Annotated in this window: 52 protein-coding genes and 2 pseudogenes (2 of these 54 running past the window's edge); 30 read left to right on the top strand and 24 right to left on the bottom strand. The window is 71.7% G+C overall.

Translation table 11 applies throughout. The features are described 5' to 3' along the window. From ACFZDL_RS04815 to ACFZDL_RS04805, 3 genes are all read right to left on the bottom strand, one after another. Positions 1-1835, bottom strand: partial view of a hydantoinase/oxoprolinase family protein gene (locus tag ACFZDL_RS04815; RefSeq protein ID WP_353591946.1) — the 5' portion only. Its footprint begins 298 nt before the window's first position; only the first 1835 of its 2133 coding nucleotides appear in the window; it begins with the start codon at positions 1833-1835; its stop codon lies off the left edge, out of view. A gap of 66 nt (positions 1836-1901) precedes the next feature. Continuing rightward, the gene (locus tag ACFZDL_RS04810; RefSeq protein ID WP_353591945.1) at positions 1902-3500 is read right to left on the bottom strand and encodes an FAD-dependent oxidoreductase; all 1599 of its coding nucleotides are present in this window, start codon (positions 3498-3500) and stop codon (positions 1902-1904) included. A gap of 54 nt (positions 3501-3554) precedes the next feature. Next, positions 3555-4661, bottom strand: coding sequence for a LacI family DNA-binding transcriptional regulator (locus ACFZDL_RS04805; RefSeq protein WP_353591944.1), 1107 nt, complete (start codon positions 4659-4661; stop codon positions 3555-3557). 263 nt (positions 4662-4924) lie between these two features. On the opposite strand from ACFZDL_RS04805, the gene ACFZDL_RS04800 reads away from it, so the two are divergent. Next, positions 4925-7735 (top strand): LuxR family transcriptional regulator, encoded by a 2811-nt coding sequence (locus ACFZDL_RS04800; protein ID WP_353591943.1) that lies wholly within the window; start codon positions 4925-4927, stop codon positions 7733-7735. A 67-nt stretch (positions 7736-7802) separates the two neighbouring features. Here the strand turns inward: ACFZDL_RS04800 and ACFZDL_RS04795 are convergent, their stop codons facing one another. Next, entirely contained in the window at positions 7803-8294 is a 492-nt protein-coding gene (locus tag ACFZDL_RS04795) for an Lrp/AsnC family transcriptional regulator (protein ID WP_353591942.1), read from the bottom strand. 124 nt (positions 8295-8418) lie between these two features. On the opposite strand from ACFZDL_RS04795, the gene ACFZDL_RS04790 reads away from it, so the two are divergent. From ACFZDL_RS04790 to ACFZDL_RS04755, 8 genes are all read left to right on the top strand, one after another. Next, positions 8419-9210, top strand: coding sequence for an NAD(P)-binding domain-containing protein (locus tag ACFZDL_RS04790; RefSeq protein WP_353591941.1), 792 nt, complete (start codon positions 8419-8421; stop codon positions 9208-9210). Between the two features lie 167 nt (positions 9211-9377). Next, positions 9378-10451 (top strand): LacI family DNA-binding transcriptional regulator, encoded by a 1074-nt coding sequence (locus ACFZDL_RS04785; RefSeq protein WP_353591940.1) that lies wholly within the window; start codon positions 9378-9380, stop codon positions 10449-10451. Positions 10452-10739: 288 nt separating this feature from the next. Next, positions 10740-11972 carry a sugar ABC transporter substrate-binding protein gene (locus ACFZDL_RS04780; protein WP_353591939.1) on the top strand — a complete coding sequence of 411 codons (1233 nt, stop codon included), beginning with the start codon at positions 10740-10742 and terminating at the stop codon, positions 11970-11972. 8 nt (positions 11973-11980) lie between these two features. After that, entirely contained in the window at positions 11981-12934 is a 954-nt protein-coding gene (locus tag ACFZDL_RS04775; protein ID WP_353591938.1) for a sugar ABC transporter permease, read from the top strand. Between the two features lie 5 nt (positions 12935-12939). Next, positions 12940-13755, top strand: coding sequence for a carbohydrate ABC transporter permease (locus tag ACFZDL_RS04770; protein WP_353591937.1), 816 nt, complete (start codon positions 12940-12942; stop codon positions 13753-13755). Between the two features lie 32 nt (positions 13756-13787). Further along, positions 13788-15206, top strand: a complete 1419-nt coding sequence (locus tag ACFZDL_RS04765) for a GH1 family beta-glucosidase (protein WP_353591936.1) — start codon at positions 13788-13790, stop codon at positions 15204-15206. 1 nt (position 15207) lies between these two features. After that, positions 15208-17529 (top strand): alpha-xylosidase, encoded by a 2322-nt coding sequence (yicI, locus tag ACFZDL_RS04760; protein WP_353591935.1) that lies wholly within the window; start codon positions 15208-15210, stop codon positions 17527-17529. A gap of 157 nt (positions 17530-17686) precedes the next feature. Further along, positions 17687-18217, top strand: coding sequence for a hypothetical protein (locus tag ACFZDL_RS04755; protein WP_391190388.1), 531 nt, complete (start codon positions 17687-17689; stop codon positions 18215-18217). On the opposite strand, the gene ACFZDL_RS04750 is transcribed toward ACFZDL_RS04755, so the two are convergent. Further along, complete coding sequence (locus ACFZDL_RS04750; protein ID WP_353591934.1) at positions 18161-19210, bottom strand: aldo/keto reductase; 1050 nt, start codon at positions 19208-19210, stop codon at positions 18161-18163. The two genes, ACFZDL_RS04755 and ACFZDL_RS04750, sit on opposite strands and share 57 nt — an antisense overlap. Positions 19211-19325: 115 nt before the next feature. Here ACFZDL_RS04750 and ACFZDL_RS04745 point away from each other — a divergent pair, with 115 nt between their 5' ends. Further along, complete coding sequence (locus tag ACFZDL_RS04745) at positions 19326-19748, top strand: MerR family transcriptional regulator (protein WP_353591933.1); 423 nt, start codon at positions 19326-19328, stop codon at positions 19746-19748. A 75-nt stretch (positions 19749-19823) separates the two neighbouring features. Here the strand turns inward: ACFZDL_RS04745 and ACFZDL_RS04740 are convergent, their stop codons facing one another. Both ACFZDL_RS04740 and ACFZDL_RS04735 read right to left on the bottom strand, forming a co-directional pair. Continuing rightward, positions 19824-20195, bottom strand: a complete 372-nt coding sequence (locus ACFZDL_RS04740; protein ID WP_353591932.1) for a helix-turn-helix transcriptional regulator — start codon at positions 20193-20195, stop codon at positions 19824-19826. A 114-nt stretch (positions 20196-20309) separates the two neighbouring features. Further along, on the bottom strand, positions 20310-20762 hold the full coding sequence (locus tag ACFZDL_RS04735; RefSeq protein ID WP_353591931.1) for a helix-turn-helix domain-containing protein: 453 nt from the start codon (positions 20760-20762) through the stop codon (positions 20310-20312). A 98-nt stretch (positions 20763-20860) separates the two neighbouring features. On the opposite strand from ACFZDL_RS04735, the gene ACFZDL_RS04730 reads away from it, so the two are divergent. The 5 genes from ACFZDL_RS04730 (at position 20861) to ACFZDL_RS04710 (ending at position 25817) form a co-directional block, all read left to right on the top strand. Continuing rightward, positions 20861-22081: an MFS transporter gene (locus tag ACFZDL_RS04730; RefSeq protein ID WP_353591930.1), complete on the top strand. Its 1221-nt coding sequence runs from the start codon at positions 20861-20863 to the stop codon at positions 22079-22081. A gap of 28 nt (positions 22082-22109) precedes the next feature. Continuing rightward, positions 22110-23459: an aminotransferase class I/II-fold pyridoxal phosphate-dependent enzyme gene (locus tag ACFZDL_RS04725; RefSeq protein ID WP_353591929.1), complete on the top strand. Its 1350-nt coding sequence runs from the start codon at positions 22110-22112 to the stop codon at positions 23457-23459. Positions 23460-23528: 69 nt separating this feature from the next. Further along, on the top strand, positions 23529-24428 hold the full coding sequence (locus tag ACFZDL_RS04720; protein ID WP_353591928.1) for a dihydrodipicolinate synthase family protein: 900 nt from the start codon (positions 23529-23531) through the stop codon (positions 24426-24428). Positions 24429-24480: 52 nt separating this feature from the next. Continuing rightward, positions 24481-24624, top strand: a complete 144-nt coding sequence (locus ACFZDL_RS04715) for a hypothetical protein (protein ID WP_353591927.1) — start codon at positions 24481-24483, stop codon at positions 24622-24624. A gap of 293 nt (positions 24625-24917) precedes the next feature. Next, positions 24918-25817 (top strand): aminoglycoside phosphotransferase family protein, encoded by a 900-nt coding sequence (locus ACFZDL_RS04710; RefSeq protein ID WP_353591926.1) that lies wholly within the window; start codon positions 24918-24920, stop codon positions 25815-25817. On the opposite strand, the gene ACFZDL_RS04705 is transcribed toward ACFZDL_RS04710, so the two are convergent. The 6 genes and pseudogenes from ACFZDL_RS04705 to ACFZDL_RS04680 form a co-directional block, all read right to left on the bottom strand. After that, positions 25818-26186, bottom strand: coding sequence for a metalloregulator ArsR/SmtB family transcription factor (locus ACFZDL_RS04705; RefSeq protein WP_353592142.1), 369 nt, complete (start codon positions 26184-26186; stop codon positions 25818-25820). 54 nt (positions 26187-26240) lie between these two features. Then, a pseudogene (locus tag ACFZDL_RS04700) lies at positions 26241-26693 on the bottom strand (tellurite resistance TerB family protein); the annotation flags it as partial. Between the two features lie 128 nt (positions 26694-26821). Beyond that, on the bottom strand, positions 26822-27808 hold the full coding sequence (locus ACFZDL_RS04695) for a sporulation protein (RefSeq protein WP_353591925.1): 987 nt from the start codon (positions 27806-27808) through the stop codon (positions 26822-26824). 254 nt (positions 27809-28062) lie between these two features. Continuing rightward, complete coding sequence (locus ACFZDL_RS04690) at positions 28063-28413, bottom strand: cadmium resistance transporter (RefSeq protein WP_391190382.1); 351 nt, start codon at positions 28411-28413, stop codon at positions 28063-28065. Between the two features lie 213 nt (positions 28414-28626). Beyond that, a complete protein-coding gene (locus ACFZDL_RS04685; protein ID WP_353591924.1) occupies positions 28627-30030 on the bottom strand; it encodes an NtaA/DmoA family FMN-dependent monooxygenase in 1404 nt (467 codons plus the stop codon). Beyond that, positions 30027-31127 carry an LLM class flavin-dependent oxidoreductase gene (locus ACFZDL_RS04680; RefSeq protein WP_391190380.1) on the bottom strand — a complete coding sequence of 367 codons (1101 nt, stop codon included), beginning with the start codon at positions 31125-31127 and terminating at the stop codon, positions 30027-30029. The genes ACFZDL_RS04685 and ACFZDL_RS04680 overlap by 4 nt, the downstream gene beginning before the upstream one ends. Positions 31128-31845: 718 nt before the next feature. On the opposite strand from ACFZDL_RS04680, the gene ACFZDL_RS04675 reads away from it, so the two are divergent. From ACFZDL_RS04675 to ACFZDL_RS04650, 6 genes are all read left to right on the top strand, one after another. After that, positions 31846-33087, top strand: a complete 1242-nt coding sequence (locus ACFZDL_RS04675; protein WP_353591380.1) for an acyl-CoA dehydrogenase family protein — start codon at positions 31846-31848, stop codon at positions 33085-33087. Between the two features lie 53 nt (positions 33088-33140). Continuing rightward, on the top strand, positions 33141-33626 hold the full coding sequence (locus ACFZDL_RS04670; protein ID WP_353591368.1) for an Rrf2 family transcriptional regulator: 486 nt from the start codon (positions 33141-33143) through the stop codon (positions 33624-33626). Positions 33627-33752: 126 nt separating this feature from the next. Beyond that, entirely contained in the window at positions 33753-33869 is a 117-nt protein-coding gene (locus ACFZDL_RS04665) for a putative leader peptide (RefSeq protein WP_353591367.1), read from the top strand. A gap of 117 nt (positions 33870-33986) precedes the next feature. After that, positions 33987-35189 carry an LLM class flavin-dependent oxidoreductase gene (locus ACFZDL_RS04660; protein WP_353591366.1) on the top strand — a complete coding sequence of 401 codons (1203 nt, stop codon included), beginning with the start codon at positions 33987-33989 and terminating at the stop codon, positions 35187-35189. Between the two features lie 21 nt (positions 35190-35210). Beyond that, positions 35211-36560 (top strand): NtaA/DmoA family FMN-dependent monooxygenase, encoded by a 1350-nt coding sequence (locus ACFZDL_RS04655; protein WP_353591365.1) that lies wholly within the window; start codon positions 35211-35213, stop codon positions 36558-36560. 106 nt (positions 36561-36666) lie between these two features. Then, complete coding sequence (locus ACFZDL_RS04650; RefSeq protein ID WP_353591364.1) at positions 36667-37572, top strand: aminoglycoside phosphotransferase family protein; 906 nt, start codon at positions 36667-36669, stop codon at positions 37570-37572. 70 nt (positions 37573-37642) lie between these two features. On the opposite strand, the gene ACFZDL_RS04645 is transcribed toward ACFZDL_RS04650, so the two are convergent. Genes ACFZDL_RS04645 through ACFZDL_RS04625 form a run of 5 tightly spaced genes read right to left on the bottom strand, consistent with a single transcriptional unit; the run spans position 37643 to position 41527 of the window. Then, positions 37643-38545 (bottom strand): biotin-dependent carboxyltransferase family protein, encoded by a 903-nt coding sequence (locus ACFZDL_RS04645; RefSeq protein ID WP_353591363.1) that lies wholly within the window; start codon positions 38543-38545, stop codon positions 37643-37645. Beyond that, entirely contained in the window at positions 38542-39195 is a 654-nt protein-coding gene (locus ACFZDL_RS04640) for an allophanate hydrolase subunit 1 (RefSeq protein ID WP_353591362.1), read from the bottom strand. Before ACFZDL_RS04640 ends, ACFZDL_RS04645 begins: the two co-directional genes overlap by 4 nt. Then, positions 39192-39950, bottom strand: a complete 759-nt coding sequence (locus tag ACFZDL_RS04635; protein WP_353591361.1) for a 5-oxoprolinase subunit PxpA — start codon at positions 39948-39950, stop codon at positions 39192-39194. The genes ACFZDL_RS04640 and ACFZDL_RS04635 overlap by 4 nt, the downstream gene beginning before the upstream one ends. A 29-nt stretch (positions 39951-39979) precedes the next feature. Next, positions 39980-40822 (bottom strand): urea carboxylase-associated family protein, encoded by an 843-nt coding sequence (locus ACFZDL_RS04630; protein WP_353591360.1) that lies wholly within the window; start codon positions 40820-40822, stop codon positions 39980-39982. A gap of 39 nt (positions 40823-40861) precedes the next feature. Further along, the gene (locus ACFZDL_RS04625) at positions 40862-41527 is read right to left on the bottom strand and encodes a GntR family transcriptional regulator (protein ID WP_353591359.1); all 666 of its coding nucleotides are present in this window, start codon (positions 41525-41527) and stop codon (positions 40862-40864) included. 225 nt (positions 41528-41752) lie between these two features. Between ACFZDL_RS04625 and ACFZDL_RS04620 the strand changes: the two genes are divergently transcribed. Next, positions 41753-43108 (top strand): MFS transporter, encoded by a 1356-nt coding sequence (locus ACFZDL_RS04620; RefSeq protein WP_353591358.1) that lies wholly within the window; start codon positions 41753-41755, stop codon positions 43106-43108. A gap of 40 nt (positions 43109-43148) precedes the next feature. Here the strand turns inward: ACFZDL_RS04620 and ACFZDL_RS04615 are convergent, their stop codons facing one another. Further along, entirely contained in the window at positions 43149-44633 is a 1485-nt protein-coding gene (locus tag ACFZDL_RS04615) for a PepSY domain-containing protein (RefSeq protein WP_353591357.1), read from the bottom strand. Positions 44634-44956: 323 nt separating this feature from the next. Here ACFZDL_RS04615 and ACFZDL_RS04610 point away from each other — a divergent pair, with 323 nt between their 5' ends. The 8 genes and pseudogenes from ACFZDL_RS04610 to ACFZDL_RS04575 form a co-directional block, all read left to right on the top strand. Next, complete coding sequence (locus tag ACFZDL_RS04610; RefSeq protein ID WP_353591356.1) at positions 44957-45235, top strand: hypothetical protein; 279 nt, start codon at positions 44957-44959, stop codon at positions 45233-45235. Then, entirely contained in the window at positions 45235-47685 is a 2451-nt protein-coding gene (locus ACFZDL_RS04605; RefSeq protein WP_353591355.1) for a heavy metal translocating P-type ATPase, read from the top strand. The genes ACFZDL_RS04610 and ACFZDL_RS04605 overlap by 1 nt, the downstream gene beginning before the upstream one ends. Beyond that, on the top strand, positions 47667-48206 hold the full coding sequence (locus ACFZDL_RS04600) for a copper chaperone PCu(A)C (protein ID WP_353591354.1): 540 nt from the start codon (positions 47667-47669) through the stop codon (positions 48204-48206). Before ACFZDL_RS04605 ends, ACFZDL_RS04600 begins: the two co-directional genes overlap by 19 nt. Beyond that, the gene (locus ACFZDL_RS04595) at positions 48203-48475 is read left to right on the top strand and encodes a hypothetical protein (RefSeq protein WP_353591353.1); all 273 of its coding nucleotides are present in this window, start codon (positions 48203-48205) and stop codon (positions 48473-48475) included. Before ACFZDL_RS04600 ends, ACFZDL_RS04595 begins: the two co-directional genes overlap by 4 nt. A 56-nt stretch (positions 48476-48531) precedes the next feature. Beyond that, a complete protein-coding gene (locus ACFZDL_RS04590; protein WP_353591379.1) occupies positions 48532-49497 on the top strand; it encodes an iron ABC transporter permease in 966 nt (321 codons plus the stop codon). Further along, on the top strand, positions 49494-50294 hold the full coding sequence (locus tag ACFZDL_RS04585) for an ABC transporter ATP-binding protein (protein ID WP_353591352.1): 801 nt from the start codon (positions 49494-49496) through the stop codon (positions 50292-50294). The genes ACFZDL_RS04590 and ACFZDL_RS04585 overlap by 4 nt, the downstream gene beginning before the upstream one ends. A 72-nt stretch (positions 50295-50366) precedes the next feature. Beyond that, on the top strand, positions 50367-50987 hold the full coding sequence (locus tag ACFZDL_RS04580) for an L-threonylcarbamoyladenylate synthase (protein ID WP_353591351.1): 621 nt from the start codon (positions 50367-50369) through the stop codon (positions 50985-50987). 43 nt (positions 50988-51030) lie between these two features. Next, positions 51031-51297: pseudogene (locus ACFZDL_RS04575) on the top strand (aminotransferase class I/II-fold pyridoxal phosphate-dependent enzyme); the annotation flags it as partial. A 116-nt stretch (positions 51298-51413) separates the two neighbouring features. Here ACFZDL_RS04575 and ACFZDL_RS04570 read toward each other — a convergent pair. The 5 genes in view from ACFZDL_RS04570 to ACFZDL_RS04550 are tightly spaced (at most 38 nt apart) and all read right to left on the bottom strand, a layout consistent with a single transcriptional unit that may run on beyond the window. Further along, complete coding sequence (locus ACFZDL_RS04570) at positions 51414-52490, bottom strand: lactonase family protein (RefSeq protein ID WP_353591350.1); 1077 nt, start codon at positions 52488-52490, stop codon at positions 51414-51416. Between the two features lie 38 nt (positions 52491-52528). Then, entirely contained in the window at positions 52529-53497 is a 969-nt protein-coding gene (locus tag ACFZDL_RS04565) for a sugar kinase (RefSeq protein WP_353591349.1), read from the bottom strand. Then, positions 53494-54237, bottom strand: coding sequence for a bifunctional 4-hydroxy-2-oxoglutarate aldolase/2-dehydro-3-deoxy-phosphogluconate aldolase (gene eda, locus ACFZDL_RS04560; protein WP_353591348.1), 744 nt, complete (start codon positions 54235-54237; stop codon positions 53494-53496). Before eda ends, ACFZDL_RS04565 begins: the two co-directional genes overlap by 4 nt. Beyond that, on the bottom strand, positions 54234-55055 hold the full coding sequence (locus tag ACFZDL_RS04555; RefSeq protein ID WP_353591347.1) for a carbohydrate ABC transporter permease: 822 nt from the start codon (positions 55053-55055) through the stop codon (positions 54234-54236). Before ACFZDL_RS04555 ends, eda begins: the two co-directional genes overlap by 4 nt. Then, positions 55052-56046 carry the 3' portion of a sugar ABC transporter permease gene (locus ACFZDL_RS04550; protein WP_353591346.1) on the bottom strand. Its footprint extends 55 nt past the window's final position, so the window shows 995 of its 1050 coding nt (coding positions 56-1050); its start codon lies beyond the right edge, outside the window; its stop codon occupies positions 55052-55054. The genes ACFZDL_RS04555 and ACFZDL_RS04550 overlap by 4 nt, the downstream gene beginning before the upstream one ends.

The raw sequence follows: 56046 nt of genomic DNA, 5'->3' as shown, positions 1-56046 counted from the left end.
CGCATCGCGCGCAGCCGGCGCCGCACCTCCGTGCCGTACACCGTGTACGCGTCCGTGCCGGCCAGGATGTCCACCCGCGTCTGCGGGGCCTTGAGGCTGGCAGCGGCCGCACGCAGCCGCTCGGCGTCATCGGCGCGGTGTGCTCGGTCCTGCGTGCGCAGTTCGGTCGCGCCGGTGGCGACGGCCCGTACGGTGCTGGTCTGCGGGTCGACCGTCACCTCGACCTCGACGCCGTCGGCCGCGGCGCCCTGCGCGACGACCGCGCGCTCGGCCTCGGCGCGCACGGCGAGGATCTGCTCGTGGGTGGCGCCGGGGATGATCCGCTCGACCTGTTCCCGGACCAGCGCGAGCGCCACCCCGATCGGGCTGATGACCTCGTTGTGCCGGGCGATGCGTCCTTCCAGACCGGCGGCCCGGGCCAGGTGCGGGGTCACAGCCGCCGCTCCGCCGCCCCCGCCCACCAGGACGGCGGTCTCCCGGCTGAGCCGGTAGTCGCGGATCATCGCGTCCACGACCCTTCGCACCGATGCGGTCCCCGCGTCCAGCACGGCCCGCGCGGCGCCCGCCACGTCCGTGCCGAGCACGGTGGCCGGCGCGGCGAGCGCCGCCCGCGCCACCTCCTGGTCGCAGCGCGCGAAGTCGCCCTCGGGGACCAGGCCGAGCGCGTTCGCCGCGCACGTCATCGTCACGGCGAACCGGCCGCCCGCCGCGTCCAGGACCAGGTAGTCGTCGGGGTCGCCGTCCATTGGCCGCACGGTGGCGACCTTCGCGTCCCGCAGCTCGTCGAGCGAGGCGAAACAGGCGTAGCGGAGCCCGGCGATGTGCGCGCTGCGCGGACCGACGCCCCTGACCTTCCCACCGGAGACACGCACCATGGAGCCGCCACCGACACCGACGGTGCGCACATCCAGGGCGTTGAGACAGGACGACTTACCGAGGATCGTCGCGTGCCGCACCGCCACCTTGCCGCGACGCACCACACTGATGTCCGTCGACGTGCCACCCGTCTCCAGGAACACCCCCTCGCTGATCCGCTCCTGCATCAGCGCGCCCGCCACCCCGGCCGCCGGCCCCGACAGGACCGTCAGCAGCGGGCGGCGCCGCATCTCGTCCAGCGACATGACACCGCCGTCGCACCGCATCACCATCAGGGGGGCCGTGACCCCGGCCTTCGTGATGGAGGAGTCGACGAGATCGGCCGTGGCCAGCATGCGCGGCAGGATCGCCGCGTTCACCACGGCGGTACGGGTCCGCTTGTGCAGCCCGTACAGCGATGTGATCTCGTGTGCCGCCGCGACCGGCAGCCCCGTGGGCCGCGCCGCGTCGAGCACGGCCCGCTCCCCTTCGGGCCGGTCCACCGCGAACGGCTCGGTGGCGACGAGGACCTGAGCGCCCTCCTCCTGGGCGCGGGACACCGCGGCCCGTACCGCATCGCTGTCGAACGGGTCCGCCACATGCGCGTACACCAGCGGAAGCCGCTTGCCCGGGGCGAGTTCGAGCTTCTCGAACCCGGCGAGGCGCCGGGTGAGCACGGCACCCGCCCCCGTGCCGATCCCGATGAGGCCGACCTTCGCCACATCGCCCTCCAGGAGCGCGTTGGTGGCCTGGGTCGTGCCGTGCGCCAGGAACGTGACCTCGGCCGGGGCGCGCCCGATCTGTTCGAGGAGACGGTCGAGCGCCTGGACGATGCCGTGTGCGACACCCTCCTCATGGTGGTGGCTGGTGGGCACTTTCACCTGGCCCACCAGTTCGAGTGTCGCGGCGTCGACGGCCACGGCGTCCGTGAACGTGCCGCCTACGTCGATACCGACGCGGACGCGACGGTCAGGGGGCATGTCAGGCACCTCCTTGTGCGTTGACGTACGTAGGGTGCTGAAGGGGGCCGGTCAGTAGCCGGCCGGTCAGTAGCCGCGGACATCGGGCCAGCGCCTTTGCACGCCCGCCCGGTCCAGCACCCGCCCGAACTCCTCGAACCGCTTGTCCTGTGCCTGCACCTGGTGCGGCTCCACGTCCTCGGCCAGGCAGTGCGCGGCAAGCGCGCCCGCGACCTCGCCGACGTTCCACTCCACGGGGTGCAGGCGGTAGCAGCCGTTGGTGATGTGCGTCGTGCCGATGTTCTTGCCGGCGGGCAGCAGGTTCCGCACCCGGCGCGGCACCATGGCGCCCAGAGGAATCTCGAACGGCACCGATCCGATGTCGATGTAGGTGTCGCCGCCGGTCGAGGGGTGCAGATCGATGCGGTAGCCCCCGACGCCGACCGAGTCCCGGTAGTGCTTGGTGCCGTACGGTCCCACGACGTCGATGGCGACGTCCTGCTCGACGACGGTGGTCACCGCCTTGATGCGCCGCGACTCGCGCACGTAGGCCGCCTTGGCGAGTCCATCGGCCGTGCCCGTCACATCGGGGCGGATGCGCAGCCCGGGGAACCCGGTGCCGCCGTCCGCCCGCGGCGCCTCGGTCTGCAGCCAGTACAGGACGGACAGCGACAACTGCCTCGCCTCGCGCAGCGCCTCGGCCTCCTGGCCGATGCAGGGCTTCAACCAGTAGTCGTTCAGCGGCCAGTTGACCAGCGTGATGTCCGAGTCGAAGGCTCCTGGCCGGTGCAGCTTGCGCGCCAGGATGCGGCGGAAACCCCACAGCTCCTTGTCCCCGGCGTCCGCGCTCTGGTCCGCGCTGACGGCCAGCGGGTCCAGCTCGGGGTTGGGCACGAACGAGCGGGGGACAGGCTCCAGGGTCCGCGGGTCGGGAGCCTCGAACCCGAGCAGCGGCCCCGGCCAGAAGTCGGGGCGGTACGCGCGCCAGAAGTCGTAGTCGTCGGGCCGGTCGATCGTGTGGTCCTCGCCCTCGTGGTGTGAGAGCGCGAAGCACACCGTGATGCCTTGCTGGTTGCCGGGCTGCGCCTGGCTGGGGGCGTGCGGCTCGTCGAACTCGGCATGCGCCTCGGCTCCGCTCGCGTGCTCCACACCGGCCAACTCCAGCAGCTCACCGGTCTCGGTGGCGTCGATGACGTACGGTGCGGCGAAGGTGCGCAGGGTGCCGCTGCGCAGGTCCCGCACCGTGACGGCCGTGATGGCATCGTTGTCGTGCTCGGCGGAGACGGCCCGGTGCTCGGTCAGGACGGTCAGCAGCCCGGACGCCCGGTGCGGCGCGAGCATCGCCTCCAGGACGGCGAGCGCGACCCGCGGCTCATGGCACAGTTTGCTGACGCACCCCGCGCCCGGGTTGAGCTCGGTGAGCCCGAGCGCTTCGCCCCGCAGCGGATACCACTGCCGGTAGTAGGCCCGGATGCCTTCGCGCAGGGCCCGGTACGTCGCCGTCGTGCCGAACCGCTCCACCCACGGGTGCTCGTCCGGCGGCACGGCCTGCGCCGTCAGCTGCCCACCGACCCAGTCGGTCTCCTCGGTCATCACGACGCGTCGGCCCGCTCGGCAGGCGGCGAGTGCCGCGGCGACCCCGCCGAGGCCGCCGCCGACGATCAGAATCTCTGGCTGAGGTGTCACCGTGCTCCTCGCGATCGCGCCTGAACTTCGCATGCACTGCCCTGGAGTCGGTCGCTACCGAGGCGAGCCGGGCGGGCCCGCCGTCTCACCGGCGCGGAACTCGCAAGCCACCAATGGCTCCCTCGCCTCCTCGCCCGCCACGAGCGCGGCGAGCAGCCGGACGGCCGCGGCACCGAGCCGGTGCCGGGGGATGTCGAACCCCATCGGCACGGGCCGGGCGGCCAGGTCGGCGGGCGGGCTCCCGAGCAGCCCCAGCGAGACGTCGCCCGGGCAGGTGAGCCCGGCCTCCCCGACGGCGGCGAGCAGCGCCCGCCACGCCGCCCCCGTGTCCGTCTCCTCGGCCACGAACGCGGTCACCCCGTCCGCGACCAGGTCCCGCACCCGCTGTGCCGTCAGCTCACCCGCCGGATCGGCGCAGCGCAGCACCGCACCGGGCCCGCCCGCGACGCCCGCCGCCGCCAGGCCGTCCAGGAAGCCCTGCTGACGGTCCGTGGACGGGGGCGCGTCGTCGTCCTCCCGTACGAGCACGATCCGCCGGTGCCCCGACTCGGCCAGGTGGAGGACGACTTCACGGCTGGCGCTGACATAGTCGGCGCCGACCCAGGCCAGCCCCTCCACTTCCTCGCGGCGGCCCAGATGCACCACCGGAAACCCGTCGGCCACCAGCCGTTTCAGCTCGGCGCGCGGTACGTGCCGGCCGAGGAAGAGGCATCCGTCGGCCAGCCGCACCCGGCTCAGGGCGTCCGGCCCGGCGGCGCCCGCGCCACCGGTGCTCGACCCCGTGAACAGCACCAGGTCGTAGCCCTGGGCGGCCGCCTCCTGCTCCACACCCACCAGGAACGGGTAGTACGAGTGCTGTACGTCCGTCGGGAAAGTGGCGGTGAAGCTGAAGACGCCGAGCAGGTTGTTGCGGGCCGCCGCCAGCCGCCGGGCCGCCGGGTCCGGCACATAGCCGAGACTGCGGGCCGCGTCGAGGACGCGCTGCCGTGTCTCCTCGGAGATCGCCGCCGCTCTGCCGTCGCCGCGCGCCGACAGGACCAATGACACCGTCGCCTGCGACACTCCGGCGAGCCCGGCCACCTCGGCCTGGCGCGGCCGTGACGTACGGCTCGCGGGTGCCGGGTTCCGTCCCGGTTTCGCCCGCTTCCTCGGCTGATCCACCCCTGGCGTCCCCTCGCTCGCCGGTCTGTTAATGCGCATTAGTAATGCGTATGAACGCACTCTGGCGTGACCCCCGCCTCCCGTCAAGAGCCAGGACGTACGGGGATGTACGGGCGCTCCTTGCGAAGCGGCCTCGGCACGCGGCATCCGTCAGGTGACGGCACCTGTGCGCACGGCCCGGATACCGGGCGCGGCAGCTCTATAGCCTGGAGGGGCCAAGGCAAGGCGGCTCCGATCGAGGAGCCACATTCTCTGGAGACTCCGTGGACGAGCACACAGGCGACCTCGGTGCGGTGACGGAACCGGAGCCGGGTCCGGGGGAGCCGATCGTCGGCCGGGACGCGGAGCTGGCACGTCTCCTTCGTACGGTGGACTCGGCGTCGGCCGACCCGGTCACGATGCTGGTCGGTGACCCGGGCACGGGGAAGAGCGCGCTGCTCGACCGTGTGGCGCGTCGGGCCGAAGCCAGTGGCGCTCGCGTACTGCGTGCCGAGGGGAGCGAGTCGGAGTCGAGCCTGGCGTTCTCCGCCCTGCATCAGTTGCTGCGGCCGGTGTCGGCCGAGGTGGACGGCTTGCCGGAGCGGCAGCGCGCTGCGATCAAGCACGCCTTCGGCATGGGGCCGGCCACGCCCCGGCATTCGAGCCCACCCGATCTCATGCTGATCGGGGTCGCCGTCCTGAGCCTGCTGTCAGCCCTCGGCGACCAGCGTCCCGTGCTCGTGGTGCTCGATGACGCGCAGTGGTTCGATCGCGCTTCCCTGGACGCCCTGTCCTTCGCGGCCAGACGGCTGGAGGGGGAACCGGTCACGATGCTGATCGCAGCCAGTGGTGGCGATCACCTCCCGGGATTCGACCGTCACGTGCCGACGCTCACCCTGGGACCGCTCGACAAGGCCGCCGCCGATCAGCTCCTCGACCTGCAGCCGGCGAGCCCCACCGGCCACACCAGGACCCGGATCCTCGACCAGGCAGGCGGCAACCCCCTGGCACTGGTGGAACTGACGAGGGCAGCAACTGCCCACGACACGGCTACGGGGCTGCCGTCCGCAGGTCCGCTCCCGCTCACCGATCACCTGGAGCGGGTCTTCGCCACCCGCCTGGACGGCCTCCCCGCCGCCACGACGCGGGCCCTGCTGCTCCTGGCCGCCATGGACACCGTCGACGCCGCGCTCGCCGTCCCGGCCGGGCTCCCGCACGCCGAGGACGGCGTCTGGCCGCCCGCCGAGCAGGCCGGGCTGGTCCGGCGGACCGGCCGGGACGTCCGGTTCCGTCATCCGCTGGTCCGGTCCGCCGTGTACCACGCCGCGTCCTTCGACGCCCGGCGCGAGGCCCACCTCGCGCTCGCCGAGCTGCTGGCGGACGAGCCGGATCGGCGTGCCTGGCACCGGGCCGCCGCCTGCCCGCGCCCCGACGCGGCCGTATCGGCGGAGCTGGAGCGGACCGCCGACCGGGCCCGCCGCCGCGGCGGCCATGCGGCGGCGGCCAAGGCCCTCCAGCGCGCCGCGGAGCTCGCGCCGCAGCGCGAGGACAGCGCCCGGCTGCTGGTCGAAGCCGCCGCAGTGGCCGTGTTCACCGGAGACCTCGCCTGGGTCGAGGAACTGGCCGCGGCGGTACGCGCGCGCACGGATGACCCGTCGCTGCTGGCGTCCGCCGCCGTGCAGGCCGGACGGCTGGCGCTCCTGACCGTGCGCCACACCACGGTCTTCTCCCGGCTGGCCGACGCCGCCGAGGAGCTGGCGGCCTCCCAGCCCGCCGCCGCGCTGGACCTCCTGGCCGGCGCCGCCGTGGTCCGCTTCTACTCCGGAGAGGACACCCAGCACCACCGCATCCAGGACCTCCTGCGGCGCCTTCCCGAGGACGCCTCATCCGCGGGCCCGCGCACCTGGGTGCGGGCCGTGTCGGACCCCTTCGGCGACCGGGCCGGGTTCGTCCGCCTGCTCCCGCGGTGTGCCGCCGAGGCGAAAGCCCGGCCGGAACAGCTCACCACCGTCGGGATCATGGCGTGGCTCCTGGACGAGACCCCGCGGGCCGTCCGTCTCTTCGACGAGGCCTTCGACCGCTGGGAGCTGAGGGGACCGCTGCCGGAGGGGCTGAGCGGCGCGGTCGCCTGGGCCTATGTGGAACGAGGGAGATGGGACCAGGCCCGTGAGGCCTGCGCCCGCGCCACCGCGATCGGCCGGGCGGCCGGCCTCGACCACGCCGTGGCCTGCGCGGCCACCGTCGATGCCACCGTGCTGGCCTGGCAGGGCGACGCGACTGGTGCCCGCGCCCGGGCCGACGACGCGCTCGCCCTGATCGACCCGCTCGAAAGCCGCTCGGTCTCCGTCTACGCCCGCCGTGCGCTCGGCGCCGCCGCCGCCGCGGAAGGCGCGTACGAGACCGCGTACGACCAGCTCCGCATGGTCTTCACGGCAGACGGCGCGCCTGTGCACTACCACGCCTCCTACCCGGCCGTCGCGGACCTGGCCGCCGCCGCCGTGCGCGGTGGCCGGCGCGAGGAGGCCGCCGCCATCGTCGAGCGCTGCGCACGCACGCTCGCGGACAACGCCTCACCCCGCCTGCGCGCGCTGATCAGCCGGGCCCGTGGCCTGCTGGCGCGGCCCGACCGGGCCGACACCGCCGAATCGCACTTCCGGGCGGCCCTGGCCGACCCGGTCCTCGCGCACTGGCCCTTCGAACGCGCCCAGACCCTGCTGGACCTCGCCGAGTGGCTGCGGCGCCGGCGGCGCATCGCGGAGGCGCGTGGGCCGCTCACCGAGGCCCTGGAGACCTTCCGCCACCTGGGCGCGCACCCCTGGATCGAGCGCGCCCGGTCCGAAGCGCGCGCCGCCGGCCTCAACATCACGGACACGGCCCCCGACGCGCTCGCCGCACTCTCCCCACAACAGCAGCAGATCATCAGGCTCGCCGCCCGCGGGCTGACCAACCGCGAGATCGGCGAGAAGCTCTTCCTCTCACCGCGCACGGTCAGCTCACACCTCTACCGCAGCTTCCCCAAGCTGGGCATCACCGCCCGCTCCCAGCTGCGCGACCTGATCGAGGGCGCCCTCGCGACGGCCGGCCACCAGGAATAGGCCACCGGCGGGGCGCACCGCGCCATGGCCCGCGCGGGTCGCCGAACCCGCCGTGCTCCTTGGCCCCTCAAGGCGGTGGCGCGGGAAGCGGGAGGGCCAGGCCGGTCTTGATGGTGTCGAACACGAGCAGGGTCTCGTAACGCCTGATGTTGTCGTCCGCCTTGAACAGGCGGTTTCCGAGGTGGCTGCACTCGCGCAAGCTCCGCGCCGCCAGCACGACCACGTAGTCCCACACCCCCGCGACCTGGTAACACTGCTGGACCTGCGGGTCGGAGCGCATCCGCTCGGCGAAGGCGCGGTGGTGTTCGAACGATTCCTGGTCGAGGGTCACCAGGACCGTCGCCAGGACCGCGGGGCCGAAGCGGTGCGGGTCGAGGACGGCGACTTGCCTGGTGATGAGGCCGTCCTTGCGGTAGCGGGCGATCCGCCGCTGGACGGCGCTCGGTGAGAGCCCGACCCGTTCGCCGAGGTCGTGCAGCGTGCGTGCGGCGTCGTGCTGGAGGAGGTCCAGGAGTTGCGCGTCGATCTCGTCCAGGCGGGGTGGCGGCGTTTCGGGCACGCAAGATTATTGCGTTCCGGCGCGAAAACTCTCAATCGCGTCGATCGGGCGTTCGGCTAGCGTCGGCCGGGTCCGGAAGCTCCTCGGGACCACGGAACCAGCCCGCACTATGGAGGTAACCGCAGTGAAGCGCATCGGCATCATCGGAGTGGGCGAGATCGGCAGGGCCATCGTGACGGGCCTGTGCGACGGGGGCGACGAGTCGCCGGAGGTGTTCCTCTCCCCTCGGGGAGCGGACACGGTCGCGGAGCTGTCCGAACGCTACGAGGGCGTGCGGGTGTGCGCCGACAACCAGGCGGTGGTGGACCGTTCCGAGGTGGTGTTCATCGCCGTGCGCCGCCAGGACCGGCACGAAGCACTCGCCGGCCTGAGGGTGGACGGCGGCAGGCTGGTGGTCAATGTGATGGCCGGTGTAAGCAACGACGACCTGCGCCGGACACTGGCCACCGACGCCCCGCTGGTACGCGCCATCCCCCTGCCCGCCGTACGCGAACGCCGCTCCGTCACGGTCACGTACCCGTCGCACCCGGTGGCGGATTCTCTCTTCGAGCACCTGGGCGGGGTGCTCCCGGTCGAGGACGAGGCGGCCTTCAACGTCTTCTCCGCGCTGACGGGAACGCTGACCACCCACTACTCGTACCTCGCCACGCTCACGTCGTGGGCCATCGGCCACGGCATCGCAACCGACGACGCGGACCGCTACGTCCGCGGCCTCTTCCAGGGGGTCGGCCGCGCCCTGAGCGACGGGACCCGCTCCCTGCACCAGCTCGCGGCCGACCACGAGACCCCGAACGGAAACAACGAACGCATCCGCACCACATGGTTCACCCCTGCCAACTCCGAGGCCCTCAACACGGCCCTCGACGACCTCCTCACCGACCTTGAGGGACAACGCGGCTCAACTCCGGCGACATGACCGGCGGGGAGACCGAGTCCGGCCACCGAGTGGCGGCCGCGCTGACGGACTCCTTCGCCGAGCGCCGGCCCCCGCCACGGCCGGATTCGCTGGTGAGACGTCCCCTATATGATGGGGTTCGCTCTCGGGCTGTTCATCGTCGTGCCCGCACCACCGAGGGGTCGAGGTTGCCTACCATCAGGGATGTCGCCCAGCACGCCGGGGTGGCGCCGAGCACCGTCTCCTATGTGTTCAACGGCTCCCGGCCCATTTCCGAGGAGACGCGGCGACGTGTGCAGGAGGCCGTGGACGCGCTCGGGTATCACCCCCGGGCCAGCGCCCGGACCCTGCGCAGCAGCCGCACCCATGTGATCGCGCTCGCTCTGCCCCGCCCGGCCGGCCGGCGAAACGCCGTGGACGGCCCTTTCGCGATAGAGGTCAGCGACGCCGCCGTGAGACTCGGCTACGACCTGCTGCTCACCACCTCCCAGGACAAGGCCGAGGGGCTGCGCCGCGTGGCGCTGAGCGGACTCGCCGACGCGGCGGTGCTGATGGCCGTCGACATGGAGGACGCCCGGATCGATGTGGTGCGGGAGCTGGCCTTCCCCGCGGCGCTCATCGGGCGGCCGGCCGACGAGGACGCCTTGCCGTGGACCGACCTGGACTGGGAGGAGGCCGCCGCCCTGGTGGTGCGTGAGCTGGCCGCCGCGGGACACCGCGAGATGGTGTACCTCGCACCCACCGAAGCGGAAGTGGTGGCCAGGCGCAGTTACGCGCTCCGGGGGATCGCCGGTGCGGCTCGTGGCGCCCGGAGCACCGGCGCCGCCGTCACGGTGGCCCATGCGGTGAACGATCCGGTCGGACTGGCCCGCCGGCTCCGGGTGCTGCTCGCGGAGCGCGCGGACGGCGGAGCGGGCGGACGGCCGACCGCGCTGATCGTGCAGCATCCCTCCGCGCATCACCACATCCTGACGTCCGTGGCCGACGCCGGGCTCCGTACACCCGAGGATCTCACCGTCGTGGTGATCGGCGCCCTCCCGGGAGACCCGGCCGGCCGTCGGCTGCCTCGTGTCGAACTGCCGGTGGAGAGGCTGGCCGGTGAGGTGACCCGGCTCGCCGTGGCCGCGGCCACGGCGCTGCACGAGACCGTCGCAGAGGATGCGGAGGCCGGTCCCCGGCTGCTCGCCGACGCCGTCGGCCATCTTCTGATCGCCCCGGCCCTGCTGCCGGGGGACACGCCGCTCACCGCCCCGCGGGCCTGATCTCCGCGACCCTTCCCCGCGCTCCCGCCTCGCCGGATGCCGTGGACCGGCCCGGCGCCGCAGTGGGCGGGTTTCTTTTCCTGAGGCTCTTGTCGTCATTGAACACATGCCCGTAACATCACTGCAGTCCACTTCGTCGAATCGATTCGATGCGGGTTCCAGCACCTGTGAAGTGGCATGGCACAACGGTCGGGAGCTGCGATGTTCGTCCTCATCCACTAGTCACATCGCAGGAATCGTCACCGTGTGTCCACCCGGCGCACACAGCCCGAACTGAGAGACACCCACATGCCATTTCTTCGCCGCCGACCGCCGGCGCCGGTCCTGCTCCTGACCCTCCTCGTGGCCTCGGCGGGCCTCACCGGGTGCGCGCGGGAGGCCGACCCGAACACCATCACGGTGCTGAACTCCGCCACGGACACGCATGAGCACGACCAACAGCAGAAGTTCTTCGACCGGTGTGCCAAACCCCTCGGGGTGAAAGTCGAGCAGACCAGTGTCCCCGCCGCCCAAGTGGCGACCAAGGCGCTGCGGATGGCGTCGTCGCACTCGATGACCGACATCCTGGAGCTGGACGGATCGGAGCTGCCGCAGTTCGCCGACACCGGCGGCCTGGTCCCGCTGAAGAAAGCGGGCGTGACGGTGGACGGGCTCTCGCCGGGGGCCGTGAGCATGGGGAGCTTCAAGGGCACCGCGTACGGCATCGCCCGCTCGGTCAACACCCTGGCGCTGTTCTACAACACGGATCTGCTGAAGGAGGCGGGGGTGACACCGCCTGCCACGTGGGACGAGCTGAAGGTAGCGGCCAAGAAGCTCACCCGGGGCAAGACGTTCGGGATGGCGTTCAGCGCGACGCCCGACGCCGACGGGGTGTACCAGTTCCTTCCCTTCTTCTGGTCCGCGGGCGGCGACGAGGCCCACATCGACAACGGCAAGGGCGAAAAAGCGGTCCAGCTGTGGAAGGACCTGGTCAAAGACCGGTCCGCGTCAAGCGCCGTGGTCACCTGGAACCAGCAGGACGTCAACGATCAGTTCATCGCGGGCCGGACGGCCATGATGGTCAACGGCCCTTGGCAGGTTCCGGTGCTCAGCCAGCACAAGTCCCTGCACTGGGCGGTCAGCACCATCCCGGTGCCCGTGGCCGGCAAGGCTCCGGTGGCTCCGATGGGGGGCACCGTGATGACCCTGCCCCGGACCGGCGACACCGGGCGTCAGGCCACCGCCGCCAAGATCCTCAACTGCCTGAACGAGCGCCGGAACCAGGTGGGCTGGGGTGCGGGCGTGAACAACATCCCCACCAGGGCCTCCGCCGCCGCCGAGTACAAGGCCGACAATCCGAAGCTCGCGGGCTTCGTCGACACGGTCGCCACCGCCCGTTCCCGTACCGCCAAAGTCGGCGCCCGGTGGCCGGCCGTCTCCAGCGCCCTGGCGGGCGCCTTCCAGTCTGTTCTGACCGGCAGCTCCTCGCCCGAAGCGGCGCTGAAGCGTGCCCAGTCGCAGGCCACGGCCGGCGGAGAGTGAGGAGCTACATGAGTACGACCACTGCCGTGCCCGCCAAGTCCGTGGCGGCGAGCCCCCGGGTCCCGGGCCGGCGAGCGTCCCGCGCCACGCTGACACGCTGGCTCTTCGTCGCGCCCGCCGTCCTCTACATGCTGGCCTTCTTCGGGTATCCGCTCGTACGCAACGTCGTCATGAGCTTCCAGCACTACACACCGCGTACCTTCTTCACCGGCGAGGCACCGTTCAACGGCCTCGACAACTGGACCGCGGTGTTTGGCAACGAGCTGTTCACCGCGTCCCTGTGGCACACGGCCCTCTTCACGCTGGGCTCGCTGTTCGGCCAGTTCGTCCTGGGCCTGGCGCTGGCCGTGTTCTTCTCCCGGCGCTTCAGGCTGTCCGGCTTCGCCCGCGCGGTGCTGCTGCTTCCGTGGCTCGTCCCGATGGTCGTCTCGTCGGTGGTCTGGCGGAAACTCCTCGACCAGGACACCGGCGTGCTCAACACCCTGCTGATGAACCTGCACCTCACCTCGGAGCCGGTGCCCTGGCTGAGCAGTCCGAGCGTCGCCCTGCTGTCCGCGGTCCTGGTCAACATCTGGGTCGGCATCCCGTTCAACATGGTGATCCTCTACGGCGGGCTCCAGGAGATCCCGCGCGAGATGTACGAGGCCGCTTCGCTCGACGGCGCCGGCCCCTGGCGTACGTTCCGCAGCATCACGCTGCCGCAGTTGCGGCCGGTGATCACGGTGGTACTGGTCCTCGGTTTCATGTCGACGATCAAGATCCTGGACCTGATCCTCGCGCTGACCGGCGGCGGTCCGGCCGACTCCACACAGACTCTGGGCACCGCCACCTACCAACTGTCCTTCCAGCAGCTCGACTTCGGGCAGGGCGCGGTGGTCGGCAACGTCCTCATCCTCATCAGCGCGGTGTTCGCCGTGTTCTATCTCCGGGCCAACCGGTCCGACTTCGCTCAGGGGAAGTGATCGCCATGTCCGCCCGCAACCTTCGACGGGGCAGTAACACCGTCATCGCGCTGGTCGTCCTGGCCATTCTGCTCTTCCCTCTGTACTGGATGCTCAACATCGCCCTCCAGCCGGGCGAAAGTCTGGCCTCGACCAGCTGGTTCCCCTCCTCGCCGGGCTGGTCGAACTTCGACCGGGCGCTGGACACTCAGGGCGGCTCACTCGTGACCAGCCTGGTCGTCGCGCTCGGCGCGGTCGTGGTCTGTCTCGCGATGGCGGCGCCCGCCGCCTACGGCCTGGCCCAGCTCGGTGTGAGGGGCGGTCGGTCCATCGTGCTCGGCACCCTGATCACCCAGATGGTGCCCGGCATCGTGATTGCCAACGCGCTCTACAGCGCCTATGTCGACCTGCACCTGGTCAACTCGCTCCCCGGGCTGATCCTGGCCGACGCCTCGCTCGGACTGCCGTTCTCCATCGTGCTGCTGAGGGCCTTCATGGTGTCCATCCCCAAAGAGATCGTGGAAGCGGCGATGGTCGACGGGGCCAACCGATTCACCGCCTTCGTGCGCATCGTGCTCCCGATCAGCCGTAACTCGCTCATCACGGCCGGCCTCTTCACCTTCCTCTTCGCCTGGTCGGACTTCATGTTCGCGCTGACGCTCAACACCACGGACGACGTCAAGCCGATCACCCTCAGCATGTACGAGTACATCGGCGCCCACGTCAGCGACTGGGGCGCGGTCATGGCCACGGCCGTCGTCTCCGCCGTCCCGGCCGCGGTCCTGCTGATACTGGCCCAGAAGTACGTCGCCGCGGGGATCACCGGCGGCTCCGTCAAATGACGCTCATCGACCCGGAAGGTCCGCACCACAGCATGAGCAGCACCTCACCCCACTCACCTGACACCACGCGATTTCCCCTCTTCCCGCCCGGCTTCGTCTTCGGGACCGCGACCGCGAGCTACCAGATCGAGGGCGCGCACGACGAGGACGGCCGCGGACCGTCCATCTGGGACACCTTCAGCCACACGCCGGGCCGTACCGCGGGCGGCGCCACCGGTGACGTCGCCTGCGACCACTACCACCGCTACCAGGAGGACGTCGAGCTGCTGCGCCGACTCGGCGTCGACTCCTACCGCTTCTCCGTGGCCTGGCCGCGGATCCAGCCGCGGGGCACCGGCCCGGCCAACGCGAAGGGGCTGGACTTCTACGACCGGCTCACCGACGCGCTGCTCGAAGCCGGTGTCTCCCCGGCCGTCACGCTCTACCACTGGGACCTTCCGCAGGCGCTGGAGGACCGGGGCGGCTGGCGGGTCCGGGAGACCGCCGAGGCCTTCGCCGAGTACACCCGCCTGGTGGTGGAGCGACTGGGCGACCGGGTCGGCCGGTGGATCACCCTCAACGAGCCCTTCTGCTCCGCCTTCGTGGGCTACGGGGAAGGACGCCACGCTCCTGGTGCCCGCGAGGGCACGGGCGCCCTGGCCGCGGCGCACAACCTGCTGCTCGCTCATGGGCACGCGGTACGGGTCCTGCGTGAGGCCGGCGCCTCGCAGGTCGGCATCACCCTGAACCTCGACCGCATTCACGCCGCCAGTTCCTCCCCGGCGGACCTGGCCGCGCTGCGCCGTGCCGAGACGCTGCACAACGAGGTGTGGACGGAGCCCCTGTTCAACGGCCGGTATCCCACCCATGAGTCCGAGACGTGGGGCGAGCTCGCCGACGGCTCGTACCGCCGCGACGGCGACCTGGACACCATCGGCGCCCCACTGGACTTCGTGGGGCTGAACTTCTACCGCCCGATGACCGTCTCCGACGCACCGCACGCGGAGGCCGACGCGTCCCGGCGGACCGCCATGGACATCCGGGTCGCCGAGAGCGACCCGTACGGCACCCGGCACACCACCATGGGCTGGCCCGTCGTCCCCGCGGCCTTCACCGAGTTGCTGGTGGACCTGTCCGCGCGGTACCCGAACCTGCCGCCCGTCTACATCACGGAGAACGGTTCCGCCGAGGCCGACACCGTCTCGCCGGACGGAGCGGTGCGGGACCCCGACCGGGTGGCGTATCTGCGCGACCATCTGGCGGCCGTGTCCGCCGCCATCGAAGCGAAAGTGGACGTCCGCGGCTACTACTGCTGGTCGCTCCTGGACAACTTCGAATGGGCCCGGGGCTACGGTCAGCGCTTCGGGATCGTACGGGTCGACTACGAGACCCAGGAACGGACGCCCAAGGACAGTTACCACTGGTTCCGCGAGCTGATCACGGTCAACCGCGCGTCCGCTCAGGAGCACTGAGATGAAGTTCACCGACGGCTACTGGCAGATGCGGCCAGGGGTGACGGCCCGCTATGCCACCTCCGTCGCCGACGTGGACGTCGCCGACGACCGTTTCACCCTCTACGCGCCGGTCACCCGTGTCCGGCACCGCGGCGACACGCTCAACGGCCCGATGGTGACGGTGGAGGCGTGGTCACCCGCCGAAGGTGTCATCGGCGTACGGCTGTGGCACCACGGCGGCAGGCGCCCCCGCACCCCGGAGTTCCCGCTCACCCCCGGCCCGGACGGCGGGCCGGCGAAGACCGTGCGCGCGGGCTCTACCGTCGAGCTCGTGTCCGGCGCGCTGTCCCTCAAGGCCGGCACCGAGGGCCCCTGCACCCTCGAATTCGTCTCCGGCGGCGAGGTCATCACCTCGCTCGGCCCCCGCGACATGGGCTTTGTCACCGACGCCGACGACCGCCACCACATGCTGGCGAAGATGTCGCTCGGCGTCGGGGAGACCGTGTACGGCCTCGGCGAGCGCTTCACCCCGTTCACCAGGAACGGTCAGAGCGTCGACATCTGGCAGGCCGACGGCGGCACCAGCAGTGAACAGGCCTACAAGAACGTGCCCTTCCACCTGAGCAACCGTGGTTACGGTGTGTTCGTCAATCACCCCGGCAGGGTTTCCTACGAGATCGGCTCCGAGAGCGTCGGCCGGGTCCAGTTCAGTGTGGAGGACCAGTCCCTCGAATTCTTCGTCATCGCCGGGCCCGCCCCCAAGGACGTTCTGCGCCGCTACACGGGTCTCACCGGCCGGCCCGCGCTGCCACCGGACTGGTCGTTCGGGCTGTGGCTGTCGACCTCCTTCACCACCTCCTACGACGAGGAGACGGTGGCCCGGTTCGTGGACGGCATGGCCGAGCGGGACATCCCGCTCAGCGTGTTCCACTTCGACTGCTTCTGGATGCGGGAGTACCAGTGGTCCGACTTCGTCTGGGACCCGGCGGTCTTCCCGGACCCCGAGGGGATGCTGTCCCGGTTGAAGGAGCGGGGGCTGCGCGTCTGCGTCTGGATCAATCCGTACATCGCGCAGAAATCCCCCCTGTTCGCCGAGGGCATGGCGGGCGGCTACCTGCTGAAGCGGCCGGACGGAGACGTCTGGCAATGGGACAAGTGGCAGGCCGGGATGGGCATGGTGGACTTCACCAATCCCGCTGCCCGCGAGTGGTTCGCCGCCAAGCTGCGACACCTCCTCGGCCAGGGAGTGGACGCCTTCAAGACCGACTTCGGTGAGCGGGTGCCGACCCAAGACGTCGTCTGGTTCGACGGCTCGGACCCGGAGCGGATGCACAACTACTACACCCAGCTCTACAACGAGACGGTCTTCGACCTGCTGGTCGAGGAGCGCGGCGAGGGCGAGGCGGTGCTCTTCGCCCGTTCCGCCACCGCCGGCGGCCAGCGCATGCCGGTCCACTGGGGCGGCGACTGCGAGTCGACGTTCGAGGCGATGGCCGAGTCGCTGCGCGGCGGCCTGTCGCTCGGCCTGTCCGGCTTCGGTTTCTGGAGCCACGACATCGGCGGTTTCGAGGGCACCCCGCCGCCGGCCGTCTTCAAGCGGTGGGTGCAGTTCGGCCTGCTGTCCTCGCACAGCCGGCTGCACGGCAGCAAGTCCTACCGTGTGCCGTGGGACTACGGCGAGGAGGCGGTCGAGGTCACCCGTGACTTCACCCGGCTCAAGCACCGCCTGATGCCGTATCTCTTCCACGCGGCCGTCGAGGCCAAGGAGTCCGGTACGCCGGTGATGCGGGCCATGCTGCTGGAGTTCCCCGAGGACCCGAGCACCCACTCGCTCGACCGCCAGTACATGCTCGGCGCCGATCTGCTGGTGGCCCCCGTCTTCAGCGAGGACGGCACGGTCGAGTACTACGTACCGGAGGGCATCTGGACCGATGTGATCACCGGTGAGCGGGTCAGCGGTCCGGGCTGGCGGCGCGAGCGGCATGGTTTCCATACGCTGCCGCTGCTGGCCCGGCCGGGCTCGGTGATCCCGTTCGGCGCGGTGGACGACGGCCCGCGATCCGACTGGGCGGACGGTGTGACCCTCCATGTGTACCCCGGCGGGGCCGACGGCTCCGTGACCGTCACCACCATCCCCACCCGGTCGGGCTCCGCGGCCGCCGCGGTCTTCACCGTCCGGCGTTCGGGCGGCGAGACAGTCATCGAGACCGAGAGTGAACTGCCCTGGAACGTCGTGGTCGTGGGGGCCGCCCCGGCCGATGACGCCCGAGCGCACCCGGCCGGCGCGCTGTACCCGGCGCCGCCCGGCACCCACCGGCTGATCGTTCCGGCCGCCATGTGAGCACGGGCCGGGGCCATGACCCGGCAGAGACGGACGCTTCGGTGGATCGGATAGCGCAGCCCTGGGGCAGCCGCACTCCGTACGGCCGGCACGAGCCGTGGCCCGCCCGGGTGGACACCTTCCTGGAGGAGGGTGTCCACCCGGGGGCGGTGCAGCAGTGGGTGCAAACCGCGGCGGGCGGCTGGTGGAGTGCGACTGGGCCACCGCGATGGAGCGGATCGTCGCCCGCTCACGGGAGCTGCTGGACGAACGCGGGCCGGGTTTCCTCGGCGCCGTCCACCACGGCGAGCAGCAACTGGTGGAGGAACTCACCACCGTGGCCGAACGCCACCGCGCCGACCACGAGGTCCACCACGTCGCCACCGACCTCGCCCACTGGTCCCGCGCACACCTCCAGCGGCTGGCCGACACCCGCCACGCCCACACCCACGACCTGAGCCTCGGCGATCCCCAGGGGGCCCGCTCCGCGGGTCTGCTGTCAGCACTCGGGGAGAAGGCGGCCGAGGCGCTGGGCCACCGTCCCGAGCCCGGTTTCCTCCTCCTGCACGACCTGCGGGATCTCCACCTCCGCGCCGCGCAGGCCATCAAGGACCTCTCGCCCCAGAACCTGACGGGAGGGCAGCCGCCGGCCTCAGGCCGCGGCGCGCTCGGCGGGCGGGCGGCGCCGCAAGGCGGTGTCGGTCAGTGAGCGCGGGGGGAAGGCGGCGGTGGGGTTGTACCGGTTCACCCCGGGCGGCACGATCTCGTCGATCCGGTCGAGGGTCGCGTCATCCAGGGTGAGCGCGGCGCCCTTGAGCAGATCCTCCAGTTGCTGCATGGTCCGTGGCCCGATGATCGCCGAGGTGACGGCCGGGTGGGCCACCGTGAACGCCACGGCGAGCTGCGGGAGGGTACAGCCGATGCCTGCCGCGAGTTCGATGAGCTGTTCGACGGCGTCGAGCTTGGCGGTGTTCTCGGCGATCGCGGGGTCGAAGAACGCCGGGCGGAGCGCGGCGCGGCCGGCCGCCAGGTCGATGGGCCGGCCCTTACGGTGCTTGCCGGTGAGGAATCCGAAGGCGAGGGGGCTCCAGACCAGCACCCCCATTCCGTAGCGCTCCAAGGCGGGCAGAAGCGAGGCCTCGATCCCGCGGGCCAGAATCGAGTACGGCGGCTGGGCGGTGCGGAAGCGCCCGAGGCCGCGCCGCTCGGAGACATGGTGCGCCTCGGCGATCTCCTCGGCCGGGAAGTTCGAGCACCCGAAGGCCCGGATCTTTCCCTGGCGCACAAGGTCGCTGAGCACCGAGAGCGTCTCCTCGATGTCCGTGGAGTGGTCGGGGAAGTGGACCTGGTAGAGGTCGATCCAGTCAGTGTTCAGGCGCCTGAGGCTGTCCTCGACGGCCTTGAGGATCCAACGCCGCGAGTTGCCACTCCGGTTGCGGCCCTCGCCCATCTGAAAGTGGACCTTGGTGGCGAGTACGACGTCGTCACGGCGCCCCCGCAGCGCCTTTCCCACGATCTCCTCCGACTCACCCTGTCCGTACATGTCGGCGGTGTCGACAAAGTTGATCCCCTGGTCGAGGGCGGCGTGGATGATGCGGACACAATCGTCGTGGTCGGGGTTGCCGCCGTCCTGGAACATCATGGTCCCGAGGCAGTGGACACTGACCTCGATACCGGTTCTGCCGAGGGTGCGATAGCGCATGGTGATGCTCCCTTATCAGTTCAACGGATCACGCAGAGCGACAGAAGCGTCGATCGCACGAGGCACCCTAGGAACTAGACCCGGCTCTAGATCAACCCCCGTTACCCTGACCCGCATGGCTGAGATCACGACGAGTCTGAGCATCGGGCAGGTCGCCGAACGCACCGGCTTGAGCGTTCACGCGCTGCGCTTCTACGAGCGCGAGGGCCTCTTCGTCAACGCCGTGCGACGCGGCCCCGGCGGGCGCCGCGTCTACAGCGAGGACGACGTGGACTGGCTGACCGTCTGCATCATTCTCCGCGCCTCAGGCATGCCCCTGCCCGCGCTCCGCCGATACGCCGACCTCGTCAGAGAAGGCGCCGGTAACGAGGAAGAACGGCTGACACTCATGCGCGAACACCAGGAGCACATCACCACCCAGATCGGCAGGCTCACCGAGTCCCTGGACCTGATCAGGTTCAAGGTCGCGGTGTATGAGGACCTTGTCGACCAAGGCAGCACCGCCCACGAATGTCACGCCCGTCCCGGGGTCGGGTGACGAGACGGTGTGCGAGGGCGAGGAGTTCCGGTACGTGACAGAGGGCTGACGTGGGGGAGACGTGCGGGAGAGCCCTCAGCCGACGCCCTCGCGGTCATCCGCGGCCTCGGCGGTGCCGCCACTCAGGATCAGGTCCAGCAGACCGGGGAAGCGGGCGTCGAACTCCTCGCGGCGCAGCCGGTTGACCCGCTTGGGCCCCTCGTCCCGTTGCTCGACCAGTCCGGCGCCGCGCAGGACCGCGAAGTGGTGGCTCTTCGCGGCCTTGCCGACCGGTACGTCGAAGCTGCCGCAACTGCGCGTCCAGTCCGGCGAGCCGGCCAACTCCCGGATCAACTCGATCCGTACGGGATCGGCGACCGCGGAGAGCGCGGTGAGGAGGGAGACCTCGGCGGGGTGCGTGTGGACCGGTGCCGACCGGTGACTTCCCCCTGCGGTCCGGTTCGGCATGCCCCGCTCCTCGCTGTCCGTACGCGCCGGGCGCCCGGAAGGTGCCCTGCCACCGGATGAGTGTTCGATGGGCATTTTACACTCCTGGCCTCGGCGCCGGGTCTCCGGCTCGGATCACTGGGCGGAGACCTTGTGGACGATGGTGTCGTCGGGGTCCAGCCGTCGTCCGTCCTCGGACAGCACTTCCAGTGCGCGCAGGCGATGTCCCTGTCGGCGGTCGACCAGCTCCGAGTGCGGCTCCCCGGGGACGAAGAAGTGCTGTTCGCCCCACTGCCGCAGCGCCACGATGACGGGGAAGAGCGCCCTGCCCTTCGGGGTCAGTACGTACTCACGGTAGGCGCTGCCGTCCGAGGCGGGGACGGATTCGAGGACACCGCCGGCGACCAGGGTGCGCAGGCGCGCTGTGAGGATGTTCTTCGCCACGCCGAGGCTGCGCTGGAACTCCCCGAAGCGCCGGCTTCCGTCGAAGGCGTCCCGCACGATCAGCAGGGACCACCAGTCGCCGATCGCGTCCACCGACCGGGCGACGGGGCATTCGCTGTCGTCGAAGCGCGTCCTGGTCACCATGGCGTCCCTCACTCTCACGACAGTTGCAACATGCTACCAAGAAAGCTACCGTCGCCACGTTGGTAGCAAGTTGAAACCAGATATGTGGGGGAGTGCTGATGCCCGGCAACGGTGAGGCTGTGACACGACGGACCGAGGCCCGGAGCGGGGAGGGTTCCGCGTTCGTCCTGTCCCGTGGCGTCGTCATCCTGTTCGCCGTCGCCTGCGGGGCGGCGGTGGCCAACGTCTACTTCTCCCAGCCGCTGCTGGTGACCATGGGCCACGACCTCGCCATGAGCCCGGCACTCGTCGGCAGCGTGGTCACCCTCACGCATGTCGGATACGGGCTGGGACTCTTCTTCCTCGTGCCGCTGGGCGATGTGGCCGACCGCAGACGGCTCATCGTGGCCCAGTTGCTGCTCCTGGTGGTGGCGCTGGTCGTGGTGGCCGCCGCCCCCACGGCGGTGATCCTGCTCGTGGGCATGGCCGCGACGGGACTGCTCGCGGTCGTCACACAGACGCTGGTGGCCTTCGCGGCGTCGCTGGCCCCTCCCGCCGGGCGCGGGCGGGTCGTCGGTCTGGTCACCGGCGGTGTGGTCATCGGAATCCTGCTCGCCCGTACCGCGTCCGGCCTCATGGCCGATCTCGCGGGCTGGCGCTCCGTCTACCTCGCCTCGGCGTCGCTCAGCGCCCTGCTCGCCCTGGTCCTGTACCGAGTGCTGCCGCGCCGTGGTGACGCTCCGCCGACGACCCTGCGCTACGGACAGCTCCTGCGCTCCACGGTCACCCTGTTCGCGCGGGAACGACTGCTGCGGCTCCGGGCCCTGTTCGGCCTGCTGGTCTTCGCCGCCTTCAGCACCCTGTGGAGCAGCGTGGCGCTGCCGCTCAGCGAGGCCCCGTACTTCCTGCCCCACAGCGCGATCGGGGCGCTGGGGCTGGTCGGTGTGGCCGGCGCCCTGGCCGCGACCGTGGCGGGCCGTCTGAACGACCGCGGGCTCTCCCGGCGGACCACCGGCATCGCCCTGGCGCTGCTCGCCGCCTCGTGGTTGCCCCTGGCCTTCACCCGCAGCTCGCTCTGGGCCCTGGTCGTCGGGGTGATCATTCTCGACCTGGCCGTACAGGCGGTCCATGTCACCAACCAGACCCTGATCTACGCGCTGCACCCGGACGCGGGCAGCCGGCTGATCGGCGGATACATGGTCTTCTACTCGATCGGCAGTGCCACCGGCGCCATCGCCGCGACCTCTCTCTACACGGTGGCCGGCTGGGGTGCTGTATGCGCACTGGGTGCCGCGTTCAGCTGCCTCGGGCTCGTGCTGTGGGCTTGCCTTTCGTCCTAGGACAAACATACCTTTGGCATAGGTCAAAGTGATCGCACGGGTGGTGGGGGTGGTGATCGTGCCGATCAGCGGGACGACGGCGACGGAGATCGTGGGCAGTGTGCGAGATCTGATCGCGTCGGGAGAGCTGGCGCCGCGGGATCTGCTCCCGCCGGTGCGGACACTGGCGGCCGAGCTGGGGGTGAACCGGAACACGGTGGCGGCGGCGTACCGGCAGCTGGTGGCTGCCGGTGTGGCCGCGACGCATGGGCGCGGCGGAACCATGGTGACCGGGATACCCCAACTGGCCCGCGAAGGCGCGGGGTTCGGCGGCAGGCTGACCGACCTGGCCAGCGGCAACCCCGACCCCGAGCTGCTGCCCGACCTGCTCGCGGCGGCCCGGCGCGGTGAGTATCGGCAGCCGCTGTACGGCGCGCCGGCGGTCGATCCCCAACTGGCCGAATGGGCGGCCGGCGCATACGCCGAGGACATCGCGGGCCGACCGTTCAGGGTTCTGGTGGCAGGCGGTGCGGCGGATGCGACGGAGCGGCTGCTGAACACGTACCTGACACGTGGGGATGCGGTGGCGGTCGAGGACCCGTGTTTCCTGGGGACCATCGGCACGCTGCGGTTGAACGGCTACCGCACCGCCCCGGTCGCCGTCGATCACGCCGGGATGCGCCCGGAGGCCCTGCGCGCCGCTCTCAAGGGCGGCGCGCGGGCGGTGGTGTGCACGCCGCGCGCCCACAACCCGACCGGTGCCAGCCTGACCGCCGGGCGGGCCGCGGAACTGCGCGCGATCCTGGCCGGGCATCCGCAGCTCCTGATCATCGAGGACGACCACTTCTCGGCCGTCTCCGCCGTGCCGTACCACCCCATCACACCGCCGCGGTCGGCCACCTGGGCCCTGGTGCGCTCGGTGTCGAAGTTCCTCGGCCCGGACCTGCGGCTGGCCCTCGTGGCCGCCGACGAGGAGACCGCCCGGCGCCTGGAGACGCGGCTGAGCGCGGGGACGATGTGGGTGAGCCACCTGCTGCAGCACACCGCCCGCGAGCTCCTTGTCGACCCGAAGGTGCGGGCGCGGCACGAACGGGCGCGCACCGCCTACGCCGAGCGCAGCGCCCGGCTGCTGAAGGAGATCAACGCCCGCGGCATCAGCACACCGGCCGCCTACCGGCCCGACGGGCTGAACGTGTGGATCGGCCTGGACACACAGGCGCGGCCGGTCGTTGACGCCTTGGCCCGGCGCGGCTGGCTGGTCAGGCCCGGCGACCTCTTCGCCACGGGAGGGACCGACCGCCAGGCGCTGCGGGTCACCACCGCCACGCTGACCGAACAACGGGCACGCGAGTTCGCCGCCGACCTCGCCGCCGTCCTCGACCACCCGCACGCCGCCTGAACACGACTGCCGCCCGCCTCCCGGCCGAACACGCCGGGCCACCCCACTGAGCGAAAGGAACGTCCTGCCATGTTCACCGGCCTCAGCGCCTTCCCCCTGACCCCCACCAGCGAGTCGGGCGTCGACGAGCGGGCATACGCCCGGCTTGTCTCGCGCCTCGCTTCCGCGGGGGTGGACTCGATCGGTGCGCTCGGCTCCACCGGAAGCTACGCCTACCTCTCCCGCGAGCAGCGCGCCCGGGCGGCACGGATCGCCGTCGAGGCCGCCGAAGGGACCCCCGTCATGGTCGGCATCGGCGCGCTGCGGACCTCGCAGGTCCTCGCGCTGGCCCAGGATGCCCAGGAGGCGGGAGCGTCGGCGGTGCTGCTGGCCCCGATGACGTATCAGCCGCTCACCGAGGACGAGGTGTTCGGACTGTACGAGGACGTCACCCGGGAACTGTCCGTCCCGCTGTGCGTGTACGACAACCCGGGCACCACCCATGTGCGCTTTACCGATGAACTCCACGCCCGCATCGCCGAGTTGCCCCAGGTCGCCGCCATCAAGATACCGCCCGTGCCTGACGAGGCGGTCGCCGCGCGGGAGCGTGTTCAGGCGCTGCGGGCGCTGGTCCCGGACACCGTCAGCATCGGGGTGAGCGGGGACTGGGCGGCCGCCACCGGGCTGACCGCCGGGTGCCAGGCGTGGTACTCGGTCCTCGGCGGGCTGTTCCCCCGTACCGCGCTCGCCCTCACCCGTGCCGCCCAGGGCGGCGACGCCGTGCGGGCCACGGCCCTGTCCGAGCGGCTGGAACCGCTGTGGGAGCTGTTCCGCCGGCACGGCAGCCTGCGCGTGATGTCCTCCGCCGCCGCCCACCTGGGCCTCGCCTCCGAGACGAATCTCCCCCTGCCGCTGCACGGCATCGCCCCCGACGCCCGCGACCGGCTCGTCAGCGTGCTGGACGGCCTCGACCTCGACGCCTCCTCATGACCACCACCGCCCCTGCCGTCCCGCACGGCCGCACCCCACGGACCCGTGTGCCATGACCGGCACGGACACGGAGCTCGGAGAGACCCCCGAGGGGACGCCCCGCCGGGGAGCGCCGGCTCGCTACGTCCTGGCCGCCGCGCCGGCCCGCACGGCCGACGGCGGCGCGGTCGTCGCCGTCGTACCGCCGTCCACATGACCGCGGTCCTGGACATCAACGCCGCCACGGCCGCCGTCCTGACGGCTGCCTACGGCCTGGGCAACCTCGCCCGATGCGCCACCTCGCGCTGGGCGTCGCCGCCGGCCTCACGGCCAGGTCTTCATCTGGGTCGCCGCCCTGAAGATCACCGCAGGCGGGGCCGCCGCAGACGCGTGGGGTCCACGGAGCGGAGGAGGGCCAGTCGGGAAAACCGGTCGACAGACGAGTCCATGGGGCACTGTGATGGCTCCGACTGCCCGCCGCACGGAGCGGGCCCACCGCAGGAGCTGCTCTTGGCAACCGGGAGAACCGCGGACCCCCGCCCCGCGATCGATGCCGCCCTGGCCAGGCGCCTGGTCGACACGCAGTTCCCGCAGTGGGCCGGGCTGCCTCTCCAGCTGCTCGACCCGGCCGGTTCGGACCATGTGATCTACCGGCTGGGCGAGGACCTGTCCGTCCGGCTGCCCCGCCATGCGGGGGCCATCGGGCAGGCCGTGAAGGAGTCCGAGTGGCTTCCCCGGCTCGCCCCGCACCTGCCGTTGGCCATCCCGGCACCGGTGGGGGTGGGCGAGCCCGACTTCGGCTATCCGTGGCCGTGGGCGGTGTCCCGCTGGCTGGAGGGCGAGGTGGCGACTGCCGAGGCCCTGGCCGACTCGTCCCGGGCTGCCGTCCAACTGGCGGAGTTCCTCACCGCCCTCCAGGAATTCGTGCCCGGGGAATTCCCGGTCGAGGAAGCCCGCGAGGATCTCACCGGTCGGCCGCTGGCCGACCGGGACCGCGCGACGCGGGCCGCCATCGCGGAGGTCGACGGTACGTTCGACACCGCGGCCATGACCGAGCTGTGGGACGCGGCGCTGAGCGCCCCCGGATGGGACCGCCCTCCGGTCTGGTTCCACGGCGACTTCCACACCGGCAACCTGCTGACCGTCGACGGCCGCCTCAGCGCGGTCATCGACTTCGGCGGGCTCGGCATCGGCGACCCGGCCTGCGACCTGACCATCGCCTTCACCCTGATGTCCGCCCGGAGCCGGGCCGCGTTCCGCGCCGCGCTCGGCGTCGACGACGCCACCTGGACCCGGGGCCGTGGCTGGGCCCTGGCCACCGGGCTGAACGCCTACACCTCCTACGCCGCCGTCAACCCGCGGGTCGCCGCGCAGACCACCCGCCAGATCACCGAGGCTCTGATCGGCTGATCAGCGAGTGTCCTGCGGATCCGGTGGGGTGAGGAGGTAGGAATGGAGCTGTCCGAGCAGTTCGATGATGCCCTCCTCGTCGGCGCGGTAGCGGACCAGTTTGCCGGAGCGCGTTGAGTGGAGCAGCCCTCCGCGCCGGAGGACGGCGAGGTGCTCGGAGGTGGTCGACGGGCCGAGTCCGGCGCGCTCGGCCACCTCGCCGACGGTCAGCTCCTGCCCGCCGGCGAAGTGTGAGAAGAGCTTCTGACGCGTCCTGCTGGCCAGCGCCTTGAGGAAGACCTGAAGGTCGTCGTCGGGTATGGCGGGCTCGCGGCGTACTGCCTGTTCCGTACCGGAGTCCGCTCGCGGTGACAACCGGTCGCCGGCCACCTGTGGGAGCTCGTCCACGGATCGGCGTCCGCGGGGAACGCGGAGAGCGCGGTGCAGGTCGAACTCGGCCGGAGGAATGTCCAGGGCTGAACAGGCCTCGCGGACGACGCCGCGCTCGTTGTCGTCGAAGTGGCCGTCGGCACATCCGATGACGATGCCGATCTGGATGACGGCTCGCGCCTCCGCCGGCTTCTTCTTCGCCTTGCCGATCTCCCGCATGGCGCTCACCTTGCCGAGGGGGAAGTCCTCGGTGAGCTTGTCGAGGTGCTCCTCGAAGCGGCGGTGCAGGTCCTCCGGCGGGAAGTGCTGAAGCACGTCATTGGTGGCGATGAGCCGGGCGACGCGGTCTCGCTCGGACGGGTCGATCGTGCCGTCCGCCGCCGCCACCAGGGCGCACATGGCCATGCTCGCGTCCCGGAACGCCCCGCTCTGCAACTCGTTCTTCTTCGCCGTGAGCTGCGCCTGCATCGCCTGGGCCGAATCCTTGATGCGGTCCCACAGCGCCATCTGTGTCTCCTTGCCCGTACTGCCCGCCATGTTGAGGAGAAACAGAATCTACAGGTATGTAGAGAGCTGCCGACGGAGATCTCCCCGGCCTGCGTCGGTCGACGCACCGTACAGGTCCGGCCGTCGGTTCAGTCTTCCTCTTCGTCCTCGAAGGCGTCACCGATCTCGTCGACGACCTCGGCCGCGACGATGCCGCCGACGACGCCGACCGCGACTCCGGCGGCGACGCCCGCGACCACGGCGCCGGTGCTGGGGCCGGAGCGGTGGTGGCCGTCGTGGTGACCGTACCCGTCGTGGTGGCCGTAACCCTGTCCGTAGGGCGCGCCCTGATGGCCGGGTGACGCGTGGTTGTCGACCAGCTGCCGGACCCAGGCGTCGACCTCCGCGTTCCAGTCGCGGTGCTCGACTCCGTCGTGGCTGACGGTGAAGCGGTTGAGGGCGTCGTGGCCGCCGGAGAAGAGCCCGCCGCGCTTGTCGGCCTCCAGGACGACCTCCATGCCGCCGGGGTGGGCGAGGAAGGTGACCTCGATCTCGTTGACCGCGTGGGCGTACTGCGGGGCGGGGGTGAGCTCGATCTCCTGGTAGAACGGCAGCGTCTGCCCGGTGCCGTTGATGTGACCCAGCTCCAGATCGGCCGACTTGAAGCCGAAGCCGAGCTGCCCGAACGCCTCCAGGACCGCCTCCTGCGCGGGCAGCGGGCCCACGGTAAGCGGGTCCAGGTCGCCCTTGTCCTTGGCGCCCTTCACCGCGAGCTCGGTGCGGACGCCCATGACGATGCCCAGGGGCTGTCCGTACAGCTCGGTGACGGGCGTCTCCCACGGGATGTGGACGGAGAACGGCACGCTCAGGTGCTCGCCTTCGGCGAGGCGGAACCCGCCGCCGACCGTGAAGCGGTCAAAGGCGACGACGCCCTCGTGCTCCCCGTCCTCGTGTTCGGCCTCGACCCGGGCCACCAGTTCCAGGGTGATCTGCTCGATGTCGAAGTCCGAGGACCCGCCCTCGAGGTGGACCTGCCCGCTCAGTGAGCCACCGGGACGCACCGGCCCGCCCTCCAGGACCGTGTCCACGGTGGGGCCGCCGACACCGAGCGAGCCGAGCAGTCGCTTGAACACCATCGCGGCGTTCACTCCTTCGTAGATGTTCTGTTCTGCGTGGTGCGAGGTCCCGCGGGCCCCGAGAGGAAATCCCGCTTCCTCTACACGTGTGTAGAAGTATAGGGGTGCTGTGCCATGACGAGGCCGTATCCGGGCGCCGGGGGAGGGGAAAGTCCGAAAAGTTGCGCAGGGCAGGGGCGCTCACATGCCGGGACCCCGCCGGTGCTACAGGCCGAAGGCGCCGCCTTCGACCAGGATGAGCAGGCCGAGGGCGGTCAGGACCAGCGGCAGCAGGACATGGCCCCACTGGCTGAGCGCCCTGGCGATGACGGGGCGTGTGGCGCGTCGCGGCGCTGCCACGCCTGCCAGGCCGCTTTCAGGCCGAGCGCGAGGGGCAGCAGGCCGAGGTAGGGGATCGCGGACTCGGGGAGGAACGTGGCGCCGAACGCGGCGGCCACGGCAACGGCGAGGATCGCGGCGAAGCCGAGGTACTGGCCCAGCACGATGCGCCGGGCGGAGCCGGGGCGTCCCGCGCCCTGGGCGAAGAACAGGGACAGGACCAGGATGTCGTCGACGTTGGTGACGGCGAACAGCCCGATCGCCTGCCCGACAATGCCCAGATCCACAGACGGATCCCTTCCTCCCCGGCTGCTCGGTCGCCAGGTGAGGGTACTTCGGGCACCTGCCACGCCGCCGCCCGGCCACCGGAACGCCGTTGCCGCCGGCGGTCCTACGCCCGCGTCGCGCGGCGCCCGCCACGCCCGGTGACACGACCGCCCGGGATCGCCGCGAGCAGTTCGCGGGTGTACTCCCGGTGGTTGTCGTCGTCGCCGAGGCGGTCAGCCCGCCTGGCGTCGGTCGGGTGGCGCGGACCGATGGGTGAGGGGTTCGCGCAGGCCCAGGTGTTCGCGCAGCGTCGTGCCGGTGTACTCGGTGCGGTAGACCCCGCGTTCCTGCAGCTCCGGGACGAGCAGGTCGACGATGTCGTCGAGGCCGTCGGGGATGAGGTACGGCGTGACGTTGAAGCCGTCGATCGCGCCGTGCCGCACGAAGTGGGCGAACTTGTCGGCCAGGCCGGACGGGGTGCCGACGTGCCCGCGCTGCGGGCCGAGCGCGATGACGGTCTCGCGCAGCGACCAGCCGTGTGCCTCCGCCTTGGCGCGCCATTCGGCCACGACCGCGCGCGGGTCGGCGATGCGCCGGGCACCGAAGGAGCCGTCGTTCTCGGTGACGACCGGGTCCTCCTTCGGCAGCGGCCCGTCGGCGTCGCGGTCCGAGAGGTCGATGCCCCACAGCAGCCCGGCGATCCCCAAGGCGGTGGCGGGGGTGACCTGTTGCAGGCGGATCCAGCGCTTCTTCTCCTGGGCCTCCTCCTCGGTGGCGCCGAGGATGATCTCGGTGCCGGGCAGGATCCGCAGGTCGTCGTCGGGCCGCCCGACCACCCGCAGCCGACGCCTGATGTCCTCGGCGAAGGCCAGCGCGTCGTCGAAGTCATTGCCGTGCGCGGAGAAGATCACGTCGGCGTTGCGGGCGGCGAAGTCGCGCCCCTCACCGGAGTCCCCGGCCTGGAAGATCACGGGGTGGCCCTGGGCGCTGCGCGGCAGGGTCGGGGCGAGGTCGACGTCGAACTGCGGTCCGCGGTGGCGTACGTGGCGTACGGCACCGGGCGCCGACCAGGCGGGCGCGCCTGCGGAGCCGGCGACGGCTCCGTCCTCCCAGCCGTCCCAGAGCGCGCGGGCCACCGTGAGGAACTCCTCGGCGCGTCGGTAGCGGTCGGCGTGGTCGAGGTAGCCGCCTCGGCGGAAGTTCGCTCCGGTCCAGGCGTTGTCCGTGGTCACCACGTTCCAGCCGGCGCGGCCTTCGGAGAGGAGATCGAGTCCGGACAGGCGGCGGGCGAGATCGGCGGGCTCGTTGAAGGTGGAGTTGGAGGTGGAGACCAGGCCGATCCGTCGGGTGACCGCCGCCAGCGCGGCCAGTTGGGTGATGGCGTCCGGCCGCCCGGCCACGTCGAGGTCGTGGATCCTGCCGTCGACCTCGCGCAGCCGCAGCCCCTCGCCGAGGAAGAACGCGTCGAACAGGCCCCGTTCGGCGGTCTGCGCGACCCGGCGGAAGGAGGCGGGGTCGATCTGGGAGCCGCTGTCGGGGGAGGACCAGATGGTCCAGTGGTTGACGCCCTGGAAGAACACGCCGAAGTGGAGCCGGGCGTGTGGCCGGGGGACGTCGAGGGGGTCGGTGCGGGTCATCGGGGGTCCTCCTGAACGGCCGCGGCGGTGAAACGGTTGGCGGGGCGCTCCAGACCAAGGGCCGAGCGCAGGGACGTACCGGGCAGCGGACGGGCGACGAGGCGCCGCTCGGACAGGGCCGGCAGCACGAGGCGGGTAAGGACGGGCAAGTCCTCGTCCAGCACCAGCGGATGCAGCCGTACGCCATCGACGGAACGGCTCAACTCAGCGAGCAGCGCCGAAAGTTGACTGGCCGATCCGATGTGCCGCAGCCGCCGCCGGTCGGTCCACGGCGCGTGCCGTTCCAGGTCGGCGACGCGCTCGGCGCCGGTGGCGTCCGGCGTGTCCAGCGCCACCTCGACCTCGGCGAACACGCGGGGCGTAGCGGCGGCAGCGGCGGCCGTGGCCACCGACGAGAGGTCGCGGCCCTGGACGAGGGCGACGTCGAGTTGTGCGGCGGGCACCCGGCCCGGCCGCCCCAGGACGACGAGCTGACCCTGGGGCGGGCGCGGGACGATCGCCGGGCCCTTGACGGCGTAGGTCTCCCCGGTGAAGTCGATGTAGTGGAGCCGTTCGCGGTCGAGGTAGCGGCTGGTGGCCACGGACCGGATGACCGCGTCGTCCTCCCACGAGTCCCACAGGGCGCGGGCCACCTCCACGCCGTCCCGGGACTCCCGTGCCCGCGCGGCGGCGTCGGCGACCAGGGGGCGTCCCCAGGCGCGGGCCGCCTCGGGACGCTCCTCCTCCGTCACCACCCACCCGGCGCGGCCGGCGGAGATGTGGTCCAGGGACGCCAACTGGCCGGAGACATGGAAGGGTTCGGCATAGGTGACCGGGACGACGGGCGCGATCCCGACGGTGCTGGTGGACGCCGCGACGAAGGCCGCCCGCTCGACCGCGCCGATACGGCCCACGGGGTTTGGTGAGGCGCCGGGCGGCAGTACGCCGTCATCCAGGGTGATCAGGGTGAACCCGGCGTTCTCGGCGATGGCGGCGACCTGGGCCACGCGGCGCGGGGTGAGCAACTGGTCGGGCGAGTGGGCGGCGCGGCGCCAGGCCGCGGGGTGGGCGCCGTCGCCGTCGATCTCGACGGCGAGGTGCAGGGAGGGGCCGGGCAAGGGGAGTTCCTTCCGGGAAACACGAGAACTCGCGGCCACAGGGCCACGACGAGACGGCCGGCGGGACGGGCCGGCAGGGGTTCAGGCGTGTACGGAAGGACAGACGGCGGAGGAGGTGCGGCAGTAGTCGACGTGCCGCCGGGTGATCAGCCGCGCACCAGTGCACGCACCCTTGGGTGCCGCGCCAGGTACGTGCATCAAAGACCTCCACGTCAGGGACTTGCCAGTTCAACGTACGTCGTCCGCCCCGGCGGATGTCAAGGGCATGGGGACTCGCCGCCCCGGCATGAGAATCGGCCAAGGCGCGGCAGTTTCCCCAGTTTTCCTATCGAATTGATAGGGAAACGTTGACGTCGCTCGCCGGGCGAGTGAGCATGTCTCCATGTCCTTCACGCAGCAGCGCCTCGTTCGCCGTCGGCATGTCGACTTCCGCCGCGTCGCCGGCGCCGCGTGCTGTCGCATGCGGGACAACGGCTGACGCGTCACCGCGCGCCGCTCCTCTCCTCACGTCACCTCGCCGGGCACCACCCGCGGCGGGTTCTCCGGTGCCGCTGCCATGCCCGTGCCGTGCCCCAGAGCCGGTCGGGCCGTCCGGCACCCTTCTCCTCGGCTCCGCAAGGAAGACCCCCATGACCACCGAACTACCTGCCCTGGCCGCTCCTCCCGGTTTCTCGCTCACCGGCGCGCGCTGTTCCATGAGGCGGGTGCGGGCGTGACGATGGTGGGTGAGGCGATCGACGCCGAAGCCGGACACGCGCACTGGCTGCGCACAGCCCGGGAGATCGCGGACGACCTGGCCACGGACGCGGTCGAGCGTGAGCAGGCCGGGAAAACACCGCTCGACGAGGTCGCGCGGCTGCGCGAGGCAGGGCTGCTCACCTTGCTGGCACCGACCGGACACGACGCAGGCGACGCGGGAGGTGCGGGGGACGCCGCAGGCGCTGACTGGCGTACGGCCTACGCGGTCGTCCGGACGATCTCAGCGGCCGACGGCGCGATCGGCTACCTCCTCGGCTGCCACTACTTCCTGTCCTCCAGCGCCCGGTTCTTCGCCCCTCCCGCCCTCGCCACACGCGTCGAGCAGGAGTCCGCGGCGGGGCAGTGGTGCTGGGGAGGTGGTCTCGTTCCCTGCGAATCGCCTCCCGGACTGACCCCCACCGCACATGGCTATGTGCTGGACGGCCGGCAGAGCTGTGTCACCGGAGCCGGAATCGCCGATCGGCTGGTCGTCCGTGCCACTCGGCCCGGTACCGGTGATCCCCTGGCTGTCCTCGTCGACCCCGCCCACCCCGGCGTCGTGTACGTCGACGACGAGGCCACCTTCGGCCAGCGCCTGGCGGCCGGCGGCAGTGTCGAGTTCGACTCCGTGCCGGTCGCGGCCGACGACGTGTTCGGCTCCCTCTCCTCGGACGAGGGCGTGCTGCCCCCCTTCGCCGGCCTGGCCGCACCGACCGCACGCCTGGTGTCCGTGCAGTTCTGTCTCGGCGTCGCCGAGGGGCTGCTTGCCGAAGTCCGCGAGTACAGCAGGGTGGTGAACTCTTCCTGGCAGCCCTCCGCGCAACCGCCCTGGCCGGGCAGCGCCTCGCGGGACCCGTACGTGCTGAGCCTGTACGGGGAACTGACCGTCGCCGCACGCTCCGCCTCCGCGCTCGCCGACCAGGCGGTCGAGGCGCTGGGACGTGGCTTCGCACGGGGCGAAGACCTCGACGACGACGAGTGTGCGGAGATCACCGTACTCGCGGGTGTGGCCGAGTCCGCCGCCTCCCGGGCCGTGCAGGAGATCACCGCACGTGCCCTGGACGTCATCGGCGCGCGTGCCGCCTTTCTGCGGCATGGGTTCGACCGCTTCTGGCGCAACGCCCGGACGCACACCCTGCGCGCGCCCGTCGCCGACAGACTCCGCGAGGTCGGGGACTATTTCCTCAATGGTGCGCACCCTCCGTTCACCATCCCCTCCTGACGGCGTGCGCAGCCGGTGACGGGGTGGGCGTGACAGTGGCGGATAATCTCGGCATGCAGATCTCGGCGAGGGCGGACTATGCGGTGCGAGCGGCGCTGGAGCTTGCGGCGGCAGGACACGACACCTCGCTCAAAGCCGAGGCGATCGCGGCGGCGCAGGGCATTCCGCACAAGTTCCTGGAAGGCATCCTGGGCGACTTGCGCCGGGGCGGGCTGGTGACCAGCCGGCGCGGTGGGAACGGCGGCTACCGGCTGGCCCGCCCGGCGGACGAGATTGCCATCGCCGATGTGATCCGCGTGGCCGACGGACCGCTGGTGTCGGTGCGGGGCGTGCGTCCGCCCCAGCTTTCCTACACCGGTCCCGCTCAGTCGCTGCTGCCGCTGTGGGTCGCGGTGCGCGCCAATGTCCGCAAGATTCTGGGCGAGGTCACGCTGGCCGACGTGGCCACCGCCACGTTGCCCGATGAGGTCCTGGTCCTTGCCGAGGACCCCGAGGCCTGGACGAATCCCCGGCCGGCACCCCTGTCCACCGACTCCTGATCCCCAACCGTCCGTCGCCGGGCGACCGATACTCAGATGCGCAGGCCGGGAACAGACCGCGAAGCGGGGCTGTTATGAGTCACGACGAGGTGCGCGGCACGGCGCGACGGACGGAGGTGCGGCACCATGCGACACCAGCTCCACCGCCACTGCCGTGCCCTGAACCCGCGCCGCCGCATCCGCCTCTACTCCCGGCCGCACATCGATCTGCGGCGCGTGGCCGGCGCGCTCTGTCGCGCCTGACGCACCCCCGCCTCCGGCCGGGGACCCCCTCCCGTCGCGCTCGCCCGCCGCCGTGCCCTCCGCTCTTCACATGAGGGCCGGCGACGTCGTACGGACCTCAAAGGAAGGCACCCACTCGTGTCCCAGGCACCCTCCTCTCCGCTGCACCTCGCCGTCGCCCTCGACGGCACCGGCTGGCACCCCGCCTCCTGGCGCGAGCCGGTGGCCCGCCCCCGGGACCTGTTCACCGCCCGGTACTGGGTCGATCTGGTCGCCGAAGCCGAGCGCGGCCTGCTCGATTTCGTGACCTTCGAGGACGGCCTCGGCCTGCAGTCCTCCCACTTCCTCGACCCGGACGGTCGCACCGACCAGGTCCGCGGCCGCCTGGACGCCGTCCTCCTCGCGGCCCGCGTCGCCCCGCTGACGCGGCACATAGGCCTGGTCCCGACCACGGTGGTCACCCATACCGAGCCGTTCCACATCTCCAAGGCCATCGCCACCCTCGACCATGTCAGCACCGGCCGGGCGGGCCTGCGGGCACAGATCACCGCGCGCCCGAACGAGGCCGCCCACTTCGGCCGCCGCACCATCCCCCACATCGACGGCTATGAGAGCCCGGCCGCGCAGGAGGTGGTGGCCGGCCTCTTCGACGAGGCCGCCGACTACGTGGAGGTCGTGCGCCGTCTCTGGGACAGCTGGGAGGACGACGCGGAGATCCGGGACGCCGCCACCGGCCGCTTCATCGACCGCGACAAGCTGCACTACATCGACTTCGAGGGCAGCCACTTCAGCGTGAAGGGCCCGTCCATCACCCCCCGCCCGCCGCAGGGCCAGCCCGTCGTCAGCGCCCTCGCCCACTGGACCGTCCCGTACCGGCTGGTGGCCCGCCAGGCCGACATCGGCTACGTCACCCCGCACGACGCCGGCCAGGCCCGCGCGATCGTCGCGGAGATCCGCGCCGAGCAGGAAGCGGCAGGCCGCGCCGACCAGCCCCTGCACATCTTCGGTGACCTGGTGGTCTTCCTTGACGACGACCCGGCCGCCGCGACCGCCCGACGCGAACGCCTCGACGCCCTCGCCGGATCCCCGTACACCAGCGACGCCCGCATCTTCACCGGCACCCCGGCCCAACTCGCCGACCTGCTCGAGGAGTGGCGGTCGGCCGGACTGAGCGGGTTCCGGCTGCGCCCCGCCGTCCTCGGCCACGACCTCGCGGCGATCACCGGCGGCCTGGTCCCCGAACTCCAGCGCCGGGGCGCCTTCCGCCGCGCCTACGAGGCCGACACCCTGCGCGGACTGCTGGGCCTGGCCCGCCCCGCCAACCGCTACGCCGCCGTCTGAGCCGAAGGAGACGTTAAGACCATGAGCAAGCCGCTGAAGCAGATCCATCTGGCAGCCCACTTCCCCGGCGTCAACAACACCACCGTGTGGAGCGACCCCGAGGCCGGCAGCCACATCGAGTTCAGCTCCTTCGTGCACTTCGCGCGCACCGCCGAACGCGCCAAGTTCGACTTCCTGTTCCTCGCCGAGGGCCTGCGACTGCGCGAACAGGACGGAAAGATCTACGACTTGGACGTCGTGGGCCGCCCCGACACCTTCACCGTCCTCGCCGCGCTGGCCGCCGTCACCGAGCGTCTCGGCCTGACGGGCACCATCAACTCCACCTTCAACGAGCCCTACGAGGTGGCCCGCCAGTTCGCGAGCCTCGACCACCTCTCGGACGGCCGCTCCGCGTGGAACGTGGTCACCTCCTGGGACGCCTTCACCGGCGAGAACTTCCGCCGTGGCGGCTTCCTCCCGCAGGACGAGCGCTACTCGCGCGCGAAGGAGTTCCTGGCCACCGCGGGCGAGCTCTTCGACTCCTGGCGCGGTGACGAGATCCTCGCCGACCAGGCCACCGGCACCTTCCTGCGCGACGCGAAGGCCGGGGCCTTCGTCCACACCGGCCGGCACTTCGACATCCACGGCCAGTTCAACGTCCCGCGCTCCCCGCAGGGCCGCCCGGTCGTCTTCCAGGCGGGCGACTCCGACGAGGGCCGCGAGTTCGCCGCTTCGAGCGCCGACGCGATCTTCAGCCGGTACGCCACCCTGAAGGAGGGCCAGGCCTTCTACACCGACGTCAAGAACCGGCTGGCCGCATACGGCCGCCACCCCGACCAGCTGCTGATCCTTCCCGCCGCGACCTTCGTGCTCGGCGACACCGACGCCGAGGCCGAGGAACTGGCCAAGGAGGTGCGCCGCCAACAGGTCAGCGGGGCCACGGCCATCAAGCACCTGGAATTCGTCTGGAACCGGGACCTGTCCTCCTACGACCCCGACGGCCCGCTCCCCGACATCGACCCGGAGCCCGGCGAACACCACATCGCCCGCGGCCGGGCGCAGGTGCGCATGTACCGCGATCCGCTGGCCACCGCCCGCGCCTGGCGGGAGCTCGCCACCGCCAACAACTGGTCCATCCGCGACCTCGTCATCGAGACCGGCAACCGGCAGAACTTCGTCGGCTCCCCGGCCACCGTCGCGAAGACCATCAACGACTTCGTCCAGGCCGACGCCGCCGACGGCTTCATCCTCGTCCCGCACATCACCCCCGGCGGCCTGGACGTCTTCGCCGACAAGGTCGTCCCGCTGCTCCAGGAAGAGGGCGTCTTCCGCACCGAGTACGAGGGCCTGACCCTCCGTGACCACCTGGGCCTCGCCCACCCGGACGACTGAAAGCTGGAACCGGACGAGGCACACCGCTGCCACGAGCAGTTCGGCCACGATGCCGCACGCTCGAAACCGGGTTGCGGTCGAAGATGGTGACGCGGATGCTTCCACGGTGAAGATGCACACCAACCAGCTGACAGTGACACCTGAGACGGTGCGCGCCTTGGTAGATCAGCAGTTCCCCGAGTGGCGGGCTCTGCCGGTCAGAAGCATCGCTGCCCAGGGTACGGTCAACGCCATTTTCCGCATCGGCGATCGGTTCACCGCCCGTTTCCCCCTCAAGTCCGCAGATGCGGAGTCGACGCGACGCTGGCTGGAGTCCGAAGCGGAAGCGGCCCGTGAGCTGGCAGGCCGGACGCGGTTCCGCACGCCCGAGCCGGTTGCGCTCGGTGAACCCGGGGAAGGTTACCCGCTTCCCTGGTCGGTGCAGACATGGCTGCCCGGGGTCGTGGCCGTCGACGAGGACCCCGGTGAATCGGTCGCGTTCGGCCACGACCTGGCCGATCTCATCAGCGACCTACGCGCCATCGACACACGTGGCCGCACGTTTGCCGGCGGAGGTCGAGGAGGCGACCTGCGGTCCCATGACGGGTGGATGGAAACCTGTTTCGGGCACAGCGAGCACCTCCTGGATGTTCGCCGGCTTCGCCGTATCTGGACGACTTTGCGCGATCTGCCGCGAGGTGCGGCTGAGGACGTGATGTCCCACAGCGATCTGATTCCCGGCAACGTGCTCGTGTCCGGTGGCCGGCTGGCGGGGGTTCTTGACGTTGGCGGCTTCGCGCCGGCCGACCCTTCTCTGGACCTGGTGAGCGCGTGGCATCTGCTCGAAGCCGGGCCGAGGAAGGTGCTCCGCGATCGCCTCGGTTGCGACGACCTTGAATGGGAGCGGGGCAAGGCGTGGGCTTTTGAGCAAGCGATGGGGCTGGTCTGGTACTACCTCGAAAGCAACCCGACCATGAGCCGGATGGGTCAGCGGTCCCTGGAACGCATCCTGGCGGACACCTCCTTCGTGTGACCTGCGCGCCCTCGGACATCGAGCTCGACGGGCCGGGCCGCGTACTCCCACACCGCGTCGGCATACGCTGCTACTCGGGCCGGAACCGTACTCGCCCCCCGGGCCTTATCTGCCCGGCCAGCGACAGATCGGCCGCGTGCACCACGCCGATCACCGGATAGCCGCCGGTGACCGGATGGTCGGCGAGGAACAGCACGGGCAGCCCGTTGGGCGGCACCTGCAGGGAGCCGCGCGCCATGCCCTCCGCGGGCAGCTCGCCCTCCCTCACCCGTGTGAGCGCCGGCCCGTCGAAGCGGATGCCGACTCGATTGCTGCGGCTGGTGGCTTCCCAGGGCTGCCGGTACAGCGTCCGCACCGAGACGGGGTCGAACCAGTCGTCGCGTGGCCCGGGAACCACCCGCAGGGTGATGTCGTCCCGCAGGGCGGGGCGCGGCGCCAGGTCCACGCCGGGCATCGGGCCGCCGGGTGTGCCCACCGGGAGCAGGTCGCCGGCCGCCAGCGGTGCGGGGCCGAGCCCGGAGAGCAGGTCGGTGGCGCGGGAGCCGAGGCTGGGCTCGACGTCGATGCCGCCGCGTACGGCGACGTAGGTGCGCAACCCGGATGGGGGCGGGCCCAGTTCGAGGACCTGACCGTCGTACACCGCGATCGGCGTGTTCGGCGCGACCGCGCGGCCGTCGCCGAGCCGGGCCGGGCAGGGGGCGCCGGTGAGCGCCACATAGCGAACGGAAGGGGCGCCGCCGGGACCGCGGGCGCGCAGCCTCAGCCGCAGCCCGCCGAAAGTGGCCTCCAACGCGGCCGCGCCCTCAGGGTTGCCGATCAGACGGTTGGCGAGGGTCAGCGCGTCCCGGTCGGCGGCGCCGGAGGCGGTCACTCCGATGTGGGCCCAGCCGGGGCGCCCCAGGTCCTGCACCGTGGTGAGAGGGCCGGGCGCCAGGATCTCCAGGGTGGCGGAGGGCGTGGCGATGTCCGTCATGGCCGGCTCACCGCCCGCAGTCGCACGGACCGGCCGGGCACGAGCAGGGCGGGCGGGTCGCGCCGTTCGTTCCACAGGGGGAGCGTGGTGGTGCCGAGCAGTTGCCATCCGCCGGGGGACGGGCGCGGGTAGATCCCCGTGAAGCCGCCCGCGACGGCCACGGCACCGGCCGGAACCTCGGTGCGCGGTTCGGCTCGGCGCGGCAGCCGCAACGCCGGGTCGGTGCCGGTGAGATAGCCGAAGCCGGGGGCGAACCCGGAGAAAGCCACCGTGTACAGGGGTGCGGTGTGGCGGGCGACGACCTCAGCGGTGCTCAGTCCGGTGTGCTGGGCGACGGCCGCGAGGTCGGGGCCGTCGTAGCGGACGGGCACGTCGAGCACGCCGAGTCCGTCCCCGGCGTCCGTGGCCCGCTTCCCCGTCAGCCCGGCCACTCGGTCGGCCAGTGTGCGGGTGAGGGCGTCGTGGGTGGTGACGCGGGGGTCGTACGCGACGAACAGGGTACGGGCCGCGGGGACCAGTTCAAGCAGTCCTGCGGGCGGCTCCCGGCGCAGTTCGTGCTGCAGTTCCAGCACCCCGGCGAGGTCGTCCACCTCCACGAGCAGGGCCGCCGAACCGGCCCTGCGGATGGAGCGCTCCGCCTGCCCGCTCATCGCGCGGCGAAGGGCCGGGGAGCGTGACCGGCGCGGGTCAGCTCCTCGCTGAGCCGGCGGGCGATGTCCACCGCGCCCGCGGTGTCGCCGTGCACGCACAACGAGTCGGCCGATATCTCGATCTCCGTGCCGTCGACGGCGGTGAGTCGCCCTTCGGTGACCAGGCGCAGACAGCGGGCGACGATCCGGTCCGGGTCATGGAGCACGCTGCCGGGCTCGCGGCGCGGGACGAGCGTGCCCTCGGGGGTGTACGCGCGGTCGGCGAACGCCTCCTGGTAGCAGACGAGGCCGGCGTCGGCGGCGTGCCGCAGCCAGGAGCTGCCGGGCAGGCCGAGCACCGGCAGGCTCGCGTCGTAGCGGCGTACCGCCTCGGCGACGGCCGCGGCCTGCGCCTCGTGGTGGACTATCGCGTTGTAGAGAGCCCCGTGTGGCTTGACGTAGGCGACGCGCGTCCCGGCGAGGCGGGCGAAGCCGTCGAGTGCGGCGATCTGGTAGACGACGTCGTTGACCAGCTCGCGCGGGTCGACGTCGATGAAGCGGCGGCCGAACCCGGCCAGGTCGCGGTAGCTGACCTGGGCGCCGATGGCCACGCCCTGCGCGGCGGCCCGTTCGCACACCCGGCGCATCACGCTCGGGTCGCCCGCGTGGAAGCCGCAGGCCACATTGGCGCTGGTGACGATGGACAGCAGGGCGTCGTCGTCGCCCAGCTCCCAGCGTCCGAAGCCCTCGCCGAGGTCGCTGTTGAGATCGATCACGGGCGTTCCCGTCCTGTGTCCCTCGCTGTTCAGCTCTGCCACTGGGGCCGGACCATGCCGTGCAGATTGCGGTAGGCGGCGCGCTCGGGGGACGACCAGCCCTGAAGCAGCTCGGGGTCGACCTTGTAGACCTCGATGCCTATGGGGTGGCAGACCTCGACCGGATCGTGTGCGCCGGGGCCCCACATGGGCACGGAGAGGTCGCCGCCGGGGCAGGTGGACAGGGCGCACAGCAGGTCGAGTTCGGCGAAGAACTCGAAGTGGTCGCCGGGGCGGGCCGGGCAGTCCTTCATGAAGTACTGGTCGTGCTCGTTGAGGCCGGTGCACTGGAAGACGTTGAGCACGTCGTGCACGTCGAACTCGGTGAGTCCGTAGGGCAGGACGGCCCGTACGAGGTTCGAGTGGCAGTGGAAGTCGAAGTCCTCGCCGGTGAGCATGCGGTTGACGTAAGGGTCGCAGCGGGTGCCGAGGAGGTCGTGGACCCTGCCGCCCTCGGCGTCGGTGCCGTACGCGGCGAGCGTGTCATCGGTGATGGTCAGCAACGGGCGAAGGAAGGGCAGGTTGGACCACAGGCGGTCGTACGTGCTCACATGCGCGCGCTGCAACTGACGGGTGCGCGCGGCCCACAGACGCTCGCGCGGGTCGTTCAGGTTCCACACGTTGAAGTCGCCGACCTGCGGGCCGTCGACGGTGACGATGCGGCACAGGTGCCCGGCGGGCACCTCCCAGGCGCGGCCCGAGCGGATCGGGATGACGAAGCTGTCGACCAGCTCGCGGCCCTCAAGGGTGCGCGAGACCCGGTCGTAGAAGGCCTTGTCGACATCGAGGGGGCCGCCCTTGGTGGCCTGGTAGGCGGCTGCGGTGGTGGCCATGCGTGCTCTCTTCTCTGCACTGTGTGGGGATGGTGCGGCTCAGGTGTGGTGCTGCTGGGCGGCGCGGACCAGGTCGACGATCAGCCGCTCGGAGTCGTCGAGATAGCGGGTGAGCGCGGCCGCCGCCTGGGTGCGGTGGCCAGTGCGCAGGAGGTCGCACAGCTCCCGGTCACGCTCGACCCAATGGCTCTGGAACTCCGGTTCGTGCGGTGCCTCCGCGAAGGCGAGCCGCAGCTGGGCGACGGTGGTGCGGAAGAAGCTGTCCAGACGCTCGCTGCCGAGCAGCCGGACGACAGCGCGGTGGAAGTCCAGCGAGCTGGTGCCCGCGGCGCTCCACTGGTCCGCCGCGGCGGCGCGCTCGGCGGCGGAGACAGGGATGTCGAGGGCGTCGAGCGCCTCCTGGGAGGCGCTGAAACTGTGCTCCACCGCACGCAGTTCGAGGGCCCGCCGGGCAGCGTAGATGTCGTGTACATCCGCCACGCTCAGACGTTTGACCGTAGCGCCCTTGTAGAGCTGGTGGACGGCGAGGCCCTCATGGACCAGCAGGCGTACGGCCTCCCGGAGTGTGTTGCGGGAGACGCCGAAGTCCTCGGCCAGGGCCGCATCGCGCAGCGGAGCGCCCGGAGCGAGCGCCCCAGAAGCGATCCGGTCGCGCAGCTGGTCGACGACCGACTCGGCCGCGACTCCGTTCTCTTCTTCTGGCATGCCGGAGAAGCTACCCCAAGATTGTTCATCAATCCAGAGAGGGCGTGCCTCTCCTTCGCCGGTATCGCTGGGCTAGGGAGGGGAGATGTCACAACCTCTTGACACTATTGTTCAATCATCCTTAGCTTTGGCCACCATTCGACGAGCCATCCGGACGGCCCCATCGGCTGCTGTCCTGCCGTCGTCCCCTGTCCCGCTCCCGCCCTCCCGTACCGGAGGTGGCCCGTGCCATCCGACGTCAGTCCCACCACGACCGCCGCCCCGAGCAGCGGCCGCGATCTGCTCGAAGACAGCAAGCTCAGCGGTTTTCACCGCCGGCTGACCCTGTACTCCGCCGGCGGCCCATTCCTGGACGGGCTCATCCTCAGTGTCATCGGGGTGGCCCTCACCCAGGTCGGGCCGAAGTGGCAGCTGGGCGGTGTCTGGGAGGGGCTGCTCGCGGCCTCGGCCCTGGTCGGCCTGCTCGTCGGCGGCATGGTGTTCGGCTGGGTGACCGACCGCTTCGGGCGCCACGTCATGTACACCATCGACCTGGCCGCGATCGTGGTCTTCTCGGTGGCCCAGGCGTTCGTCACCGGCCCGGAACAGCTGCTGGTACTGCGGTTCCTGGTCGGTGTCGCGGTCGGCGCGGACTACCCGATCGCCACCTCGCTGCTGGCCGAGTTCTCGCCCCGCCGGCATCGGGGAGCGCTGCTCGGGGTGCTCACCGTGATGTGGTCGGTGGGCAGCGCCGCCGCCTACTTCCTCGGCGACTGGATGCTCGGCTTCGGCGAGGACGGCTGGCGCTGGCTGCTGGCGTGCCCGGCGGTGCCCGCCGCGATCCTGGTGCTGCTGCGGCTCGGTACGCCCGAATCGCCCCGCTGGCTGCTCGCCCAGGGGCGTACCGCCGAGGCGGAGGCCGTGATGAGGAAGGTCTTCGGACCCTCCGCCACGCTCGAGGACATCGGTGTGCCGGAGCAGCCCGCGAAGTTCTCCGCGGTCTTCCGCGGGGCGTACGGCCGGCGCACTCTCTTCGTGTCGGTCTTCTGGGCCTGCTCGATCATGCCGATCTATGCCATCTACTCCTTCGCCCCGCAGCTGCTGACGGCCCTGGGCCTGGCCGACAGCGGTGACGGCAATCTGGGCTCGGCGGCGATCGCGCTCGTCTTCATGGTGGGGTGTGTGGTCTTCCTGCCGGCGCTCGCGCGGTACGGCCGGCGACCGCTGCTGATCGTCACGTTCGCGGTGGCGACGGTGCCGCTGCTGCTTCTCGGGATCTTCCCGAGCATGCCGCCCATCGCCGCGGGAACGCTCTTCGCGCTGTACGCGATCGCCATCGGCGGACCGACGCTGCTCCAGTGGATCTACCCGAACGAGCTCTTCCCGACCGAGATCCGGGCGACCGCGGTCGGCGTCGGCACCGGCTTCAGCCGGGTGGCCGCGGCTGTCGGCACCTTCCTCACCCCGATCGCCCTGGACGCCTGGGGGATCGGCGCCACCATGCTGCTGGCCGGCGGGGTCTCGGTCATCGGCGTTCTGGTCTCCGTCGCCATGGCCCCCGAGACGCTGGGCCGCTCCCTGGAGAGTTCCAGCGCGGTGTGAACCACGGCAGCACGTGATCGCGTTCCCCCGGCCGTGGCGGTCAGCGTCTCCGCGTGGACAGGGCGGCCGCGCCCACGATGATGTCGATGGTCAGGAAGGTCGCCAGCGGGATGCCGAGGAGGGGCAGGTAGTAGCCGATCACGGCGACGGCCGCGGCCAGGGGGAGGAGGACATACGGCGGCACCCGTCGCCACGCGCCCCGTGGGATCGGGCGGCCGAAGGCGGAGGCGCGGCCGCGCTGCCACCACATGCGGTAGCCCCACACGATCAGGAAGATCAGCGAAAGCGCGAGGGCGGCCAGGGCGATCTGGTTGACGAGGCCGAAGAGCACTCCGGTGTGGAGGTCGATGCCCCAGCGGGTGAGCTTGGCGAGCACCGGATAGTCGGCGAACCGCTGCACATCGGTCACCTCACCGGTGGCCGGGGCGATGGCCACCGAGTCCTGCTTCTCCGGCCAGCTGCGCTGGATCTGGCTCACCACGTACGCGCTGCCGGGCTCGGCGGGCGGGACGATCTCCACCGGGTTGTCCAGGCCCTCCGCGCGGGCGGCCTTCAGGACGGCGTCGAGGCCCACGTCGGCCGTGTGCCCGGCCTTGTCCCCTGCACCGCCCATGTCCATCCCGGGCATGGAACCGGAGCCCATGTCGTGTCCCGCGTGTTCGCCGCCGGCCACGGTGGCCGAGACGGTCGGGGTGGTCTGGCCGAGTGCGGCGCGCAGGTCCGTGACGTTCGCGCCCGCGTACGTCGACCAGGTCAGCCCGGTGGCGGACAGGAACAGCAGCCCCAACGCCGCCCAGAGGCCGACGGCTCCGTGGAAGGACATGGTCCGCCTGCGGCCGGTGGCGGTGCGGTCGGGCCGGGCCACCGACCGGAAGGTGCGCTGCTTGCGGCGGCGGCCGAGCCACAGCACCAGGCCGCCGAGGGCGATCAACCACAGCCAGCTGGCGGCGAGTTCGCTGTAGAGACGGCCTGACTCGCCCAGGTGCAGATCGCGGTGGAGCTCGTCGATCCAGGTCCGCAGCGGGAGGGCGCCCGTGGAGCCGTACTGCTCCAGCGCTCCGCGCACCTTCCCGGTGTACGGGTCGACGAACACCGCCAGGGTGTGGCCGGGATCGACGCCCTTGACACCGGAGAGCAGCACCCGGGTGGTGGCACCGTCCTCGGGTGACGGCCGTACGGCGCTGATCTCGCCCTCGGGGTGGACCTTGCGCGCGGCGGCCACCTGCTGGGAGATCGGCAGCTCGCGGTCACCGACAGGGACGCGCAGCTCATGGTCGTAGATGATCTTCTCGGCCTGGAACGAACCGGCGTACAGCAGCCCGGTCACGGCCGCGACCAGCAGAAACGGTGCGACCAGCACACCTGCGAAGAAGTGCAGCCGCAGGACCAGCGGCCGCAGACCCGACCATACGGAGCCGCCGGTCCCGGCAGGGGAGCCGTCCCCGGAGTCCGTGGTCTGCGCATCGTCGTCAGCGCGGCCGTCCGGGGACCCGCCCGCGGCGGGGGTGAGGGGGGCGGTGGACATGGACGACTCCTGATTCGGGGCGTGGGCGGGCGGACTTCGAACCGCGCCACTCCAGTCGTCGGCTGCGAGGGCGGCCGAGTTCCGGACGGCAGGTGTGAGCCGGAGCACAGGACAGCATGGCGTGGGGCGGTCCGCGTCGGGATTGTCATCGGCGTGATGAAGACTGGTCCGCCCTCACGCGCCGTCAGGGGACACCGGGAACCATCGCTTTGTCGTGGACGACCAATGACGTACACGTGGTCCCGGGCGCTTCGCGCGCCGCGGGGACCAGGCACACGTGAATTGCCCTGCGACTTTCCCCATCTGCCCACAGTGGAGCGGCGATGACTTCCCCCTCGGCCGGCCGGGTCCGGCCCTCACCCCACCCCCTCGGCGAACGCCTGCGGCCCGTGTGGCCGGTCGCGGGCTTCGTCGCGCTGCTGGCCCTGCTGTTCACGCTGGCGTACGCGGTGGGCGGTCTCGTGGGTCCGGTGGCCCCCGGGATGCGGCCCGCGGGCGGTGGCGGGGAGGGGAGCAGCGGGTCCGGCGGCCCCGGTGACATGGGTGGTATGCACGGCGTGGGCGCTCTCGAGGCGGGCACCGGGCGTGGCGGTGGCCGGTGATGGCCAGTCAGCCGTTGCCCACCGCCTCCCCGGCTCTTCCGGGGGACCCGGTGTCCACCGTCCTGGTGGTGTCAGGCATGACGTGTGCCGCGTGTGTGGGCCGGGTCGAGAGGAAGCTGGGCCGCCTCGAAGGGGTGAGCGCCACGGTGAATCTCGCCACCGGCCGGGCCAAGGTCTCCCACCCCGCCTCGGTGTCCGTCGCCGACCTCGTGCGGGTGGTCGAGGCCGCCGGATACCCGGCACGGCCCGCCGACCCCGCGGCCGGTCCCGCCGACCCCGCGGCCGGTCCCGCCGGGATGCCGGACACCGCGCGGCCGGGGCCGGGGCCGGGGCCGAGCCGGGAGCCGGGCGGCGGGCGGCCGGCACGTGGCGAGGCGGGTGAGCGTCAGGAGCGCGACCGGCTCCTGGTCACCACGCTGCTGGCCGTCCCGGTGCTGGCGCTGTCGATGGTGCCCGCGTGGCAGTTCCGCAACTGGCAGTGGCTGTGCTTCGTGCTGGCCGCGCCGGTCGCCGTCTGGGGAGCGTGGCCGTTCCACCACCGCGCGTCGCGCGGGCTGCGGCACGGCACGGCGACGATGGACACCCTGGTCTCCCTCGGTGTCGCTGCTTCGTTCGCCTGGTCCACGTACGCGCTGTTCCTGGGCGGAGCGGGCGTGCCGGGGATGACGATGCCGCTGACGTTGCTGCCCTCGGCGAGCGGCGAGGTGGCCCATGTGTACCTGGAAGCGGTTGTCGGCGTCCCGTTGTTCGTCCTGGCGGGGCGGCGGCTGGAGGCCAGGGCCCGCCGGGGTACGGGGTCGGCGCTGCGTTCGCTTGCGGAACTCGCCGCGAAGGACGTGGCCGTGCGGCGCGGCGGTGTGGAGCGCCGGGTCCCGGTGGCCGATCTGGCGGTCGGCGATGTGTTCCTGGTCCGGCCGGGGGAGCGGGTGGCCACCGACGGCACCGTCGTCGAGGGCGGCTCGGCCCTGGACCTCTCGCTGGTCACAGGGGAAAGCCACCCGGTCGAGGTCGGGCCCGGTTCGCCGGTGGTCGGGGGCGCGGTGAACTCCGGCGGTCTGCTGGAGGTACGGGCGGACGCCGTGGGGTCCGACACCCAGCTCGCCCGGATCACCCGGCTGGTGGAGGACGCGCAGACCGGCAAGGCGGCCGTCCAGCGGCTCGCCGACTCCGTCGCCGCCGTCTTCGTGCCCGCCGTGATGGCCGTCTCCGTGACGGTGCTCGGCTTCTGGCTCGGGGCCGGAGCCGACCCGCAGGCCGCGATCACCGCGGCGGTCGCCGTGCTGGTCGTCGCCTGCCCCTGCGCGCTGGGTCTGGCCACCCCCACCGCGCTGCTGGCCGCCACGGGGCGCGGAGCGCGGCTCGGCATCCTGGTCAGCGGGGTGCAGGCGCTGGAGCGGCTGAGAAACATCGACACCGTGGTCCTGGACAAGACGGGCACTCTCACCACCGGGCGGATGAGCGTCATCGCCGTCACCGTCCCCGCCGATGCCGAGACGGACGCCGAGACGGACGCCGGCACAGACGCCGATACGGACGCGGCCGAGGTGCTGCGCCTGGCGGCCGTGGTCGAGCAGGGGTCCGAACACCCGCTGGCACGCGCCATCGTCACCCATGCCCGCGGCCAGGGGGACGGACGCCCGCTGCCCCGGCCGGTCCGCTTCGCCGCCGTCCCCGGCTCGGGGGTGAGCGCCCTGGTGGACGGCGAGGAGGTGGCCGTGGTGCGGCCCGGGGAGCTGAGCGGGCTCCCCGGTGACCTGCGGGAGGCGGTCCGCGCCGCCGAGACCGCCGGCCACACCGCGGTACTGGTCCGCGTGGCGGGCGCCCCACGGGCGGTCATCTCCGTCGGTGACACCCTGCGCTCCGACGCCTACCGTGCGGTCGAGCACCTGCGCCGGCTGGGGCTGCGCCCCGTCCTCGCCTCCGGGGACCGGGAGGCGACCGCACGGGCCGTCGCCGGACAGTTGGGCATCACCGAGGTCCACGCGGGAACACGGCCCGAGGACAAGGCCGCGCTGGTGGCCGCGCTCCAGGGCCACGGCAGCCGGGTGGCGGTCGTCGGCGACGGCGTCAACGACGCCGCCGCGCTGGCCGCCGCCGACCTGGGCATCGCCCTGGGCAGCGGGACCGACGCCGCCATCGGAGCCGCCGACGTCACACTCGTCCGCGAGGACATCCAGGCCGTCCCCGACGCCGTACGCCTGGCCAGGCACACCCTGGCCACCATCCGCGCCAACCTCGTGTGGGCCTTCGGCTACAACCTCGTCACCCTGCCGCTGGCCGCGGTCGGCCGGCTCAATCCGATGGTCGCGGCCGCGGCCATGTCGGCCAGTTCGCTGTTGGTCGTGGGCAACAGCCTGCGCCTGCGCACCTGGAACCCCTCCCGGCCGCGCCGCCCCGGCCACCGCTCCGGGCGGGCCCGTACCGCGATCTCATGGGAGGCGACACCGTGATTCCCCGGCCCGCCGACGGCACACGGGTCCCCGCGCCCGGCACGGACCGTACGCGCTGGTGGCCGCCGCGCGCGGCGGCGGTCCCGTTGCTGGCCTGCCTGCTGACCCTCGCCACCCTCGTCGCGTGGACCACCGCGGGCGCGGCGGGCGCCCCCGCCGTCCTGAGCGTCCGCGACGCACGGGTCTTCGTACCGCAGAACCCCGAGGCCACGGCGGCCTTCTTCACCGTCGTCAACACCGGTGGCAGCGACGACCGGCTGATCGGCGTCACGGCGCCGGCCGGAGCGCGCGCCATGCTGAGCCGGCGGGTCGTGACCGGCGAGGGCATGCACGGCATGGAAATGGTCCCCGCGGTCTCCGTGCCGGCGGGCGGGGCCCTCCGCATGACCGCGAACACCGTGGACGTGATGATCAAACCGCCGCCCCGGATCGCTCCGGGCGACCGGCTGACCTTCACGCTCCACTTCCGCGACAGCCCGCCGGTCACCACCCGGGCCCTTGCGGTACGTCCCGGCCGGTGACCGCACCCGCCCCGTCGTCGGGAGCGTGTGGTGGGACATCACCGGGAACTCGCGGGCCCTGTCCCCCGACTACTGCAACAGAACACGCCGCCCCCACCAACGCCCCCGACCCGGCGGCCTACGCCAAGAAACCGCTCAAGGAGTTCCCCCAGTGGCCGTCGGCCGAGAACAACACATATGCGGTCCTGTCCCACTCGATGTACCCGGGCCCCAGCAACGGCCTGGCCGTCGAGAAGATCGCCAAGACGCCGCACCCCGGCACGTTCTGAGCCGGGTGCGGCAGTCGCTGGCCCTCGTCGGACTGCCGGTCCTCCTGGTCGCCGTCATGGTGGTGGCGGTGAGCATCGGAGCCGTCAACATCCCCCTGGCCGAGGTGTGGCGGATCCTCCTGCACCACGTCACCGGCAGCGGAACCACCGGAGACCCGGCGCTCGACCAGATCGTCTGGAACTTCCGGGCGCCCCGTGTCGCCCTGGCCGCCCTGGTCGGCGCGGGCCTCGCCGTCGCCGGGGCGGTGCTGCAGACCCTGGTCTCCAACCCGCTGGCCGACCCGGTCGTCCTGGGCTTCTCCTACGGCGCGTCCCTCGGCGCCGTGCTGGTCATCACCCTCGGCGGCGCCGCGGTCGGTGGTCTCGGCGTGTCGGGGGCGGCGTTCGCCGGTGCCCTGGCGGCCGGAGCCCTGGTCTTCGCCCTCGGGCAGCGGCGGGGCCGGCTGGCCCCGACCCGGCTGGTGCTGGCCGGGGTGGCGGTCGGCTACGTGCTGCTGTCGGTGACCAGCTTCGTTCAGTTGCTGGCCACCCCCACCGAACTGCGGACCGTGATGTTCTGGATGCTGGGCAGTGTCGCCGGTGCCCAGTGGGACCAACTGCCCACGGTCACGGTGGTGGTCCTCACCGGCACCGCCGTGCTGACCCTGTACGGACGTCAGCTCAACGCCCTGCTGGCCGGCGACGAGTCCGCCACCGCGCTCGGCGTGGACGTCCACCGGCTGCGCGCCGTCCTGCTGATGGTCAGCGCACTGCTCACGGGCACCGTCATCGCCGTCGCCGGGGGCATCGGCTTCGTCGGCCTCATGATCCCCCACCTCGTACGCCTCACCGTCGGCGCCGACCACCGCAGACTGCTGCCCGTGACCGCGCTCCTGGGCGCCGTCTACCTCGTGGTCGTCGATCTCCTCTCCCGCACCCTCACCCGCCCCAACGAGCTGCCGCTGGGCATCCTCACCGCCCTGCTCGGCGCACCGTTCTTCCTGTGGCTGCTGCGCCGCGACAAAGGCATGGACAGCGTATGAAACTGACCGTGGACCGGCTCCACATCACCCTGGACCGCAACCCCATCCTCCGCGATGTGAGCCTGGAAGCCCGCACGGGCGACATCGTCGGGCTCGTGGGCCCCAACGGCAGCGGCAAATCCACCCTGCTGCGCACGGTCTACCGCTCGCTGCGCCCGGCCGACGGCGTGGTCACGGTGGGCGGGGACGACGTGTGGTCCCTGCCCACCCGTACGGCCGCGCGCCGCACCGCGGCCGTCCTCCAGGACTCCGGCCACACCACCGGCCTGTCCGTCACCGAGATCGTCGCTCTGGGACGTACGCCCCACCACGGCCTGATGGGGCGGGACGGCACCGAGGACCGCCGGGCCGTGGCCGAGGCGATCGACCGCTGCGGCGTGGCGCCGTTGGAGGACCGGGACTACGCGACCCTGTCCGGCGGCGAACGCCAGCGCGTCCTGCTGGCCCGCGCCCTCGCCCAGCGCCCGCACCTCCTCGTCCTGGACGAACTCACCAACCACCTCGACATCCGCGCCCGGTTCGAACTCCTGGACCTGATCCGGGCCACCGGCATCACCACACTGGCGGTCCTCCACGACCTCGACCTCGCCGCCCGCCTCTGCGACCACCTCGTGGTGCTCCACGAGGGCACCGTGGTGGCGGCCGGACCGGTCCTGGACGTCCTGACTCCGGACATCCTCCGCGATGTCTTCGGCGTGCGGGCCACCACGGCCCGGCACGCCGACGGCGTCGTCCGCATCACCTATGCCGCCCAGCCCCTGGCTCTCGGCCGGGAGACCGAGAGCGCCGACCGATGACGCCGGCGACGGCTGCCGGTGTACGCCGAGACGCTCCGGAGCAGGCGTCTTCCGATGGCGTAGGCTCGGCGGATGGCGAAGTACTTCGACGTCCATCCAGAAAATCCTCAGCAGCGCACCATCGGCAATGTGGCTGACAGAATCCGGTCCGGCGGGCTCGTCGCGTACCCGACGGATTCCTGTTTCGCACTGGGATGCCTGATGGGCAATCGTGATGGCATCGGCCGGATCCGGTCGATCCGGAACCTCGACGAGCGCCACCACTTCACCTTGGTGTGCCAGAACTTCGCGCAGCTGGGTCAGTTCGTGCACATCGACAAAGACGTGTTCCGGGCGATCAAAGCGGCAACGCCCGGCAGCTACACCTTCATCCTCCCCGCGACGAAGGAGGTACCGCGTCAGTTGCCGCACCCGAAGAAGAAGACGGTCGGCGTCCGGATTCCCGACCACGTCGTTGCCCAGGCCCTGCTCGCTGACCTCGGTGAGCCACTGCTCTCCAGCACGTTGCTCCTGCCCGGCGAGGACGAGCCGATGACGCAGGGCTGGGAGATCAAGGACCGGCTCGACCACGTGGTGGACGCCGTGGTCGACTCGGGCGACTGCGGCACCGAGCCGACCACGGTCATCGACTTCTCCAGCGGCGAAGCCGAGATCGTGCGCCGGGGAGCGGGCGACACGGCCCGGTTCGAGTAGCCGCGGCGACGGCGTCGGCGCGGCTAGTTGGCGGACCTTCGTCCAGGACGCCGCGCTCGCCGCGGTGAACAACTGCGACGAAGACGTCGCCCGGATGCGCGCCGCGTACGGGCAGCGCGGCGAGATCATGCGCAGGGAACTGGCCACGATCCCCGGCCTCACCCTCAGCGCACCGGAAGGGGCCTTCCACCAGTTCCCGCGCTACGACCTCGACCTGCCCTCCGTGGAGGTCGTCGCGGCCCTGCGCGCGCACGGCGTCGCCGTCCGGCCCGGCAGCGAGTTCGGCGCCCAGGGGGAGGGGCACCTGCGACTGTCGTACGAGGTGTCCAGGCGGTGTCGGGCGGTGCCCTGGTCGGCTGGTCCACGGCGGGAGGACAGGAGGCGTGACAGGCGGCCGGGCCGGCGGCACCACGGGGATGGAATCCGTCACAGGGCGAGGGTGCACACGACCGAGGGGACCTGTGCTGCCGGGGCGGGCCGGCTGAGGGCTCCGGTGGGCTGGACGCGCAGCGCGGCGAGTGTGCCGCTGTGCTGGTTGGCCACGAGCAGATGGCCGGCGACCAGGGCGAGCCCGCGGGGCCAGATCCCGCCGCTGGGCACCTCGCCGATCGGCTGGAGGCCGGTGCCTGACACCCGGAAGGCGGCCACCGTGTCGGCGCCGCGGTTGGTCACCCAGACGAAGCGCCCACAGGGCGAGGCGACGATTCCGCCGGGCTGGTTGGCGACGTCCCGGACCGTGGTGGCGGGTACGCGGGAGACCGCGGTCAGGGTGCCGGCCTCGGGGTCGTAGCGGTGGCAGGTGACGGTCGAGGACAGTTCGTCCGCGCTCCAGGCACAGGTGCCGTCGGGCGCGAACGCCAGGTGGCGCGGTCCGGATCCGGGGCGCGCCCGGCTCACCGCGGTCTGCCGCAGGCGTCCCGTTCGAGTGTCGAGCCGGTAGGTGAAGGCGGCGTCCGCCCCCAGATCGGTGGCCAGGACGAAACGGCCGTCCGGGCTGACCACCACCTGATGGGCGTGGCTGGAGTCCTGCCGCCCGCGGACCGGGCCCGCCCCCTCGTGGACGGCGACGTCGGTCAGTTCGGCTATGCGCCCGTCCGCGTCGAGCCGGTGCACCGCCACGCTGCCCGGCATGGTGTCGCTGCCGTAGTTGGCCGTCAGCAGCCAGTGCCCGTCGGGGTGGACGGTGAGATGGCACGGGTTGGCGCCACCGCAGCCGACCGGGGCCCCGAGAGGGGACAGCGCCTCGTCGTTCCCCCGCAGGACGGCGCTGACGGCGCCGGTGTCGGCCTCGTTCGTGCTGTAGACGACGGCGAGGGACGGATGTGGCGCCAGGAACGAGGCACCGCTGACGGGCACGGGGGACACCCGGGGGTCGTCCGCCAGTGAGCCGGTGCGCGGGGCGAACCGTACGGCGGCGAGCCCGGCGCCGCTGCCGCCGGTGTCCGGTGTGTAGGAGCCCGTGAGGACGATGAGCTCGTCGGGGGAGGGGGTCGGTGTCGGCATGAGGGGTCCTTCAGGGGTCCTTGAGGGCCGGGGCGTGTTCAGCGGACGATGTCGTCGTGGTGGTCGAGCAGGGTCAGCTCGGCGCGGCGGGGCAGGCCCTCCCAGTCGCCGGTCGAGCTGACCGCGAAGGCGCCGAGGAGGGCCGCCGTCCGCAGCCGCCGCTCCGGGGGCTCACCCGCGAGCAGTTCGGCCAGATATCCGGCGGCGAACGCGTCCCCCGCGCCCACCGTGTCGTGGACGCGGACGGGCACGGCGGGTTGCCGGTACGCCTTGCCGTCCAGCAGGGCGAAGGCTCCGGCGTCCCCCAGCTTGATCACGGCGCCGGCCGGCCCGAGGGCACAGATGCTCTTGGCAAGCTGCTCGGGGCCGTCGCCCTCGGGTGTTCCGGGAACCACGAGCCGGGCTTCGTACGATCCGGCGAAGACGAGGTCGGCCTTGCGCAGCAGGGGCAGCAGGGTCTCCCTGGCCCTGGTCTCGTCCCACAGCAGGGAGCGGAAGTTGATGTCCAGCGAGATCGGCACTCCGGCGGCGGAGGCGATGTCGACGGCTCTGCGGACGGCCAGGGCGGGGACGTCGCCCAGAGCCGGTGTGATCCCGGTGATGTGCAGGACCCCCGCGCCCGCCACGAGGTGTTCGGGCACGTCCTGGGGGCAGAGCCGGGCTCCCGCGGTGTGCGTGCGGTAGTAGCGGGTGCGGCCGCGGTCGGTGGTCCGTTGTTCCTTCAGCAGGAGCGAGGTGGGGGCGGTGTCCCGGGTGGCGACGGCGGTGACCCCTTCGGCGCGCAGCTCGCGCAGGATCAACTCGCCGAGTTGGTCGTCGCTGACGCGGCCGATCCAGGCCGCGGACCCGCCCAGACGGCTGACCCCGATGGCGACGTTCGACTCCGCTCCGGCGATCCCCAGGCGCATCGTCGCCCCCAGGGCGAGTGGACCGGGTTCCGGCGAGGAGAGGACCGCCAGCGCTTCGCCGACCGTCACGAGATACGGCTCCGCGATGAGACCCTTCACGAGCCGGCCTCCTTTTTCGGCGCGGGTTCCGGCGCGGATTCCGGTGCGAGTTCCGGCGCGGATTCCGGTGCGGATTCCGGCGCGGGTTCCGGTGCGGTGGCGTTGACCGCTTCCAGCAGCGTGCGTGCCCTGTCGGCGAGGCGGTCCAGGGCCTCCGGGGTCGGATCGCGATCCGCTCCGCGCAGCAGTGGGGAACCGAGGCCCACGGCACGGGCGCCCGCGTCCAGGAAGGCCCGCGCCTGGGTGACCCCGACCCCGCCCACGGCGACGAGCGGGATGTGCGGCAGGGGCGCCCGCAGCTGTCGCAGATGGGCGGGGCCGCCGGTGGAGGCCGGGAAGAGCTTGACGGCCGCCGCGCCCGCCTGCCAGGCGGTGGTCACCTCGGTCGGTGTCCAGGCGCCCGGATAGCAGGGAGTGCCGCGCCGCGCCGCGTCGCCGATGACGGCGGTGTCCACGCCCGGAGCCACCAGGAACTCGGCTCCGGCGGACAGCGCGTCCCGGGCCTGGCCGGGGGTGACGACCGTACCGGCGCCGACCGCGACGCCGGATCCCAGCTCCTCGCGGATACGGGCCAGGGCGTCGAGCGCGCCGGGCGTGGTGAGGGTGATCTCCAGGCAGGTGATGCCGCCCGCGGCCAGGGCTCGGGCCACCGCGGGCAGCCCGGAGCTCTCGTCGGACCGGAGGATCGCCATGACCCGGGTGCGCAGCAGTTGCGGGGTGATGTCCGGACGTCTGGTCACTTGAGGCCCGAGGTGCTGATGCCGGAGACAAAGCCGCGCTGCATGATCAGGAAGAGGACGAGCACGGGCACGACGTACATCACGGCGCCCGCCGCGACGAGGTTGTTGAGCTGGGCGCCGTGTGCGTTCACGTAGCCGGTGGCGAGCTTCACCGCCAGAGTGGTGCGGTCGCTGTCCAGCAGCAGGGCGGGAGCGATGTAGTCGCCCCAGGTCCAGGAGAAGGACAGGATCATGCTGGTGGCGATGACCGGCCACGACTGCGGCAGGAAGATGCGCCAGAAGATGCGGATGTGTCCGCAGCCGTCGACGATCGCCGCCTCTTCCAGTTCCTTCGGCATGTTGGAGAAGAACTGGCGGAACAGGAAGATCAGGTACGGGGCGCCGCACAGGCCCCACAGGACCCATGGCATATAGGTGTTCAGCAGGTTGAGCTTGGCGAACACCAGATAGGTGGGGATGAGGGTGATGACGGCCGGCAGCATCATCGTCGACAGCAGCAGGCCGAAGATGACGCGCTTGCCCGGTGCGTCGAGGCGGGCGAAGCCGTAGCCGGCCCAGGCCGAGGCCAGCGTCACCAGCACGGAGTAGATGACGGCTATCGTCAGGGAGTTGCGGGCGTAGGCGAGGTAGGGGATGTGGGTCAGGGCCTCGTGGAAGTTGCCGAGAGACGGGTGGTGGGGCCACCAGTGGATGGGCAGGGCCCGCAGCTCGCTGACGTCCTTGAGCGCGGTGATGAACAGCCAGCCGAAGGGGCTGAGGAAGAGGACGAGGAGCGCCACCAGAAGCATGTAGACGGCGCTGCGCTTGGCCAGGGTCATCGCTTGCCTCCGAGCGTGCGCGGCTTGGTGGTGGCCGGTTCCGGATCCGTGGAGTAGAAGACCACGCCTTTGCTGAGCCTGAAGACGAGGAAGGTGATCACCAGAATGCAGGCGAAGAGGATCCACAGCAGGGCCGAGGCGTACCCGTACCGGCCGTTGGCGAAGTACTGGGCGAAGACGTTGATCATGTAGAAGTAGTTGCTCTCGGGCACGGCGGTGACGCCGTGCGGGGTGGGGTCGAGAGCGATCAGCAGCGGCATGAAGCTCTGGAGGGCGGCGATGATGCCGGTGACGACCTGGAAGAAGAGCACGGGGGAGAGCAGTGGCAGCGTGATGCGGGTGAACGACTGCCAGGCGCCGGCCCCGTCCACCCGGGCCGCCTCGTGGAGCTCCTTGGGGATGTCCTGTAGCCCCGCCAGCGAAATGATCATGATGTTGCCGACGCCCCACAGGGTCAGCACGATCAGCACCCAGCGGGCGTAGGGGTCGGTCAGCCAGGTGACACCGTTCATGTTGAGGGCGTCCAGCAGGCCGTTGGCGGCTCCCGAGTCGCGGTCGAAAATGAGCTTGAAGGTGAGCGCGGCGCCGACCGGGGGCACCACCGCCGGCAGATAGAGCAGGGTGCGGAACAGACCGCGGGCCCTGATCGGCTGGTTGATCAGTACGGCCAGCATGAGCCCCGCCACGATGGTCAGTGGCACGGTGATCGCGGTGAACACCCCGGTGCGGGTCAGCGAGTGCAGGGTGTCCGGATCGGTCAGGGCCTCTTTGTAGTTGGCCAGGCCCACGAAATGCGTGCGAGGGGAGAGTCCGTCGGAGTCGGTGAGGCTCAGCCACAGCGCGTACCCCAGCGGGTAGGCCGTCAGCGCCAGAAAGCCCACCAGCCACGGGCCGGCGAAGATGTAGAAGGCACGGGCCCGGCGCGTCCGCACCGAGTGGGGGCGGCGCGCCCGTGCCGAGCGGGAGTGGCGTGCCCGCCTTGCCGCCCGCC

Origin of the sequence: Streptomyces sp. NPDC007917 (genome assembly GCF_042959105.1) — a bacterium.
In the GTDB taxonomy this organism is placed as follows: domain Bacteria; phylum Actinomycetota; class Actinomycetes; order Streptomycetales; family Streptomycetaceae; genus Streptomyces.
Note: the sequence above shows the minus strand (reverse complement) of the source record. Positions and strands in the feature narration are given on the sequence as shown.

What these genes read in the sequence shown, in the direction of transcription:
- ACFZDL_RS04780 (WP_353591939.1), top strand. Translation starts at nt 10,740, where the DNA reads ATGCCATTTCTTCGCCGCCGACCGCCGGCGCCGGTCCTGCTCCTGACC.
- ACFZDL_RS04775 (WP_353591938.1), top strand. Translation starts at nt 11,981, where the DNA reads ATGAGTACGACCACTGCCGTGCCCGCCAAGTCCGTGGCGGCGAGCCCC.
- ACFZDL_RS04770 (WP_353591937.1), top strand. Translation starts at nt 12,940, where the DNA reads ATGTCCGCCCGCAACCTTCGACGGGGCAGTAACACCGTCATCGCGCTG.
- ACFZDL_RS04765 (WP_353591936.1), top strand. Translation starts at nt 13,788, where the DNA reads ATGAGCAGCACCTCACCCCACTCACCTGACACCACGCGATTTCCCCTC.
- yicI (WP_353591935.1), top strand. Translation starts at nt 15,208, where the DNA reads ATGAAGTTCACCGACGGCTACTGGCAGATGCGGCCAGGGGTGACGGCC.
- ACFZDL_RS04750 (WP_353591934.1), bottom strand. Translation starts at nt 19,210, where the DNA reads ATGCGCTATCGCACCCTCGGCAGAACCGGTATCGAGGTCAGTGTCCAC.
- ACFZDL_RS04745 (WP_353591933.1), top strand. Translation starts at nt 19,326, where the DNA reads ATGGCTGAGATCACGACGAGTCTGAGCATCGGGCAGGTCGCCGAACGC.
- ACFZDL_RS04740 (WP_353591932.1), bottom strand. Translation starts at nt 20,195, where the DNA reads ATGCCGAACCGGACCGCAGGGGGAAGTCACCGGTCGGCACCGGTCCAC.
- ACFZDL_RS04735 (WP_353591931.1), bottom strand. Translation starts at nt 20,762, where the DNA reads ATGGTGACCAGGACGCGCTTCGACGACAGCGAATGCCCCGTCGCCCGG.
- ACFZDL_RS04730 (WP_353591930.1), top strand. Translation starts at nt 20,861, where the DNA reads ATGCCCGGCAACGGTGAGGCTGTGACACGACGGACCGAGGCCCGGAGC.
- ACFZDL_RS04720 (WP_353591928.1), top strand. Translation starts at nt 23,529, where the DNA reads ATGTTCACCGGCCTCAGCGCCTTCCCCCTGACCCCCACCAGCGAGTCG.
- ACFZDL_RS04715 (WP_353591927.1), top strand. Translation starts at nt 24,481, where the DNA reads ATGACCGGCACGGACACGGAGCTCGGAGAGACCCCCGAGGGGACGCCC.
- ACFZDL_RS04695 (WP_353591925.1), bottom strand. Translation starts at nt 27,808, where the DNA reads ATGGTGTTCAAGCGACTGCTCGGCTCGCTCGGTGTCGGCGGCCCCACC.
- ACFZDL_RS04685 (WP_353591924.1), bottom strand. Translation starts at nt 30,030, where the DNA reads ATGACCCGCACCGACCCCCTCGACGTCCCCCGGCCACACGCCCGGCTC.
- ACFZDL_RS04675 (WP_353591380.1), top strand. Translation starts at nt 31,846, where the DNA reads ATGGTGGGTGAGGCGATCGACGCCGAAGCCGGACACGCGCACTGGCTG.
- ACFZDL_RS04670 (WP_353591368.1), top strand. Translation starts at nt 33,141, where the DNA reads ATGCAGATCTCGGCGAGGGCGGACTATGCGGTGCGAGCGGCGCTGGAG.
- ACFZDL_RS04665 (WP_353591367.1), top strand. Translation starts at nt 33,753, where the DNA reads ATGCGACACCAGCTCCACCGCCACTGCCGTGCCCTGAACCCGCGCCGC.
- ACFZDL_RS04655 (WP_353591365.1), top strand. Translation starts at nt 35,211, where the DNA reads ATGAGCAAGCCGCTGAAGCAGATCCATCTGGCAGCCCACTTCCCCGGC.
- ACFZDL_RS04645 (WP_353591363.1), bottom strand. Translation starts at nt 38,545, where the DNA reads ATGACGGACATCGCCACGCCCTCCGCCACCCTGGAGATCCTGGCGCCC.
- ACFZDL_RS04640 (WP_353591362.1), bottom strand. Translation starts at nt 39,195, where the DNA reads ATGAGCGGGCAGGCGGAGCGCTCCATCCGCAGGGCCGGTTCGGCGGCC.
- ACFZDL_RS04630 (WP_353591360.1), bottom strand. Translation starts at nt 40,822, where the DNA reads ATGGCCACCACCGCAGCCGCCTACCAGGCCACCAAGGGCGGCCCCCTC.
- ACFZDL_RS04625 (WP_353591359.1), bottom strand. Translation starts at nt 41,527, where the DNA reads ATGCCAGAAGAAGAGAACGGAGTCGCGGCCGAGTCGGTCGTCGACCAG.
- ACFZDL_RS04615 (WP_353591357.1), bottom strand. Translation starts at nt 44,633, where the DNA reads ATGTCCACCGCCCCCCTCACCCCCGCCGCGGGCGGGTCCCCGGACGGC.
- ACFZDL_RS04610 (WP_353591356.1), top strand. Translation starts at nt 44,957, where the DNA reads ATGACTTCCCCCTCGGCCGGCCGGGTCCGGCCCTCACCCCACCCCCTC.
- ACFZDL_RS04605 (WP_353591355.1), top strand. Translation starts at nt 45,235, where the DNA reads ATGGCCAGTCAGCCGTTGCCCACCGCCTCCCCGGCTCTTCCGGGGGAC.
- ACFZDL_RS04600 (WP_353591354.1), top strand. Translation starts at nt 47,667, where the DNA reads ATGGGAGGCGACACCGTGATTCCCCGGCCCGCCGACGGCACACGGGTC.
- ACFZDL_RS04590 (WP_353591379.1), top strand. Translation starts at nt 48,532, where the DNA reads ATGGTGGTGGCGGTGAGCATCGGAGCCGTCAACATCCCCCTGGCCGAG.
- ACFZDL_RS04585 (WP_353591352.1), top strand. Translation starts at nt 49,494, where the DNA reads ATGAAACTGACCGTGGACCGGCTCCACATCACCCTGGACCGCAACCCC.
- ACFZDL_RS04580 (WP_353591351.1), top strand. Translation starts at nt 50,367, where the DNA reads ATGGCGAAGTACTTCGACGTCCATCCAGAAAATCCTCAGCAGCGCACC.
- ACFZDL_RS04570 (WP_353591350.1), bottom strand. Translation starts at nt 52,490, where the DNA reads ATGCCGACACCGACCCCCTCCCCCGACGAGCTCATCGTCCTCACGGGC.
- ACFZDL_RS04555 (WP_353591347.1), bottom strand. Translation starts at nt 55,055, where the DNA reads ATGACCCTGGCCAAGCGCAGCGCCGTCTACATGCTTCTGGTGGCGCTC.